Source organism: Sporosarcina sp. FSL K6-1540, assembly GCF_038620285.1.
GTDB lineage: Bacteria > Bacillota > Bacilli > Bacillales_A > Planococcaceae > Sporosarcina > Sporosarcina psychrophila.
In genome coordinates this window covers 2,182,501-2,240,171 of the sequence record NZ_CP152018.1, presented here as the reverse complement: position 1 = coordinate 2,240,171, position 57,671 = coordinate 2,182,501, and the positions used below count along the sequence as shown (strand labels likewise).

The following is a 57,671-nucleotide window of genomic DNA, read 5'->3' as shown; positions in this document are numbered from 1 at the left end:
GTCAGGATTAAAGAAATAATCCATGTGAAATTTGCTTGTGTATATTCCCTCGATAATTTCAATGCATGTTTTTTATTTAGATTCACCTTCACACCTTCTCCTGCTCTACGATTGCTTCATCTTCGAACGGATGCGAGGATCGAAAAACGCATACAAAATGTCGATGAGCACATTGACTAATGAAATCGTTATTGCAATATAGATAACTCCACCCATAATAGCGGGAATATCGGGAATGAACTGCTTGTCTACGATGTAACTTCCGATTCCGCTAATGTTAAATACTTTCTCAGTCACCGCCGCTCCCCCGAGCATTCCCCCGAATAGCAGACCAATGACTGTAATAATTGGTATCATTGCATTGCCAATCGCATGTTTCCAAAGTACTTGAAGCCGATTGAGGCCCTTCGCTTTAGCGGTAATGATGTAGTCCTCATTGATGATTTCCAACATCGAAGAACGTGTCATCCTCGCGACAGATGCAGTCAATGCAGTTCCAAGCACAACAACAGGCATGATGATAGAAAGCCAGTTTTGAGGACTATATGTGGCCGGTAACCATTGTAATTTAATAGAGAAGTTCAAAATAAATAGTAATCCTTGCCAAAAGTTCGGAATCGATAATCCAATCAATGCAATAAACATGAATGAATAGTCCAAAAATGAATTCGGCCTTGTCGCAGAAATGATGCCTACCGGGATAGCGATGACAACTGCCATCAGTAATGATAAAACCGCAATCGTTAATGTGATTGGGAATTTATTCGCTATACTTGCTGCGACATCCTCATTGCCGGCATAAGAAGCACCTAAATCAAACGTCGCGATTCCTTTTAGCGCATTCCATAATTGTGAAAGATATGATAAATCCAAACCATGTAATTTATTGAATGATGCGATTTGTTCCTTCGTCGCCGCCTCGCCAAGAATATTCGCGGCAGGATCAAACGGCGATAAGTAAAGTATCGTGAACACAAGAACTGCAACGCCAGCAATAACAAAGATACTCATAATCAATCGTTCAACTATAAACTTGATGTACGGATTGCTGAACAAAAGAATAAGTAGATACATAAAGATGCCTGGAATGAATGAAGCAAGCAAGAACAACGGTTTTCCAAGCAATGATTGAAAGTAAGTTGAATACGTAACTTGTTGAACACCTTTCTGTCCCGCTAGCTGATTTGTTTTTTTCGTTAGCGTTTTTCTAAATTGTTCTTCGGCAAGCTCCTCCACTTGCCTATCTATTTCTCGCTCATTTACTTCTTTATTGAAGAATGATTGTTTCCGTAGTAATTGTTCTTTAAAATCAAGCATCGCCGCCTCTTTATAACCTGTTGATGTCAATGATGCCCTTACCTCTTCATAAATTGAAGAGTATTTATTGTCTCCTCTTTTCGACAGATAGAATAGAAATACAATAACATGAACCGGCAAACCTAAAATTAGTAGCAAATACTTATAAGTCGGTCGTCTTCCCATTTTGCCAAACGTATATCGGAGAACATCTGATAATCTAAAATAGGATGTCGCTTCTTTATTCACTCGCATTGAAGCAATTCCTCCTTCCCGATATTGTTTAATTCCTATTGGTATAGTAAAGTATAGATTCGGTAACTATTTAAGTCAATGTAATTTTTAGTTAAATATAATTTCAGATAATAGGCAGGTGTTTTTATTGGAAACAGTATTAAAGGTAAGTGATCTACGCGTCTCGTTTTTGGGCCACGACAAGGAATTTGAAGCAGTCCGTGGTGTCAGTTTTGAAGTGAAGAAAGGTGAGACACTTGGTATTGTAGGTGAATCAGGAAGTGGAAAAAGCGTGACAGCCCGCTCAATTATGCGCCTCCTCCCCTCTCCCCCTTCTTATCTGAAAGATGGAGAGATTGAATTTCAAGGTGAAGATCTCGTGCAAAAAACGGAAAAAGAGATGGAGAGTATCCGCGGTCGTGATATAAGCATGATTTTTCAAGATCCGATGACTTCATTAAATCCAACAATTCAAATCGGTAAACAAATTGCGGAAAGTTTAATTAAACATCAGAACTTATCTAAAAGAGATGCGAAAAACCGTACCATTGAACTTTTGAAACTTGTAGGTATCCGTAATAGTGAAGATCGTTTTAGCCAATATCCGCATGAGTTTTCAGGTGGAATGCGGCAGCGCGTCATGATTGCGATTGCACTCGCTTGCCGTCCGACCCTATTGATTGCGGATGAACCCACGACTGCACTTGATGTGACAATACAAGCCCAAATCTTAAATTTGATGAAAGATATGCAGCAACGTTTTGGAACATCCATCATACTGATTACCCATGACCTAGGCGTTGTTGCCGGCATGTGTGATCGTGTCGCTGTTATGAAAGACGGGGAAATTGTGGAGACCGGAACGACGGAAGAAATTTTTGATAACCCAAAACATTCCTATACAAAGAAACTGCTCAATGCCCTTCCTCGCCTTGACGAGAAAAAGAAGCCTAAACGCACTCCTTTACGTACCATTGGTATAGAAAAAGGGAAACCCCTGCTAGAAGTGAAATCACTAAAGCAGCATTTCGACGTTGGGAAAGGCAATATAGTGAAAGCCGTGGACGATATCAGTTTTCATATCAAACCCGGAGAGACGCTCGGTCTTGTTGGCGAGTCGGGATCAGGTAAGTCAACGACCGGCCGCGCCATTTTGCGCCTTCACGAACCGACAGACGGAGATGTCTTGTATCAAGGGATGGCCATTAACCGGCTTTCGAAAAATGAAATGAAAACGATGCGGCGCCATATGCAGATGATCTTTCAGGATCCGTACTCTTCACTTAATCCACGCTTTAAAGTGCTTGATATTATCGGTCAAGCATTAGACATTCATCGGTTGAGTAAAAATAAAGAGGAACGAAAAAAGAGGGTAGAAGAGTTGCTTGTTATGGTCGGACTCGAACCTTCCCATGCAATGCGCTATCCACATGAATTTTCCGGTGGACAGCGCCAAAGAATTGGTATTGCACGTGCACTTGCCGTAGAACCTGACTTCATAGTATGCGACGAACCGTTATCCGCACTCGATGTTTCTATCCAGTCGCAAATTGTGGAATTACTGGAAGATCTTCAGCATCGGCTTGGACTCACCTATCTGTTCATTGCGCACGACTTGTCTATGGTTAAGCACATTAGTGACCGGGTCGCAGTTATGTATGCGGGGAAAATTGTTGAGCTTGCCGAAAGCGAAGAGTTGTACTCTAACCCACAGCATCCCTATACAAAATCGTTACTCTCAGCGATTCCAATTCCTGACCCTAAAATAGAATCGAAGAAAAAACGAACGTTAATGGAAGATCAAATTGAGGAGGATAAATATCAACTATTGCAATCTGAGCTAATCGAGGTTTCAAAAGGACATTGGGTAGCCATCCCTATCAATTAAAATATGTTTCAAACTTCATTTATTGCAACAACTATAATATAATAAAACATGAGCTGAGGAGATATAACCTTTTCCGGTGTATAACTCCTTTTTCACAGCTAGTGCTGCATATTCGTTCGTAAGCTATTTTTTAAAAGAGATTTTCTAATTTATAATCTCTACAAATCATGGCAATACTAACAATGAAAGGTCTCATTTCTCGTTTTCACTTGTAATTATTTATGAAGGAGCTAAAGTCATATGAATGGGTTATTAGACATTTTCGAGAAAAAGGGACCACGGCGTATTCTTATTTTCGCTTTGATTATTTTAATTCTTTACAGCGTCAAAAGTATGATGAATATTATATTGCTTACCTTCATTTTCGCTTTTTTGTTGGATCGACTTATTGAGTTTACGCTCAAACGTGTACATTTTAACCGCAAGCTGCTAGTCATTCTCCTGTATACAGTGATTGTTGGCTTACTGACAGTTGGTGTTGTTAAGTATTTGCCTATAATCACAATGGAAATCAGTCAAATTATTGTAAGAATTACAAACTTCTATTCCACACCTCATGATAGTGTACTGCTCACCTACTTAGAATCCGTCATCTCTAGTAATCAAATTGCAGCCTATTTGGAAAATGGTTTTTCATTTTTGTTAAAATATTTCTCTGATATTAGTAAAACAAGTATTCAAGTCATACTTGCCCTCGTATTAAGCTTATTTTTCCTGCTAGAAAAACCACGGTTAATAGAGTTTACAAACAAATTTAAAGATAGTAAGATTGCTCCCTTTTACTTCGAAATTGAGTTCTTTGGTAAAAAGTTCACGCGTACATTCGGAAAAGTGATTGAAGCCCAATTTATCATTGCAATTGTTAATACAATATTGTCCGTGATCGTATTACTCATACTCGGATTCCCACAAATAATCGGTTTGGGAATTATGATTTTCTTTTTAGGACTCATTCCCGTTGCCGGGGTCATCATTTCACTTGTCCCTCTGACGATAATTGCTTTTACAATCGGAGGATTCCTGAAAGTTGTTTATGTTCTCATTGCAGTTATGATTATTCATGGCATTGAAGCATATATCTTAAATCCAAAACTGATGTCCTCCAAAACAGATTTACCCGTTTTTTACACGTTTATCGTACTGATTTTCTCACAAAACTTCTTTGGCGTCTGGGGACTCATTATCGGTATTCCCGTGTTTGTCTTCCTACTTGATATACTTGATGTCACGAATAAAGAAACTGCGAATCACATACCTGTTCCAAAAAGCAAAAAGACAAGGTGAGATTAACTTCTCCCTTGTCTTTTTTTATGTCGAAACACTATCTTTCCAGTTCTAGAAGTTGCTCTTTCATCTCTAAACCGGCCCTGAAACCACCTAACTTACCACTTTTCGCAATGACACGATGACAAGGAACAATAATTAAGACCGGATTGGCACCAATAGCGGTTCCAACAGCTCGTACCGCATTCGGCTTTTCAATCCGTTCTGCAATTTCCGAATATGAAACAGTCCGTCCGTACGGAATTTCTTGCAAGGCCTTCCAGACAATTTGTTGAAAAGGAGTACCGTGAAGATCGATTGGCAATGCAAAATCCCTGCGTCGCTCTTTCAAATAACCCATTAACTCAACTGCGTGTGGCTGTAAGATATCCGCTTCTTCTATCAGAACATGACTTGGAAGCCGTTTGTTCACCCACGCTTCCAGTTCTCCGAATGGTGCATTCGGGGTACCTATATAGCAAAGCCCCTCTGTCGTCGCAGCTATATACATTTTCCATTGTGAGTGATTAAGCAATGTCCAATACACGTTATTTTTACTGTTCTTCTCCACTAACCTCTACCTCCCTCACTAGTTTTCGATATTGTTTTGGTGTTTGTCCAGTTTTCATTTTGAATAGCGTGATGAAATAGGACGGATTCCGAAGCCCCACGCTTACCCCAATTTCAGCAATGGATTTATCGGTTGTAGTAAGTTCAGACATCGCTTTCGTTATTCTGATCTTTTGGATATATTCAACAGGCGTCAGCCCCGTGATTCTTTTAAATGTTCGCTGAAGGTGATAAGGACTTCCATGGCACATGTCTGCAAGTATTTCTAACGTCAATGGCTCCTGAAAATGCTCGTTTATATATTCTCCAATTTGGATAGTCCATTCTTCATCAGGTAAACGCAGCCCACCCGGCTTACAGCGTTTGCAAGGTCGGAATCCATCTGCTAGCGCTTCCGCCGCATCATTGAAAATACGGACATTCTCTTTTTTTGGATCTCTTGATTTGCAAGATGGTCGGCAAAAGATACCCGTCGATTTCACGGCATAAATGAAGATTTCATCAAACCTTACGTCGTTATGTCTAATTGCTTGCCACTGTTCGTCAGTCAACTGCCTGACTTGTTGATGATCGCTCACGGAATCACCTCTTTCTCTTACCCTAAGTATACCTCCTCTATTTCCAAAATAAATGCTTTTCAGGACGTAACAGCAAGATAGCGAAACTTTTCCACCTGGGATTATGGTACAACTAAACATATAGATAAGATGCAGAGGAGATCTTTTAAAATGCTAGTTAATCAACAAGATCATTTGATAATAGCCGTTCCGAAAGAGTTCAATTTCAAAGAAAATATCAGCTATATGTCCAGGTCAAACAATGAGTGTATGTTTGAAATCCGTGATGGTAAAGTGATCAAGGCAATTCCAGTTGGGAATGAGATTCTATTAGTCGAAGTCAGCGAAAATACAGAGGGTAACCTTCTGGTTCGGTTTATAGAAAAATATACACCGTCTAGCGATAGCGTCCGGGATATGGTCGTCCATTATGTACGTGATTGGTTCGATCTCGATACTGATTTGAAACCTTATTATGAGATGGCGAAAAGGGATCCATTGCTTCAACAAGCAGTAAGTGAGTTTTATGGATTGCGAAACATCGGAATCCCTGACCTGTTTGAAGCGTTATGTTGGGGAATTCTTGGACAGCAAATCAATCTGACATACGCATATACGTTGAAAAGGCGCTTTGTGGAGACGTTCGGAAATTCGATTGAATGGGAAGGACAGTCATATTGGATATTCCCTGAACCAGAGTACATTGCGAAGCTTACAGTCGAGGATTTATCGTCATTAAAAATGACCGTAAAAAAATGTGAGTACCTGATTGGGGTTGCACAGCTTATCGCAGATGGAAGCCTATCCAAAGCTCAGGTATTGGGAACTGGGAACTTTAAGGAAGCGGAAAACATGCTTATCAAAATCCGCGGAATTGGGCCCTGGACTGCAAACTATGTCTTAATGCGCTGTTTGCGTTTCCCAAACGCGTTTCCAATTGCTGACGTCGGACTTCATAACGCCATCAAACATTTGACAGGAGCAGAAGAAAAGCCAACGAAAGAAGAAATTTTAAAGCTTGCTGCACCATGGGAGAACTGGGAGTCCTATGCGACGTTTTACTTGTGGCGTTTTCTTTACTAAGATCAAGTAATTTCATGATTGGTTATTCAATCACCTCCCCTTGGAGATAAAATAGAAGGGCAAACTCAAATTGTTTGCCCTCCACTTTTTTATTAAATCATCTCGCTTTATTTACCAAGGGGGTTTATCTTCATTCGATAATCCAATCATATATATAGAAAAGAATATCGCTAAAACAGCGGTTAAAATCAAGGTTGTAATGACGATTGGTGAATGAATTTCAAATAGTACTTGCTGAAATAAGCATCATTTATTAGTCAATAAAAATCAATTTTTCTCTTCAAGGAAATAAAAACGTACAAGTACAAAAGAATAACAAGCATAATGATAACCGTCATAATTATTTGAGTCAACTGACCTTTCCACGTCAAAAACAATCCAATTTGCGATGTTAAAAAGATTATAAATAATATCAGATAAAATTTCATCATCCGCTGAAACGTTTCTTTTACTGACTCACCATCAGAGTAAATCTTTTTTACCCCTGACTCATTTGCTTCTGTACGAAAATAATGAAATTGCTTTAGAGCGCTGTCTACATATTGCCAACCGGCATCTTTACATAGTTGCATATACTCTTCATTCGCATCCCGGAAATCAATTTGATAGACATATGATTCATTAGGATTTTCATCGAAGGTATAGGTAAATAATCCATACTTTTTAAAATGAAATCCTTGGCGTGACATATCCGTCAGCCACTGCTCTTCTTTATCAACACTCGAAGCAAGAAAAATCTTGAACCTTTTAACAGTCATCTTCTTCGCCCTCCATTTCTTTTATGATGCTCCTGGCGTTTTTCACAAGTGATTCAAGCCTCTTAAACTCAAGCTGAAGCACTTCTTTACCTAAGGGTGTCAGCTGATTATACTTGCGGCGTTCTGCATCATCTATGTCTACTTTTTGAATGACTTTCTGCTTTTCTAATTTTCCTAGTGCTCCATATAATGTCCCGGGACCCATTGTAACTTCCCCCCGACTTATTTTTTCTACGTCCTGCATAATGGCATATCCATGACGTACTTCCCTTAAGGACAGTAAAATATAATATGTTGCCTGCGACAATGGTAAAAAACTTTCTGGCTGTTTTATCATTCTTTCACCTTCTCACTATATCGCTTATCGCTATATCGATTAACGATATAGTAACAAACATTTTTTGGAATTGCAATAGATTTTCCTTGCATGACAAAACTACCTAGATTAGAATTATTATAAATAAGAAACTGGTAGGAGAGAATGTAATGTCCAATTTTTATAAACCCGCCCTACACTTTCATGACGCCAATTATTCCATTGGTGACGTACATATTTTAAAAAATATTACGGGCTCCTTTCCGGAAGGGAAAATCACAACGCTCGTCGGCCCTTCTGGAGCAGGAAAAACAACATTGCTTAAATTATGTAACGGGCTGATCTCATCTACTTCAGGAGATATTTTCATTCACGATAAACTCATTTCCACATATGAACCCGTTGAACTACGCCGCCATGTCGGAATCGCACTTCAAAGCGCACCAATGATTAAAGGCACCGTCTATCATAACTTAGCTCTCCCTATGGAACTTCAAGGTAAAAAATTGCCTGAACAGGATGCCATTAAAATTCTAAAAGACGTCGGATTAGATGTGCAATTTTTACATCGTAAAACCAATGAATTATCCGGTGGTCAGCGTCAAAAAGTATCCATTGCTCGCACACTAATCAACCGCTCTGAAATCCTATTACTGGATGAAATCACATCCGCCTTGGACCGAACATCTTTACATGAAATCGAAGAATTAATCGTCAAGATTAACCGGGTGTATGGCACAACCATCATCTGGATAACACATAATTTAGAACAAGCCTTATCAATTGGAGATTACACTTGGGTTCTAATGAATGGTCAAGTCATTGAAACTGGCGAAAGTGACTTATTGAAATCACCAACAAATGAATTTGTGAAGCAGTTTGTGCAAGGAGGCGTAGAATGAGCTATCTTACGTTATCCATTACACTTATATTTGTAATCATACCTTTACTACTATCAAAGACTCTACGTTTAGATTTGGAAAAAGACACAATCATTGCGACAATTCGGTCCATTATCCAATTGCTTATGGTCGGCTATATTCTTAAATTTGTCTTCGATTCTGAAAACATATTGTACATTTTGTTAATGGTTACATTAATGATTGCAGCGGCAACACAAAACACCCGTAAGAAAGGAAAAGCAATCAAGGGAATCACTTGGAAAATCGCGGTCACATTACTTTTTGTAGAAGTACTAACCCAGAGTATTCTACTAGGCTTTCAAATCGTACCGCCAACCGCACAATACATCATTTCAATTAGCGGCATGGTGATTGGCAACTCAATGGTGCTATCAATCCTATTCCTTAACCGGTTCACAGCTGAGATTGAAACGCATCGTGATGAAACCGAACTCATCCTTTCTCTCGGTGGAACGCCAAAACAGGCCATTCATAGACAACTCATCAACGCAATCAAGGCAAGCATGATCCCGACAATCGAAAGTCAGAAGACAATGGGCTTGGTTCAACTTCCAGGTATGATGAGTGGTCAAATCATCGCAGGTGCGGACCCCATCCAAGCGGTTCAGTTCCAATTGCTCATCATATTCCTATTATTGACGACCGCTGCAGTGACAAGTGTATTGCTTGGCTTTTTATCATATCCAAGTCTATTCAATCAACGGATGCAGCTGCTGAAAGACAGATTTTAATAATTCGCTCTTGTTTTATTTTCCATGTCATGATAAAGTTATTGAAATTGTTCTTTTCACATAATTCCATAATTTGATTCTTATCAAGAGAGACCGAGGGATTGGCCCTATGACGTCTCAGCAACCAGCCTGTTCAGGTACGGTGCTAATTCCTTTAGGTGTTCATTTCCCTAGAAGATAAGAAGATAGTCTACGATATTTCGGGGACCCTCTTCTTATAGAGGGTCCCCTTTTGTAATCTAAAAGAAAAGGGTGACTACAATGACAAAACAAAGTTTGAATACAATCCTAGTCCAATTAGGCAACAACAGTGATCCGAAGACGGGCGCTGTCAACCCTCCGATTTATTTATCAACTGCGTACAAACATAAGGGGCTCGGTCAATCGACTGGCTACGACTACACACGGACAAAAAATCCAACCCGCTCCATATTGGAAGATGGAATTGCAAACTTAGAGAGCGGTGATGCAGGGTATGCATGCAGTTCTGGTATGGCGGCGATTCAGCTTATCTTAACGCTGTTCCGTCCTGGAGATGAATTGATTGTCCCAGAAGATATTTACGGTGGCACATATCGCTTGCTCGAACAGTATTCCGACGTTTATTCAATCGGTACAACGTATACGAGTTTCGCCGATGTGAACGAGACCGAAAAGTTGATCACTTCGAAGACAAAAGCGCTCTTCATAGAAACACCGACCAATCCACTCATGCAAGAATTTGATATTCGGCAGTATGCAGAACTGGCTCAAAAGCATGATTTACTGTTGATTGTCGACAATACATTTTTAACGCCTTATTTCCAGAGACCGATTGAATTCGGGGCTGACATTGTCATGCACAGCGCAACGAAATATATCGGTGGACATAACGATGTCCTCGCGGGACTTGTCGTTGCAAAAGGTGAAAAACTTTGCGAACAACTTGCCGCCAACCATAATGCTATCGGCGCAGTCCTCTCCCCTTCCGATTCTTGGCTAATCATCAGAGGGCTGAAAACACTGCATTTAAGAATGAAACAGCATGATGAAAACGCGAAAATAATCGTCAATTATTTGAAAGATGAACCACTTGTTACGGACGTTCTCTATCCAGGAAAAGGTGGAATGCTATCATTTCGGCTGAACGATAGTGAATCGGTCGGGCCATTCCTTGAAAATCTGCAGCTCATTACATTTGCGGAAAGTCTTGGTGGAGTGGAAAGTTTCATCACTTACCCTGCAACGCAAACACATGCCGATATTCCTCGTGAAGAACGAATACGACGTGGCGTCTGCGACCGACTTTTACGTTTCTCTGTCGGAGTCGAAGAGGCTGACGATTTGATCGCAGATTTGAAGCAAGTGTTTGCAACTTTGAATAGCGGGGTGCTACAACGATGAGTTTGAATAAAGAACGGTTGGAAACGACTATTATCCATGCTTCGACCCGCGGAGATTACGAACAAAAAACAGGTGCTGTCAACGTTCCTATCTACTTATCTTCAACGTTCCATCAGGAAAGCTTCGATGCATTCGGGCCGTATGATTATAGCCGTTCGGGCAATCCAACGAGGGATGCGTTGGAAAAAACGATTGCCTCACTAGAAGGCGGTTCGCGCGGATTGGCCTTCGCTTCCGGAATGGCTGCCATCTCAGCTACATTTATGCTCCTTTCTTCGGGTGACCATATCGTGGTTACCGAAGATGTCTACGGCGGCACATACCGATTCGTAACCGAGGTATTACCGAAATTCGGTATCGACCATACATTTGTAGATCTAGTGAATGTAGATGAAACCGCACGTGCAATCCGTCCAAATACAAAAGTAATCTATATTGAAACACCATCCAACCCGCGTTTGGGCATTACAGATATTGAAGCGATTGTTGAACTTGCAAAATTGAATGACTGTCTGACGTTTCTCGACAACACATTCATGTCGCCACTTTACCAGCGCCCACTAGATCTTGGAGTTGATATCGTTGTTCATAGTGCTACCAAGTTTTTATCGGGGCATAGCGATATCATTGCTGGGCTAGCGGTTACAAAGGGTGAAGAACTTGGCAATCGATTGGCATTCATTCAAAACTCTTTCGGCTCTATTCTAGGCGCACAAGATTCTTACGCGTTAATTCAAGGAATTAAAACGCTTGGTGCCCGTTTAACACAGTCATCCGAATCGGCGAGTAAAATAGCCTCGTACTTGAACGACCACCCGTTAGTAGATGAGGTGTTTTATCCAGGGTTAGCAAGTCATCCAGGACACGCAATCCACTCGAAACAATCGACAAGTCCAGGCGCTGTCTTATCTTTCCGTTTGCCAAACAGAGATGCAGCAAAGGCCTTTGTTGAAAACGTTCGGATACCCGTTTTCGCAGTAAGTCTAGGCGGAGTTGAATCAATTCTCTCCTATCCTGCAACGATGTCCCATGCCGCCATGCCTAAAGAACAACGGGAGAAACGTGGTATTACCGATGGTCTGCTACGTTTTTCTGTTGGACTCGAGCATGTCGATGACTTGATTGCCGATTTTGATCAAGCCTTGATTAAAACAAGTGAAAAAGTTGCCATACCTAATTAAGTACCATTAAAGAAAACATTATTATATTGGAAAGAAGGAATTTAAATTGACAAAACCTATAGCCGAACAAACTTTGACGAAAGCACCATTTAAAGCAGATCACGTCGGGAGCTTTTTAAGACCAGAACGCCTAAAGCAGGCGCGTTTGCAAAGAGAAACCGGTGATATCACTGCCGAGGAATTACGCACAATCGAAGACGAAGAAATTACAAAGCTCGTCGAAAAGCAAAAAGAAGCTGGACTTAATTCTGTGACGGACGGAGAATTCCGCCGTAAATGGTGGCATTTTGACTTCCTTTCTGGCTTTGACGGCGTTGAGTTTTTCGAAACAGATAAAGGACTCCAATTCAATGGTGTTGTAACGAAAGCACACGGCATTAGAGTGACAGGAAAAATTGGGTTTAGCGACCATTACATGATTGAACACTTCAAGTTCCTGAAAAGTATCGCAGGTGATGCAGTCGCAAAATTCACGATTCCAAGCCCGAATATGCTGATTCACAGAGCGACATTCGAAGAAGGCATCTATGCAAATGACGAAGAGTTATTTGATGACTTGGTTACAGCCTATCAAGACGTAATTCAAGCACTGTACGATGAGGGATGTCGTTATCTTCAAATCGATGACACGTCTTGGGCTTCCTTCTTATCGGAAGAAGGAAGGGAAACATTGAAAGCGAAGGGGCAAAATCCTGACAAACTTGTACAACTATCGGCACGTGCCATCAATGAATCCATCGCGAAAAGGCCTGCCGACTTGCTCGTGACGATGCATATTTGCCGCGGCAACTTCAAATCGACCTATTTTTCTAGTGGTGGCTACGAGGATGTATCCGAAACAATTTTCGGCGGATTAGATGTTGACGGTCTTTTCCTTGAGTTTGACGACGAACGCTCCGGCAGTTTTGAACCGTTGCGCCATGTCAATCGCCCTGACCTTTTCGTCGTATTAGGCTTGATCACCTCTAAATTCGGCGAATTAGAGGCCCCTGAACAGCTTAAAGCAAGAATAGCAGAGGCCTCAAAGTATGTTCCTTTAGATCAACTATGCTTAAGCCCACAATGTGGCTTCGCATCAACAGAAGAAGGTAATCAGTTAACTGAAGAACAACAATGGGAAAAAGTTCGTCATGTTGTAACTATCGCGCAAGACGTTTGGCAGTAACCTTTACAAATTAAATAGGCTAATAAAACTCTTATGAAGAGCGGTGGAGGGGCTGGCCCTATGAAACCCGGCAACCATTCAACAATCATGTTGATAAGGTGCTAATTCCTGCAAAGCACTATGCTTTGGAAAATGAGAGGGTATTTTCTCTCGAATGCCTCTCTACTAACACAGTGGAGGGGCATTTTGTTTTATTAACAATAGAATTGGAAGTGTGAGAAATGAAAAAGGAAGGTTTGCAAAGATATCATACGATTTGGGGCTTGTTATTTTTAGGTTGGTTTGTTTCTTACGTTGACCGGGTTGCAACTGGGCCGATCATTACATATATGATTGAAAATGAAGTTTCTTTTTTTGCAGACGTGGCAAACCCCCATGGAATTGGCGGATTGATTGGTAGTTTATTTTTTGCCGGTTTTATGTTAATGCAATTTCCTGGTGGCTACTTTGGGGACAGGTTTGGCTATCGTGCTATTATCATTTTAAGTATTGTTTGGGCTGGAATCGCCACTTTATTAACGGGTTTGGTGGGAGGCCTTGTTGCATTTATTCTTTTCCGAGTCCTACTCGGGCTAGGCGAAGGCGTTTTTTATTCGAATGACCGCTCTTATATTGCCTATCATACACCTCCTGAAAAAGTTGGATTAGGAATGGGTGTGGCGCTTACCGGATTATCTGTTGGTCTGACAGCGGGCACACTTGGCGTCCCTTATCTTATTACAGTCGCAGAACCATTTATGGGTGAAGGGGCTTGGCGCTTTCCTTTTTTCGTGACCGGAACAATTACACTCATTATTGCACTCCTACTATTTAAATATATGAAGCCCAAAAACGATTCAAGTGCTTCTGTAGATTTAACTTCACCTGGTATTAAAGCACAGTTTGGCAAAGGGCTATTGTACATGTCCATGTACTCAGCCGTTTTTCTTGTCATAGTGATGGGCATCTATTACTTTTCCGTCAAACTAGGTCTGTCCTCTATCGCGATTGCGGTCATTCTTGTTGCACTTTGTCCGCTCTTAATACTTTATTTATACACAACGAAGAAGTCTGAAATAAAACCGTTAATAGCGAATAAGAATCTCTTCTTATTGTACTTGTTCTTTATCCCTATCATGTGGCATCTATGGTTTTACGGATTTTGGTCCGTCTCTATCGTCAAAGATTTCGGTGGCGGTGCATTAATGGCTGCCGCTTTGATTGCATCGTTTAATGGTTTGGCTGGAATCATTGGTTTTCCTCTTGGCGGCAAAATTTCTGACATAGTGGCCAATCGTCCAAATGGGCGACGTAACGTCCTTGCTGTACTAACCGCTGTACTGACTGTAACTATTTTTATATTTGCAGTCTATGTCATGATGGGCAATAACAACCCCATCGTTATGTCTGTCATTTTGTTTGTCTCCGGATTATTCTTTTTTGCATTGCAACCGGTGGCACATGCTCTGGCTTCCGATTTGACGCCCGAAAAAAGCAGAGGATCCATGTTTGGAATGCTCAATTTGATTGGAGAAATCGGAGCAGTTCTCTCACCTGTCGTCTCCGGAGTCATTCGAGATAACACCGGCAGCTGGGGCTTGCCACTTCTACTCGATGGCGCATTAATGGCGGCGGGCCTAGTTCTAGTGCTAGCCATCTCCAGTAAGGCGGTCCGCAAGAACGTTGTATCCTTGGCTTGAGAAAAGCGCAAGATGCCCTTTAAGATGCAACAGGCATAATTCAATCAAAGGAAGTAGGCAGGCTAAGATCGCGATGTTCTGCGGCAATGGCTCGTGGGGCTAGACACTATTCCAGGTGATCTGCAACTAAATATTTGAACAACTATCTCACTTGGTTTCAAGTATTAGAAAGTAGCCAATATCAGAGAAATGAAGTCACTTTGAATGACTTGATTATCAGAGGAAATCTAACACAAAATACAGAAACCTATGATGCACCTATATATGTTGAACTAATGGTTCTATATAATCTCCAGCGAAGGCGCCTCATAGGGGTAGCCGAGCGTTGTTGAGTGGATTCTTTATGTCAACATATATAGGATTCGCACTATAAAAAGTAGTTCTTATTCAACTAACGGACCATTTAATGGAATAAACTATGTTAAAATTGAATCAATTCAAAAGCAAAAGAAAGGAGGGATTATAATATGGGCTCAACTTTGGAATTTGTGCGTATTTTACTACCCATTGTAATAGTGGGTGGAATTGCAGTATTTGTAATTCTAAGAATGAAACATAAGTATAAGAAAGGCACGCTTGGTAAGAAAAAGTCAAAAAGTGCTCAAAATTTATTAGATAGTTTTATACCATTCGGAATGATGATTGGATTCGCTATTGCTGTACTTTTAAACATATTTTCCCTAATTCCCTTACTATCTGCAATTGCTTGGGGACCTGGGATAGGTTTATTAGTTGGCTATTTTGCTTATGAAATTTATAGCAAAAAAGAAGAAATTTATCCCTAACAATTATTTTCCACAAATGGGTACCTTAGTATAAGAAGACTGTACTACGAATTAGAACTTCTGGATAATTGGAAGTTCTAATTTTTTCCTATATCAACATTAAACTTTTACAGAGCCTCTTTTTCAAGAAAAAAAGGCGTGTCATCAGTAGATTAAACTGATGACACGCCTTTCTACACTGAAGATTGTATAGACACTGTCAGCTATAAAATTCTTCTGGAATTGCACCTATAGTTCTACGGTGATACAGAAGAGGTTCTTTACTTTCATTCTGAATATCTAATACTTCGCCTATTAATATCGTATGATCTCCAGCTTCAATTTGTTGCACCGTCTTACATTGTAAAACCGCAAGCGAATTTGAAAGTACTGGTAGGTTTAAATCCGATTCTTTCCAATCACATTGACTAAATCGATCAGCAACCCTGCTCGAGAATAACGTACATAACTCACTTTGATCTGCTGCCAAAATATTCACCGAAAATTTTTCAGCATCTAGAAAGTCACTATAAGTGGATACTCTTTTATCAATGGACCATAAAATTAGTAAAGGCTCTAATGATACCGATGCAAATGAATTGACCGTTAATCCCATCGGTTTTTTATCTGCATCAAATGCTGTAACGACAGTGACTCCCGTCGGGTAATTCCCCATTGCTTCTTTAAAACTCGCTACCTGCTCTATCTTACTTCCCATATCAGCAACTCCCATTTTCTTATTTCACTTAAAATCATATCAAATCTATTAGAATATTTCATACTTTGTGATTCCGCACTAAATTCACTGGTACATGTTCACTCGAATCTTCCTTCTCTGTAATCTTTATAGGCCTGCATAATCTCTTCTTCTGAATTCATCACAAACGGGCCGCGAGCTACTACTTTTTCTCCGACAGGCTTACCTGCATATAACATGATATGCAGTTTCTCTTCTGCGTGAATCTTCACTTCAGTTTGTTCTTCATCTGTTCCACGTTCCAACCAGAGAACCTGCCCCTTCTTCCCCTCCACGCTTTCACTGCCAAATGTCCCTATTCCTTCTATTATATACAGAAATCCATTGTAACTGCCGGGAAGGTCCTGTGTAACAGTGGTACCGGGTTCAATGATCAATTCAACCATCGTAACAGGCACGTGATTTTTCGTGTCAGCCGTAACACCTTCCGAAGAACCGGAAAAGACACGTATCGTAGCGCCGTCTTCATGACGGACCGACATATCTTGTGCACGCATGTTCTGGTAACGCGGTTCCGTCATTTTTTTATCACTTGGAAGATTGACCCACAGTTGCAGGGATTGAACCGTTTCCCCAACAGCCGGATCCTCTGTATGAATGATTCCTTTACCCGCTGTCATCCATTGAACGTCTCCTGGATGTAGTTCTCCTCCCCCAGTCTTATTGTCAAAGTGTTCTAGCGTCCCATCAATGACGTACGTAACTGTTTCAATACCACGGTGCGGATGCATGCCAAATGTTCCACGCACGAAAAAGTCTTCAGCCATCAATAGAAATGGATCGACTTCTTCCCAATTTCCCGGTTCAATTACCAATCCTACTTTATGAGTTGGCGAGTGTTCCTGATAAACGACATCCCTTACACTTCTGATTCCCCTTGAAAAGACCGATTTATTATTCATATTAAATTCCTCCTTCTGTTTTGGATATATATGTTGAATTAAAAGATCCCATTGTATTTGCTACGGTGCTAAGGAGTGCCCCGTCCTAAGACATGCTTCGGCTGCCCCTTGTAAGGTGCTTTCGCTAAGTTTAGAAAGCTGTTCATTTGTTCAGCATATATAGCTAAATTTTACCGAATAGTAATGGATCACTATATATGTTATTATGGAATAAATTCACCAAAATGTGAAGTACACACTTGAAAGTGCTATAGTATACAAAAAGATACTAATGGAGGTTATTATGGGGATAAAGCCTGAACTATGTAAAGTTGACGAAGCTTTAGGTATCTTGGTAGGTAAATGGAAACCAATCATTTTACTGCATTTATTTACTGAAGGAACACAGAGGTTTAGTGAATTAAAAAGATTAATGCCAGGGATTACCCAAAAAATGTTGACCAAGCAATTAAGGGAATTGGAAGATGAAGATATTATTAACAGAGTCATCTATCCACAGGTCCCCCCGAAAGTTGAGTATTCTATCTCGGATTACGGAAAAAGCTTACAGCCCATCTTAGCAATTATGCACGAATGGGGCACCGGTCATGCCACACATATTGAAAAGAAAAGAATTAGCCAGAATACCAGCGACGCACTATAATGGATAAATCAAAAACAGACACTCTCCAGGGAGTGTCTGTTTTTGATGATCAGGAGATTTCTTAAGCTTTAACTGTAGTATTTGTTTTGTTATAGAACTCAATAAAGTTAAATACTACTGAATCCAAGAAATCGATCGTAGCTTTATCAGTAAGTTCACCAGCTTCGTTCATTTTCTCATGAACTGAACCGATGTATACTTCGTTACCTGGCAGTAAGATAGGAGCTAACGCCGGATTTGACAGAATTTCTCTTAAGTGGAGTTGCGCACGGATACTTCCGAATGCTCCCATAGATGATCCTACGATGAAGCCAGGTTTGTTTTTAAGTGTGAAATCTCCACCACGTGATAACCAGTCGATTGCATTTTTCATTGCGCCTGGAATAGAGAAGTTATATTCAGGAACTGCAAATAATACAGCATCTGAATCTTTTACATTATTTTTAAAATCAACTACGTTTGCAGATGGGTTGCTTTCTATATCAATTGAAAACATATCAAGATCATTGATAAAGACAGGTGTAATGTCTAATTGATCTGCATAACGACTTCTCATATGTTCAACTATTTTTAAGTTGAATGAAGTTGAACTTGTACTACCGATAATTGCCTTAACTTTAATTGCCATGATGTAAAACTCCTCTATTATATATGATTGTGATTGTAATTCAGCTTCCTATACTAATTATACACAAGTAAATCAAATTAGGTAGTACGCACTTCAAAGTGCCATAGTATACGAAAGGATACCACACATGGCAAAAGTAAAAATGCTGACCTAAGCTCATCATATTTTCCTGCGTAACCGAGCATATCCTTTGCGCGACCAATCATATCCTTCGCAAACCGAGCATATCCTTCACACGACCGATTATATCCTCCGACAACCGAGCATATACTTCGCCCGACCAATCATATCCCTCGCCAACCGAGCATATCCTGCACCCGACCAATCATATACCACGCAAACTGAGCATATCCTTCACACGACCAATCATATACCACGCAAACCGAGCATATCCTTCATACGACCATTTATATCCTACGACAACCGAGCATATACTCCGCGCGACCAATCATATCCTCCGCAAACCGAGCATATACTTCACCCGACCAATCATATATCCCGACAACCGAGCATATACTTCACACGACCAATCATATCCCCCACCAACCGAGCATATACTTCACGCAACCGATCATATCCCTCACCAACCGAGCATATACTTCGCAGACCAATAATCCCCCGACCACAATAAAAAGGTATCTCCCCGTCATTAATGTACGGGAAGATACCTTTTTTATTGTGAACATATGAATACATGTAATAACAAAGCAATGGTGCCTTACTGGCGTAGCCTAAGCGGATTTGAAAGAAATCTTTATTTCAACTTAAGTAATTAATTCTTAAGCGTAGCCAATTGACTTTCTCTAACTTCTTTCGCCGCTTCAACCATGATTTTCAAAGCGCCAATTGTCTCTTCTTCTTTTCTTGTTTTCAAGCCACAATCCGGGTTAATCCAAAATTGTTTTGGATTAATTGTTTTGAGTGCACGATTAATATTTTGTTTCATTTCTTCCTTGCTTGGAACACGTGGACTGTGGATGTCATAAACGCCTAAGCCAATTTCTTTATCATACGTATTGTTCTCAAATGCAGCGATAATTTCGCCATGACTTCTTGACGTTTCGATTGAAATAACATCTGCATCCAGCGCGCTAATGGATTTGATAATACCGCTGAATTCCGAGTAACACATATGCGTATGAATTTGCGTGTCATTTTCAACAGAAGAAGTTGCCAATTTGAATGCATAGACAGCAGCATCTAAGTAACTTTCACGTTTATCTTGATCCAACGGTAAACCTTCTCGAAGCGCAGGTTCATCTACCTGAATCATGCGAATACCGTTCTTTTCAAGCTCTTCAATTTCTTTACGAAGTGCAAATGCAATTTGGTTCAATACGTCGAAACGTGGAATGTCATCTCGGACAAAGGACCAATTCAAAATCGTTACAGGGCCCGTCAGCATACCTTTTACAGGCTTCGTCGTTAACGTTTGAGCATAGACACTTTCTTTCACAGTAATTGGTTCACTAAACGCAACATCACCTAAAATGAGTGGTGGCTTGACGCAACGAGAACCATAAGACTGAACCCAGCCAAACTGTGATACTGCAAATCCTTCGAACTTTTCACCGAAGTATTCAACCATATCTGTTCTTTCAAATTCACCATGGACCAAAACATCAATGCCGATGTCTTCTTGAATTTCAATCCATTTGTCAATCTGATCTTTGATAAATTGCTCGTAGGCCTCGTTTGTAATTTCTCCTTTACGCCATTTAGATCTTGTCTGTCTTACTTCTGGCGTCTGCGGTAAACTCCCGATTGTCGTTGTCGGCAGAAGAGGCAAATTAAAACGTTTTTGCTGCTCGATAATTCGTTTCGCAAATGGCAATGAGCGATTTACATCTTGCTCAGTTAGATTTTCAATCGTTTCTTTCACTTCAACGTTTTGCCGATACTTCGAGTTATTTAGACGTGCAAGTGCATTTCTGCTCTCCTCAAGTCCTGTCGCAATCGTTTCAGTGCCATCGTGAATCCCCCGACTAAGGAGCACAATTTCAGCAAGCTTCTGATCAGCGAATGACAGACCGCCTTTAATAATTGGATCCAATTTCTCTTCAGTTTCCGTACTGACAGGAACATGAAGAAGTGAAGAGGAAGGTTGAACAATCAAACGGCTTTTATCAACATGTAACTGAATTTCTTCTAATAGTGTTACTTTTTTATCCAGATCCGCTCTCCACACATTTCTACCATCAATGACACCCGCCGCAAGTACTTTGTCTTGAGGGAAACCATATTTTTGTAGCAATTCAAGCGAATCGCCATGAACAAAGTCTAAACCAAATCCGTGTACCGGCAGCGCAACAACCGCTTCATAATTAGCTACTTTTTCAAAATAAGTTTGTAGGATAATCTTTAATTGTGGCACTGCTTCATGAATTGCTGCGTATGCCTGTTGCACATGTTGGAAATCCTCTTCTGTCAACTTACTTGTAAGAATCGGCTCATCAATCTGAACCCACTCAACGCCTGCCACTACAAGCTCTTTCAATACTTCAATGTACAACGGCGTAAACTGTTGCAATAAAGTAGAAAAATTCTCTTCGCCAAAAGATTTTGCCAGTTTAATATATGTAACTGGGCCTAGGATAACCGGCTTGCCATCAATACCCAGCTTTTCTTTTGCTTCCTTATAAAAAGCGAGCGGGCGGTTCTCTACTAATTGCGGCGTTACACCTTCTAGTTCCGGAACAATATAGTGATAATTTGTATTAAACCATTTTGTCATCTCTGAGGCAACCGCATCTTTAGTTCCACGCGCAATTGCAAAGTATGTTTCCAAAGGTACTTTACCACCCGCATACTCGAAGCGTTTTGGTACGACACCAAACATAATAGATGTGTCCAGCACATGGTCGTATAATGAAAAATCTCCAACCGGAATTAGATCAACACCGAATTCTTTTTGTTTCTGTAGACTTTCTAAACGAAGCGTTTCCGTTGTTTTCAGTAGCTGTTCTTCTGATGTTGCCCCATTCCAAAAACTTTCCAACGCCCTTTTCCATTCACGTTTTCCACCGATTCTTGGATATCCACTAGTTGAACTTTGTACTTTTACCATTGTATGTTAGCCCCTTTATTTTTTATTGTATTTTTTCAACCTGTTTTAATACACGATACTCTCGGTTTGGACCACCTCCCTTGCTACAATCACGTCCACTTTACCGTGTATATACTCCGTCAAATTCACAGTCATGTCATAGCGCATAAAGGGAGTGATTAAATAGATGCCATGAAAATGCTCCAGCGCCACATCGATCAATTCTTTCGAAACCTCTAAACCTTCTTTCGTAGACTGCTCACGATTACCATCAGATAAAGCCATTCTTGCACGTACTTGATCCGTCAACTTAATGCCTGGTACCTCATTGTGTAGAAATTCGGCGTTTTGCGATGAAGTCAGCGGCATAATTCCGATGTAAATTGGCGTCTCAATATGTTTTGTTGCCTCGTATACTTCAATTATCTTCTCCGTGCTATAGATAGGCTGGGTAATAAAATAGTCGGCTCCCGCTTCTATTTTTTTCTCTAATCTCTCCACAGCACGATCTAAATGACGCACGTTCGGATTAAAGGCCGCTGCCACAGTAAAGGATGTTTTCTGTTGCAATGACTTTCCAGACTTTGAAATGCCCTCATTGAATTGCTTTATGAGTTGAATCAATTCAAAGGATGTCACATCGAAAACGGATGTTGCTCCGGGGAAATCACCAATTTTCGTAGGGTCCCCCGTAATCGCTAGCAATTCAGTAATACCCAGTGTGTGTAATCCCATGAGATGTGACTGTAATCCAATTAGATTGCGATCTCGGCATGTAATATGGACCAAAGGTGTTGCACCAATCTTTTGTTTAACAAGTGAAGCCATTGAAGCGTTGCAAATTCTTGGCGTCGCTAAGGAATTATCAGCCAGTGTAATGGCATCCACGCCTGCATCCTTTAACGCCTGAGCCCCCTCAAAGAACTTGCCCGTGTTTAAATGTTTGGGCGCATCAAGTTCAACAATTATCGAATGTCTTTTTCTCACTGTTTCAAGCAATGTTGGGGGTTGAGATTCCTTCAATTCAGACTCCACAACCTCTGTCTTTACCTCCTTCTTCTTAACAAGCTTTTCTTGAATTGGTTCCCGAATTGTAAGTCCTTTCACTAGGGCCCTAATATGTTCTGGCGTCGTCCCACAACATCCTCCTATTAAACTAACTCCTGCCTTCCGAAAACTCAGTGCGAACTTCTCGAAATATTCAGGCTCATTTTCGTAAAAAAGTTTCCCATCCTTATATCCTGGATAACTAGCATTCGGATACACCGAAAGTAAAGCACGCTTCATCAACGGCACAGTTTCTAGAGACTTCAGCATATGGTGAGGGCCAAGGCGACAGTTAATGCCTACTATATCTGCACCTAAATCCTCCAACTGCTGTAAGGCATCTATGAGCTCTATCCCATTTTGGAGCACCCCCGCCTCATGCATTGAAACATTCGTAATAATCGGGATATCTGTCTCCTCACGTGCAATTTTGAGCACGGTTGTTAATTCATCAAAATCGTAATAAGTTTCTAAAAGTAGGCCGTCCACTCCCTCAAGAAGTAAGCAATATAGTTGTTCCCTAAAACTGCGCTTGATTTCATCCTTTGTTCCAATGGATGTTCGAGATCCATGAATACCCCCGATAGTTCCAAGGACGAACGTATTTTTACCCGCTGCTTTTTTCGCAATTTGAACTGCGGCTTTATTTATCTTTTTTACACTGTCCTCTAACCCATGACGTGCTAACTTGATATAATTCGCACCATACGTATTAGTTTGAATAATATCCGCACCTGCCTCTATATAGGCTTGGTGGATGCGAAGCACTTGATCTGGATGTGTCAAGTTCAGCTCTTCAAAACAAAGATCCACACCGTGTGAATAAAGTAGAGTTCCCATTGCACCATCACCGATCAAAATTCGTTCTTTCATAGTATCTAGTAAATTCACGACTATCACTTGCTCCTTTCACTTTCCCAAAGTCCCGTTCCGGAAACTCTCTTCATCATTCTTCAAAATATGTTACTTAATGGGAAAATTAATTAAAATAAAAAGAGCCTCTTCCTATGTTGAATAAAGGAAGTAGACTCTAAATCTGAATAAGTCTTCTCCTCATCTACCAAGTCGTGTTATCAACTTGCTGGAATTAGCACCATGCCATAAAATGGCGGTTGCTGAGGTGTCATCGGGCCAGTCCCTATACCTCTCTAGATAAGAAAAACTATTAAATTGGATTTGCTTAGTTACGTTATTACAGACTTTACATCATTGTTGGAAAATTAGCAACACCTTTTTGGAAAGTAATTAATTTATTTCACAGATTCAGACTATTGCTTGTCACTTTAAACAACATAGTTGCTAAACAGCCTTTCGCCATCCTTCATTTAAATTCTTACGTCCCTCTTAGCTTAAATAGGTCAATCAAGGTACCAATAAGTCACTTCTGTCAATTGATCCTTTTCCAGAATTGATTGCGTAACCCGCCGCTCTTGCTCCCCCATCCTAAGTGAGCTAAATGCACATAATAATAATATTAATAATGAGTCCATTAACCACTGTCCCCTCTGTAACCCTGCATATAATAAACTATAAGAACAATAACGAACGAACCGTTTACTCAGTTGTTGTTCCCATCAAATTGAAGGGAGGTCATTGACTTGAAAACTTCCTTGGGCATCTGGATTGGTTGGTTAGCAATAATTTTAGCGGCTATAGGGTTCTTTTATGCTCCTTATTGGTTAGGTGGTGGCGCACTCGTTTTAGGCTTAGTCTGTTTAGCTTCTCCACAAAAAGCATTGGCATGGATTTCAATCCTGCTTGGAGCCATCGTATTATTAATCACGATGTTCCAGTAGCCGGATAATTAATGATACTTCAAGGTATGTTTGGGCTCCTACCATACATACCTTTTTTATTTAATTTGTATGCTTACGATTTACTAGTTAGTTTTTTTGCAGTTCGGCCACATCAGAACACCAAAACGTCGTTTGTGATAAAGTATCCTAAAGAAGACGCAGCTGAACAGTAAATTATGTATAAAAAAACAGCCCAGTGAAGCGAGTAAATATCGCATCATCGGGCTGTTTTCTGTTTTCATCTTTTTATTATTTCATTCCATTTAAATTACTTTTTCAAGAAATACTCCTCAATATCATCCAGCATTAAGTTCGCTGCTAATACACCACCAGCAGTGTTCCAAATGATGTCATTTACTTGTGAGACGTTTCCACTTTTCGCGACATTTAGATTTTTAAATAATGGATCCTCAATCCAGTCGTTTGTAAGCTTCGTTGCTTCGTTATCTCCAGTTTCATAAGTGAAGTAAAAGAGCACATCGCCATCCATAGCTGGAATACGTTCTTTCGTGAGGCCTTTTTCAGCAAAATCGTCCACATCTTGTCCATCTGCGCGCGCAAATCCAAGTTGATCTAGAATCACACCCGAGAAGGAATCTTTATGGTAAATGCGTACATCTCCCGCCATAAAGCGAACCATTGATATTTTTTTATTTGTTTGATCCCCTAATTCAGTCTTGATTGTTTCAACGCGATTATTGTATGCACCTAATACCTCGTTACCTTTTTCTTCTTGATTTACTGCTTTCGCATATAATTTAAAGTTTTCCTGCCAATCCCCGCGAAGCGTTTCTGCAAAAACAGTTGGGGCAATTTTGCTTAACTGTTCGTAAACTGCTTCGTGACGCATTTTATTCCCAATGATCAGATCTGGTTTTAAAGATGCTATCTTTTCTAAACTTGGTTCTGATTCAATACCCACAGATTCAGTACCTGTCATGTCCATATGATCATACCAAATTTTCTCAGCGGGTGATTGAACTGCACCTACAGGTTGAATTCCCATTGATAGAAGGGCTTCAGCACCTTCGTTTGTTAAGATTACAATGCGTTTTGGTGTTCCTTTTACATCTGTACTTCCCATTGCATGATCGACAGTATATGTTTCTACATCAGCTGGTTGTGCACTTTCACCTGAATCTTTTGACTCCTTAGTAGCCCCACAAGCCGCTAATACAAGAATACTCATAATAAGTATGAGGGATGATATTTTTCGCATGTACATTATTTCCTCCTGTTAATTGAGAATGAAAATCATTTACACTTAGTATGCTATATGCTAATATATTTCATGTCAACAGTGAATTGAAAATAATTCTCAATGAAGTGAGGAAGTCATGATACATACATCAAGGGGTAAGTGGATTGCTCTTATCGTAAGTAGTTTAGTTTTCATTCTTTGTTTTTTTTCTAGTATTGTATACGGCTATACAGATACAAGCTGGTCCACTGCCTTTTCCGCATTTAAAGAAAATGACGGATCAACTGAACATCTTGTCATTCAAAATGTACGCTTACCACGTGCATTAATTGCTGCAGCTGTTGGAGCTTGTTTAGCCACTTCAGGTGCAATTATGCAATCCATAACGAAAAATCCATTAGCCTCTCCAAGTATTCTAGGTATTAATGCTGGTGCTGTTTTCTTTGTCGTAATTGGGGTTGTGTTCTTCCAAGTACAAAGCCTCCAATCTTATATGATGTTCGGATTAGTCGGAGCGGCCGTTTCCTTCGGGATTGTCTTTGTTTTAAGTAGTATTGGCAGAGAAGGGTTAACGCCAATGAAGCTTATATTAGCAGGAGCAGCAGTTTCCGCTTTATTCTCATCCATGACACAAGGATTCCTAACAATTAACGAAACAGCACTCGATCAAGTATTATTTTGGCTCGCAGGTTCCGTAGCCAATCGGCCTATCGGTCTATTAATTACAGGATTGCCTTATATGGTGATTGGATTGCTGGTAGCCTTTGTTTTGGCGAAGCAAATGAACCTACTAGCAATGGGTGACGATGTTGCGTCTGGATTAGGTCAGAATGTAGTGCTATTAAAATTTGTTTTTTCTCTTATTGTAGTTGTATTAGCAGGTATTTCTGTAGCAATTGCGGGTCCTATCGGCTTCATCGGAATCATTATTCCTCATATCGTTCGATCATTCATCGGGATCCAACACCAGTGGGTATTTCCATTTTGTGCATTATACGGTGGAATTCTCTTACTCGTATCTGATATTGCAGCCCGATACATTATAATGCCCAAGGAAGTGCCGGTTGGAGTCATGACTGCATTAATCGGTGTTCCATTCTTTATTTATGTGGCAAGAAGGAGATTTGGGGCATGAAAAATAAAGTGACAGTTCGAATAGGAAATGTTGCTTCGTTTATTTTAGATAAGAAATCTTTGTTTACAACGATGATTGCAACGTTGCTTTTAGGGTTAGTAGCTATTCTATCGATGAGTTCTGGTGAGTTTTTCATTTCACCTTTAAATGTCTTAAAAGTTATTTTGGGTATTGGTGAGTCTTTTGATCAAACGATTATCTTTGAATTTCGGCTACCTCGTATTATGATGGCCATTTTAGTTGGAATCGGCTTAGCGACAGCGGGCGCCATTTTGCAAAGTGTATCTAGAAATCCTCTTGGTTCCCCAGATATCATTGGGATTACGGCAGGAGCTTCATTTGCAGTTGTATTATTTCTAGCATTGTTTTCAAATGAAAGTAATGCGCTAACAGTGAGTCAAGATTGGATGCCGTTATTTGCTTTCGGTGGTGCGATGATTACAGCCGCGATTGTGTTCACGTTATCTTGGAAAAACGGCATTGCCCCCTTCCGAATGTTACTTATAGGGATTGGAATTTCAGCATTTATGCATGCTGGAACAACCGTACTTATGCTTGTTGGACCAATCCATCAGGCGAGCCAAGCGAATATTTGGATCACTGGAAGTATCTACGGTTCAAATTGGACTGAAGTTCGAATGATTGCGATATGGATTACTATTCTTTTTTTCATCACGCTTGCCATGACGAGGGAAATGAACGTTTTAGAACTTGGTGATGATTTGGCGAAAAGTGCTGGATCCCCAGTTCAAAAGAACCGAATTATTTTCCTTTTACTTTGTGCCGCCTTGACGGGTGCCTCCGTTTCTTTTGCCGGCGGTATTGGGTTTGTTGGGTTAATCGCACCACATATTGCAAAAAGAATTGTCGGCCCTACCTTTGGTTCAATGGTAGGTTTATCCGCAATCATTGGAGCAATTCTCGTTGTTGTTGCAGACTGGATTGCTCGTGTTGCCTTTGCACCGATTGAAGTGCCTGCAGGTGTATGGACAGCCGTAATAGGGGCACCTTACTTTATCTATTTGCTTATCAAACAAAGAAGTCGATAGAAAGAGGACAAGTAAGTTTAGACAATTTCCAAATAACGCATACGACGATTCTGCACATAGATCATGTCGCTTTCCATGTTAAAGATTTTTTTATTCCCATGACAAGACAAGACACTTTAGTAGATATGAAAGAAGTTCTAGATAATTCAAATCTAGCTGTCACTAACTCTATATTCGGAAAACGTATTGGTTTGTTGGCAGCGATTTTCACCTATGCCTATTTCCAGTCTGGAATAAAATACAGAGTGCGCTAGAATTGTGGCAATGGTCCCTGGAGGCTACATGGGATGTTTGGGGCTAGCGGACTTCACGTTTTTGTTTTTGGCTCCACCATCTCTTCTTCGTTCAATAGGGCAGCTTTGATATGCAATAAACAATAAAAAATGATCTTTCGTAAGTTCAATGTGAACTCATGAAAGATCATTTTTTATTACTTAATTAAAGATGGAAATGACATGCCCTACAACTTTTCTCAAACCTAATTAATAGTCTTTTTTTTCTCCGAAATAATCGTTTCAAGCACCGTCCGTGTTACATTTTTTCTTTTAGGGTCAAACTTTTTTGTTACTCTTTACTTAAGCTTCTCTGATAATCTGCGATGCTTGTGTATTCCTTTTCCAATACTCTGGATAAATTAATGAATATCGGTAATAGTTTTCTATATTCTTGCACATTAGAATCCATAGGTGTGTGCTTATAAGTACTGCCAATCATTTCAGATACCACGTCAAATGATTCAATTTCCCCCGTAGCGTAAAGCCCTAAGATGCAAACACCTAGACATGAACTTTCATAACTTTCCGGGACAATTACTTCCAAATCGAATATGTCGGCCATCATTTGGCGCCATAAATCAGACCTTGCAAAGCCACCAGTTGCTTGAATTCGGATAACTGGTTCATCCATGACTTCAATTAGTGCTAAAAATACTGTGTACAGATTATAAATCACACCTTCAAGAGCCGCCCGAATCATATGTTCTTTTTTATGTGTCATTGTTAAACCGAAAAATGAGCCGCGCACGTCAGGATTCCACAACGGTGCACGTTCACCCGCTAGGTATGGATGAAATAACAATCCATCTGATCCCGGTCTTACACGTTCAGCAATCTTCGTTAACACTTCATATGGATCAATCCCTAGTCTTTTTGCTGTTTCTACTTCTGATGATGCAAATTCATCTCTAATCCATCGAAGTACCATTCCACCATTGTTTACTGGCCCACCAATGACCCAATGTTTCTCAGTTAATGCATAGCAAAATATCCGTCCTTTCTCATCGGTTTGAGGACGGTCAATGACTGTTCGGATTGCACCACTTGTCCCAATCGTTACCGCTACTTCACCCTTACCAATTGCATTCACACCTATATTAGAAAGCACTCCATCACTTGCGCCAATGACAAATACAGTTTGTGGATCAATGCCAAGCTTACTCGCTATTCCTACGTTACAATTATTAAAAATCTCGGTTGTCGGTACAAGTTCAGATAGCTGCTCCGGCGTGACACCCGCTATCTCCAATGCTTCTTCATCCCAATTCAATCTTTCCAGATTCATCATCCCCATTGCTGAAGCCAAAGAATGATCTACAACATACCGACCAAATAATTTCTTGAAAATATATTCTTTAATGCCTATATATTTTTTAGCCTTTGTCGCTATTTCAGGACGATCATGCACAATCCAAGCAATTTTACTTAAAGGGGACATTGGGTGAATAGGTGTTCCAGTCCGTTTGTATACCTCATGCCCATTTAACTCTTCTTTTATTTTACGTGTCCAAGCTTCACTTCGATTATCTGCCCAGGTGATACACTGCGTTAGGGGCTCATCATTTTCATCCATTACAATAACGCTATGCATCGCACTACTAAATGAAATGAACAATAACTTTTCCGAAGAGATTTGAGATTTCCCCATTATGGTTGAAATTGCTTGTAATACAGCTTGATATATTTCCTCTGGATTCTGTTCAGCTGTCGAAATATCTGGTGTGTAAAGAGGATAACCGATATTCTCCTGTTGAATAATTTCACCTTTTTCTGTAAATAGAACTGCTTTAGTACTCGTTGTACCAATATCTACACCTAGCATATAGTTCGTCATAGTTATCGCTCCCTTCCTTTTTCGAGCATTTGTTGGGACATCCAAAGGTCTGCCACTTTATCTTGAACATCATCAAAGTTTTGATGCAATGCTTGAATCATGATATCTCTATCCTTTATTTTTATGGCTTCAATGTAGATTTCATGATTTTTCAATACACGTGAAAAATCATCGTATTTCTTCTCTAAACGCATTCGCATCGATAAAAGTATTAAACTTTCCATAACAGGTTTCGTATTATTCCAAATCAACATGATGTATGAATGGTCAATTGAACGAATAATCGTTTCATGAAATAAAACATCTTGATAAGAAAATTCATCTGCATCTCCGTATTTAATGGCGACTTCCATCAATTCAAGTATTTTACTTAGTTCTTTCACTAATTCACTTGTATCTATTTTAACAATCCGTTCATAAACGAAGGTTTCTATCAGTAAACGAACATCGTAAATTTCCTCGATATCCTTCTCGGTTAACCCAACTACAACCGCTCCCATTCTTTCTAATCGAATAATATTTTCTGATGCCAATACTTTTAGTGCTTCCCGGATAGGAGAACGACTTACTTCAAATTCCAACGCTAATTTATTTTCCGATAAAACAGTACCCTTTTCTATCATGCCAGAAATAATCCGCATTCTAAGCTCGCACGCTAAACGCGCTCCCATGGAAGCGTTCGCAATCCATTTTTCAGGATATAGTAATTCCTTGTATTCACTCATGATTTCACTTCCCCACTTGATGCCCGATATACTTGTATACAAGTATGATAGGTCAATTGTGACGAAATGTAAACGCTTAGATTAAGGATTAACAAAGGGGGTTCATTTTTTTTGCGGGTGTTACTTTTACAAAAGACGGATTAGTGATAGCTTAATTGTCGCTATGTCCATACTCTATAATAGAACATAACAAAAAAGGCTCAGAACTTTTCGAGAAAAGGTTGAGCCTTATGGGTAATCCTATTGAGTTTCAGGTAAATAGAGAACACCAAAATGCAATCTACTTTACTCGCTACCATCCTATTACACACCAATAATCGTCAAAATTCTTTTAAAACCCTCCCCTCTATACTAAAAATCTTTATTCCGTCAATTTCATCAGTAAGTTGATCTAATTTCTGTTCCAAATTATTAACAACAAGCAACTTCGCATCTAATTTCTCTTCGTAATCCAACGTTTTGGCTACTACCTCTTTTATTTGATGGTCTAAGTAGATAAGTGTTTCAGTATCAATAGTAGGTGTAGAAGAATGATAGTCCATCCCTGCTTGACTATCATTCTTCTGGTTCAATTTTATTTCTAGCATTGTAAAAGCTTCATTATGCTTTTCATGTTGTTCTTTTAAATCCGCTATTTCATGCTGGAGTTTTCCTATAGCAGTATTTTTTTCTTCTAGTTCTTTTAGTAATCGCCGTCTCACCTTTTCGAACTGGGTATGCTCTTTGTTGGCTATGGCTAACTTCTCCAGTTGCGTGTGTACTTGTTTATTTTCTCCTTGAATGAGATCCACGAGCTTATATTCAAGCTGCTCTATAGTCGTTTTATTAGTTAGATTTTTTTCTTCTATTGCAATAGCATCAATGTGCTTTTCATGTTGTTCTTTTAAATTCACTATTTCATGTTGGAGTTTTCCAATAGTCGTATTTTTTTCTTCTAGTTCTAGTAGGTATTGTTGTCTCACTTTTTCGAACTGGGTATGCTCTTTATTAGCTATGGCTAACTTCTCCAGTTGCGAGTGTACTTGTTTATTTTCTTCTTGAATGAGATCAACAAGCTTATATTCGAGCTGAGCTATAATCGTTTTATTAGTTAGATTTTTTTCTTCTATTGCAACAGCCACAGTATGCTTTTCATTTTGTTCTTTTAAATTCGATATTTCATGTTGGAGTTTTCCTATAGTATTATTTTTTTCTTCTATTTCTATTAGTAATCGTTGTCTCACTTTCTCGGACTGGGTATGCTCTTTGTTGGCTATGTCTAACTTCTCCAGTTGCGAGTGTACTTGTTTATTTGCTTCTTGAATGAGATCAACAAGCTTATATTCGAGCTGCTCTATAGTCGTTTTATTAGTTAGACTTTTTTCTTCTATTGCAACAGCCACAGTATGCTTTTCATTTTGTTCTTTTAAATTCGATATTTCATGTTGGAGTTTTCCTATAGTATTATTTTTTTCTTCTATTTCTATTAGTAATCGTTGTCTCACTTTCTCGGACTGGGTACGCTCTTTGTTGGCTATGTCTAACTTCTCCAGTTGGGAGTGTACTTGTTTATTTGTTTCTTGAATGAGATCACCAAGCTTGTATTCGAGCTGTTCTATAGTCGTTTTATTATTAGCAAGTTTTTTATGAAGAGATGTAACTTGCCTGTCATGTTTTTTGTATCTATGTTGATCGGTATTAGCTCCGTCTTTCAATTTATTAATAACTTCAGCTAGCTGTTTGCTAATTGGTAGTAGATCTGTTTTTGTTTTCTGAAAGGAATCAATAGAAGTGATGTATCTTTTCCCTTGTAATCCTTGCAATTGGACAGATCCTTTATAATCGATAGCCCTTTTTTCAAATTCTTGATTTAACTTAACTAACTCCTCAGCCAGTTCTTTTTTTTCGTTAGTCAATTGTATATTTTCTTGCTCAAGGTTTTCTACTAATGAATAGTGATAGCTATCTTGATACTTTTTAACTTCGTATTTATATTTAGCTAATTCCGCCTTTAAAAAGATGATTATTTGTTGAAGTTGTAAGGGATCGTTATTTTTGACGTTCTCACTATTCACGTCATTCCCTCCTATCGCAGCTATTTTCCAAGCAAAAGGCTGTATCAAATGAATTTAGATTCTTTCTTTAAGTAGAGTGATGATTTCCTCAAAGTCCTCTTTGTTGGCCATAATTGCCTGTTCAAGTTCCTCTAAAATCTTCACGTCAGAATCTCCTTTTGCCTCTTTATCAGGCCGACGCTCACCATTCATCAACATATACATAATCAACATATTCAATGTGCTTTTCTCTAAATAGACAAAACTATTGTTGTTTTCCTGTTTATCTTCTGTTTGTTCGTTAAACTGATCTTTCATAATTTGACGTATTATATGCTTCATTATTAATTCTATTTCATCTGTTTTACTCATTCTCTACCCCCTCTACACGTACAGTTCCATTGAGATTGATGGGATTAATCACGGCTATTCCATCTTTTAGTTGATCACTATACGTAAATCCCATAATAGTACCTGCATATGATTCTACTGGTAACCATTTTATCTGGAAGTTTGAAAATGAAATGGTCTCATTAGGTTCAAGGGATGTTTTACCCAAAGGTTTTAGCCAAAATTCCTCTTGATTCGTTTTATCATTTATTCGTTCCCATCCACCGGCATTCTTCAATGACTGTTTGAAGTTTTCATAAACATATCGTCCGGAAAATGAAAATGGAGATTCTTCAGGAATTTTTATACACAAATAAGGATTTGTGATTGGCTGATTCCCCATATTATGTACATGGTAAGTTCCTAGGCATAAGCTCTCCTGTTCAGGATCATGAGAAATGTTTAATGAATAAGTAAAATAGCTAATTATATTCATTCTGGCGGAATCATTGAGCTCATCTACCAGCTTTTTAATTTCATATACATATGATTTTGTTTGATGCTGAAGCTGCGTAATCTTTGTTTCCAAATCTTTGTGATTATTACTCATTATTCTCTACCCCTTTTCCATTAGAAAACTCGACTATTACCGAGCCTTTAGGTGACAGCAGAGCCCTAATTGGCTTAATAAGGTTATTCATGAGCTTATATTTTTTGACGTTACAAAAAAATGAAGGGAGGAATATCCTCCCTTCATTATATGTTTGAGGCTTACTCGTTATCACCATTAGCCGACATTAGTGGCAGCAATGTCCGGTATCAGGGAAAACAACAGAGCATTGTTGCGGGCGCAATGGTGGAGGGCACGCAGTTGGTAAATCATCTCTTGGTTCACAGTAATCAGCTAAAAATTCAACAGTTACCGGGAATGTCGATTGAATGCTTTGGCAAGTAGCTACAGAGAGATTTAAGCCAGTAATTACGATTGAACCAGCAGCAGTACCCGTTGGTACAGTGAGTGTCCCAGGAGAACACACGAAACAGTCTAGATCCGTATACGTAATTACAACGTCTGTTCCTTCAGGTGCACATAAGGTAACTTGTTCACAACGGGTAAGCGGAATAGCCGCACTTCTCAGCACCGTTCCGTTTGTTAAAGTCACGACAATTGTTACCACAAAGTTCTTACGAATGTGAAGCTGTTGAAGAAGAACAGTCTTTCCATCAATACAAAACGGGCGATTCTCACGACTTAGAATCTCGATTGGAAACGCCATAGCAGGGCTCACTTCACATGTAACTGTCGCACCAGTAAGCAGTCCTGCAGTTGCTGAAGTTGGTACTGAACCCGTTGGAGTAAAAGCAATTGGTCCCGTTGGAAGTGCAAAATCAAACGAATTTTCTTTCACAATCCAGTCGTACACCTTGTCGACATTTATACAAATTAGTTCTTTCCCATCACAATGATCTTTTCCTTGCATGTTGCAGACACCTCCAAATTTTTTATCTTTCGTTCGTAGCATATGATGTGGAAAAATCAGTGTATGGGCAAAGAAATGATTTATCGAGATATTTATTAACTTAGACACATAAAGGATGGAGGAAGGAAGTAATTAATACTAATTTAGTAGTTCAGAAAGGATATCGTCCCCTGAGAATCCATTTCTTCATCATATATAGAACCGAGGCTGAAAGTGACAAATAATTTATCACTGAGTAAATTCACGTCTAACAGGAAACAATTTGTCACGCAATGAAAACATCATTAATAGAATAGTAATGTACTGCAAAGGGGTGAAAATTGATGGGAGACTCTAAGTTATACTCCGCTGAGGACATTGAAAAATTAAAGCAGAAAATTGCGACTTACAAAGATACCCTAACCACATTAAAAATCGGGAATTCGGTTGACGATTATCTAGCCTTGAAGATAGAAGCGAATGGTTTCAAAACAAAAGTCTCAAAATTAGAAGGTGTAATGGAACTAATGAATGAAAAGCAAAGTTTACAACTGGAGGAGTATGAGCAACAAATTAAAAGTTTTTCAGTACAAATGGACTCCCTTAATCAAACAATCGAGGAGTTGAATCAAGACTTTTCCGTAGTCAAGAATAAATTAATAAAAGATGGTAGCAAGGATCTTATAGAAAAAGTAATTTCTCCAGTTGATGTAGCAAGATCTATAAGTATTGCCAATAATATTGAGGAAAAAGAAGAGGTCCATATAGAAGAAACTACATCTAATACTTCCATGAGAAAATCTAATCGCCCACCATCTTATAGGCAACTGCAAAATCTGGTAGGAAACGCTAATAACATCCAAGAAGTTTCGAGTGATACAACGCCTATAGTAAGTATGGATATTCAAAAGGAATATCCAGCAGAGCAGCAATTCGGTAAGCAAAGTTTTCCGTATACTGGCATTCATACTGGGCAAATCCATAATAGGCTGTACAAAAATGTAAATAGGCCATTGACCATTCATCTGACTAACGTTGTGAAACAACAAGCGATTCCAATGAACGTAAACGAGAATTCAGATCCGGCTTTGTTAGTAACAACCAGCGAACCGGAAATTAACGAATCAGTGACACCGAATCCGGCTTCCATACTCACGACTAGCGAGCTTGAAATTAATGAAACAGTGATTCCGGATCCTGATATGTTACTCACGGCTAGCGAGCCGAAGATTATCGAAACGGTAACGCCGGAACCTGAGGAAGTGCATAATGCAACTACAATTGAGGAGGACAAAGCCCCAATTGAAATTTCGAATGAAATGAAACGACAACAACATAAAAACAAAGAAACATTATCGCTGTTCAATATTTTTCGGAAGAAGCAATAATTTAGAGCTACTGAAAAATAATTGCTAGTCAGATTAATTTCCTGTATTCGGCATATTATATACCCCATTTAAAATAGCCATTCTGACTTAGTGTCAGAATGGCTATTTTTTTAAATCTAGTAAGAAGGTCAGCGGAATTTAGCTAGCTGTAGCGCTTCGAAAGCTACACAGTTGATCCAAATAATCTACATTACGCTAGGATGAGTTAAAAACTATTATTAACGATTAGTTAATTGCCCGTCCGCCCTGCAATTGTTTTGAATAGGATAACAAAGAAAGGAGGTGTTAAAATGAATTCTAATAATTTTAAACTTCATGGATGTAGTGGATGTGGTGGATCTGGTGGATCTCGTCACGGAAGTTCTGGTTGCTTCCGTGTCGATACTGGGCACGTCAATTGTAATTTGGGACCATTCAGAGCTATTGATGCAGCTTGTATAATCCCAACAGCCAACACTGGTTCGATTATCCCATTCGCTTCTGGACTAGTACCTGTTGCATTGACTTCTCTCGTAGGTGGATTAGCTGGTATCCCCTTTTTCATTGGATTTGGCACTGCCATTCCGAGCCCTGTCGTTCTTGGCACCACGATAGACTTGACAGGTTTGATAAATGAAGCCTTTTCAGTTCCACGGGCAGGTAGCATAACGGCTATTTCCGCTGCTTACACAATAACTACTGCATTGAGTATTGCAACAACTGCAACTGTCAATGCACAAGTCTATCGCGCACCTGCTGGAAGTAATACCTTCAGTCCAACAGGTATAAGCGTGAATTTAGCCCCAACTCTAACAAATCTCTTGACAGTAGGCACTACACTTAGTGGATCAGCGAGTTTCGCACCCGTACCGGTATCGGTAGGCGATCGATTGCTAATGGTATTCTCAGTATCTGGTGCTCCTTTGGCCGCTACTGTTATAGGTACTGCAAGTGCTGGTATAACTATTTCGTAAACAACTGACCGTAGAAAATAAGGTCAAAAGAAAGAGTACAATTTTTTCTGTAGCCCCTTTCATTTCAACAATGTAAAGGGGTTTTTATTTCCATCAGAATATAAATACACTAAAAATCCGATCCAAAGAGCGATTATGCGACGAAAGTCAAATAGTTTATAGCCTTAATGGATCAAGCAATTGATTTTTACGCTTTCGATAATAGTTGAAGCAAAAAAAACGATCCTACCTTTGCAAATTAAAGGTAGGATCGCTTTTTAATAAGGAATATGATCACGATTGACCTTGTAGCCATCTAAAAAATTGATAGATAAAGGCTTTCTTCCATCGATGTTGGCAAATCAAAATGATAATAGTATTTCCATAGTTAGGGGAGTAACCAATACGATGATTGCTACGATTTTAGTCGGTGATAATCCGTAATCGGTGTTATACATTCATTTAAAACAGGTGTTACCAACTGAAGAAATTGGTAATAGATTAGACAAACTAAACCCCTCCACCGTTTGAGTTCTCATACGGCGGAGAGTTATTAAATAGTTATATCCTTACATTTCAATAATTCAGGCCCCTGCCTTTTTCAGTTATTTCTCGGGCTAGCTTAATAATTGAAACTGCTAACTCGGCATACGTCGCTTCTCGTTCAGGGTTAAAGTGATTTTGGTCAGTCTTTAATAATCCCAGTGATGTTGCCAAAGCTACATAGCCTGTGTATTCTTTTTGCACCTTATTTGCATCAACAATATCAAGTTTATAAATACTGCTTTGCTTAGCTGCTTGCTCAAGACCTAGAGCGCGTATATACCAAGCTGCCAATTCTTCTCTTTTGACGGGTGCATCCATGTCAAAGCTCTGACTGTCTCCTTTAATAATGCCCATTTCAACGGCACGTTCGACCGATTGATAGAGGGGGTGTTTGGCATCTATATTATCAAAAGTCTGATTCGTATTTTCGTTTCCTCCATAATCCCTGCCGTAATAAATATAAGTAAGTGAATTCATGATGATTTTTATCGCTTCCCCTTTTGATACAGAGGCATCACCATTAAAGTTTTTAGTATCTTTAATATCTAATATTTTGGCATTAATAAGATAATTAAGTTCCTCTTCTGCCCAAGGATGTGAAATGACGGTTGAATTTCCGCCACCATACAAGCTACCCCATTCTCCCGTCTTAGCATTTAAAAAACTAAGGTCTGCATCATTAAAAACAGGTGAATAGACTAAATCATAGTGATGATTATCTTTGTTGTTCCCTTGTTTCATATAATTAAGTTTTAGGCTTAGTGCCTCTTTCAAGGTAGCAATTGCGTCTTCTTCAGAAATAACTTCATCAATTGATGGCCATTTTTCCATCTCTTGATAATTGACATTAAGGCTGTTTAAAGAACCATCACTGGCTATACTTACACCAATTTGATCCCCTATCACTGTAATCCCATTTACAATTCTCGGGAAAGAAAAGTAATAAGCACCTTGTCTATCTTCAAAGTGTGATTCCTCTATAGGCATAGCATAGTGATGTGCATTAGACGGAGCCCATTCCTTAATATATTTCACTGCTTGAGTGAGGGCTTCCTTCTGAGACAGCGTTTTCTCTTTCTCAGGTTTATCTTCAATCCGTTCTAGCATTCCACTTTTTATATCACTATATTGAATAATCTCGCCCGTATTTTTATCTAATTCCAAATTCGTTCCAGTTCCACCACTCGCATATTCATACATATACTGAATGCTAATAACTGCCTGTCCGTTTTGGTTTTCTATTTCATCGATAGATTGAATATTTAACTTAACCTTATCTGATTTTATGGCAAGTAATTGTTCAGCAATTTTCTTTGCTTCTTCTAAAGTAATTCCATTCTGTTTTGCCGGTAGTGAATCAGCTGTAATTTTTTCGATTTTTGTTTTCCCTGGGAAGTCCGCTGAGTACCCGTCTGTAGTCAACCACTTACCTGATAGTGCGTTAACCCCCTGTAATTTTGTTGTTGGCTGGTAAACAAGCTGAACTTGGCGATCACCCGTTCGATAATCCGTATCAATATGATATTGCAAATCTACGGCAAGATTTTCTTTTACTTTCTTTAAAACTTCATTTTTATCAAGTACTTGTTTTAGATCATCAAAGGTAGACGTTTCCAACTCCACAGGATTTCTGTGAAAACTAACAACTTCACCATTGCCAAGAACAGATACTCCTATTGTTTGATTAGAAATGGATACTTGATTTTCCGTCCGGGCAAAAGAGAATGAGTAACGTATTGGTTCAGTTAATATTTGATTTGGATAATAGTTATAGACATCCGTTTCTAATTGAAAATCATCTCCACCCAGTATATTCTTGATAAAATCAGTGGCTATTTTCTTAGCCTCCTCTTTTGAGACCTTGGCGGGAAATAAAGCTTCTGCTTCATTAGAAGGTTGATAATAAAATTGCTCAATTTCTAAATTCTCTCCAACAAATCCAATATTACCATTTACTTGCTTACCATCAATTGTCTTAAAGAAGGATAGGCCATAACGTAACGTATCATCTTCAGGATAAAAGAAACTATTTTCCACACGAAAATCACTATTCGATAAAAAGTCGAACTGATTGGGAAACAAAGCACGAAACCTCTTAATTAAATCATTTTTCGAAAAAACTGTTTCTGTTGAAGCAACTTGAATTTGTACTTTTTCAGGTTGTCCAATCGTTGTGGTTGAAGCATTGGCAACAGACGCGAACATCCCAAATGTTAAAGCAGAAGAGCTTAATATGACCCCAATTTTTTTAAATTTCACCAAAATTTCCCTCCAAAATTAGTAGTCTATAAATTGTACAATAGATTCAGCGAATTGTGAACAAGAGATTTTTTTCAAATACTCTTTATGTAGATGTCCGCTCGCCTTATCTCTTGCAACACTGCAATTCATTCTCCACCTTCCGTGCTGGTAATTTCATAAAATTAAATAGAAAGGCGCCAAAAGAAGTTATTGTCTTTAGCTCTTTATTGACCTATATAAACTTTTTAAGATTAATTTCTATTTTCCTTTCATACAAAAAAAGCATTCTTACCTTAACATAAGTTAAAGTAAGAATGCTTTTCATTTTTATATGCGTTCGCAATGTGGTCAAAGATGCAAATTAGACCTTCAAAGCATTGACCTCGAAAGGGCTTGATTCCCTTCTTTTATCATGCCGTCCCTTACTTAATAGCTTCTACAGATTTCTATAATTTTTTCGGTCAAAATACGGTCAACTATCATCTGACTGTATTTGAATTATGAATTCTGCAATTTCCTTAACGTTCAATCCCAATGTAAAAAAGATTCTATCATATGTTCTAGTCGTTAGGTTATCAAAACCGCCTTCGCACAGGTAATCGTTAGTAATTCAACGTCAGTCATTATAACAAGTTCTTGCTGGGAAAGCCCCAATAACTTTAGGCGATCACATCTTTCTATAAACTTATTGATTTTAAAAAACTAGCTCTCATGACCATCGAGAACTTGATCTATAAAATAACCACTAGAATAGCCAATTTTTCTCAAGGGCTCATGATATAAGCCCTTTGTAAACGGTGTTACATCTTTTCAGGCATTCCGTCGCCCAACTATGAGTTAGTTGGTACAGTAAATGTAATTGTTGTTCCGACACTGGGTGTGCTTATAACATACAGACCTTTGCCGTACAATCGCTTCAAACGTTGTTCGGTATTGACTAGTCCAATGCCTTTTTTTCGATCAGGTTGGATGGTAAAGATTTGTTTTATCCTTTCTTCATCCATCCCGACACCGTCATCGATAACGGCGATTTCCGTATAGCCGTCTTCTTTGCGGATTCGTATTGTTATTGAGCCTCCAACGATTCGCTTCAACACTCCGTGATTGACAGCATTTTCTACTAATGTTTGGATAGATAAAGGCGGAATCATTACATCTGTGACTTCATCTATTTCCCACTTTATATGTAGTCGATTCCCAAATCGCTCCTTTTCAATATATAAATAAGATTCAAGTAAATCAAGTTCATCTTGAAGAGAGACTACCTTATCTAAGTTTTTCAGATAGAAACTACTCTGTAAATAATGTGCGAACTTCTCAAGAAGACGGGCCATTCTCGGCGTATCTGTCTCGCTCAATGAAACAATCGCATTCAGTGTATTTAACATAAAATGTGGACGAATTTGTGCTTGAAGCCATGCTGCTTCCATCCCTAACCGTTCATTAATTGATGCTTGTAAATTGGTTAAAGCATGTACTCGAACATTTAACTCCACCGCATCGACTGGTTTTGTGATGTAATCATTTGCACCTGCTAAAAAACCAGCATAGATATCCTCCGGGTTACTTCGCGCTGTTAAAAGAAGAATAGGAAGTTCAGATATTGAAAATTTCTCTCGGATGAAACGGGTTAATTCGTACCCGGACATGGTAGGCATCATAACATCCGAAATAACTAAATCCCATTTCTTCCATTCAAGTTGTTTTAATGCTTCTTTTCCGCTAGTAACAATTTCTACTTCATATTGGTCTTTATTAAGAATGTTGGTCAACACTTTCAAATTCACTGGATCGTCGTCGATAGCCAAAATTCTCGGTCTGTATGAGGGTGGCGTATTTTTAGTAAATGCTTCAATCATCGCATGATGCATAGCAATCGGTGTTTCTTTAATAGGAAGTTTACTCATATCCAGAGATGGGATTATTCTTGTGGCTATTTTCCCTTCAAAAGAGCCTTCAGCTAGTGGTAAGGTAAATGTAAATATCGAACCTTCGCCCAAGATGGAACTCGCTTTTATGATTCCACCATGCATTTCCACTAACTGTTGGCAGATACTTAGACCTAAACCGAGACCACCCCCAATTGCTGTAATACTGGAATCACCTTGTTCATATGGTTCGAAAATTGTACGTAGCGTTTGTTCATTCATTCCTACGCCCGTATCGGTGATATGAATATGGGCTTTTTCCTCATGTATGTCAGCATCGATGGTAATCATACCTTCATCTGTATATTTCACCGCATTGTGAAGAAGATTAAACAAAATTTGAATCAGCCGATTTTTATCCGCTGCTACACTAGGTAAGTCGCTTTGGATTCGGACTTCCATTTGGATATCCTTATTTTCAATTAGAACTTTGAGCATATCAACAACGCCTACAGAGATAGCTTTTATGTCAAGACGCTCCCTTTTTAGATGAATCCTATGTTCCTTCAAGCGGGTAATGTCTAGTAAATCCTCCAAAGTCCGTGACATATGATGCCCAATCGTCAGCTGAAGTTCCAAGTCATTTTGAGTTTTTTCATCCAGATGATTGGGCCTATTATACAAAATTGACTGTGCGATATTAATAATGCCATGTAGTGGATTCCGAAGTTCATGGGATGTATTTGCAAGAAAATCATCCTTTTGCTTAATTTCTTTTTGAAGTTGAATAGCAAGCTCTTCATTTGATGCATTTAAAGCTAATAGTTGCTTGTTTTGTTGCTCTGTTTTCCGAACCGACTCTGCAAAATTTTTACTCATTAGGATTACATGGATCATTACATAGACGCCAACCGCGGGCAACATTAATGTCGATCCTTGATACCAATTCTGCCCTATCGCAAAATCATTAAAAAACGCCAAAAATATAAGTCCCATTCCGATTAGGTTTACTTTTGCGTTTCTGTTATTATTACGAATACTCTTGGAAATAACATAAATTACATAGAAAAAGGTGGGAATAGTCAAATAAAATACATTGAAAAATAGATCCTGGAAAAATATAGGTTGTGTAAATAAAGTCGTAACAATAAGCGCTGAATGTATAATAACTAGCCCATACATTATTTTCTTGGAAAACTCCTTTTCATGCCACTTCCACAATAAAATGACATAAAACATTGAAGTTGCCTCTGTTAAAATATATTCTAATCTGGTTCCCATGAGCCAAGACATATCTAAAAATATGAGCGTATAGTAAAAAGGTACAGTAAATAAAGCACGAACAGATATGAGCATAGCAAAAATCCCAAATATAAAAAACACAGGCTCCTGTCTACGGTACCAAGCAAATAAAATCATAAACAGACCAATGATGAAAATACAACCATTCATAAAAAGGGTACTTATCATATTCGTATTGAACTTTTGAGCTACAACTGACGCTTCCCCTAAATAAATGGAGTTCTCAAATCCCCCTCGAATATGGTCGAAGCTAGATACTTGAATAGTGAGGTACACTTCATCCGATTGTGTAATAAAATAACCTGTTCTCGGAGCCATTTCAGCAGTATGTGACGCTGAATCTTGCCCCACTACACCATTTTTAGAGACTTCTGTTTGATCTATATAAACTGTATAAGCATTGTATTGAAAGGGAATATGAATTGCTAATGTTTCCCCTACATAATCTCTTGGTATTTTGATCGTCGTGCTATATGTTCCAAATGTATTGATTTCCCCCGTTTGTGTCTCAAACGAGCTAGGAAGTGAAACCACTCTTCCCATTCCATTCCTTAGCTGGTTCATCACCTCATTAGGCGTTAATAATGCTTTCTCAAAAAAGTACCATTCTCCATCTAAATCTGTATAAAATTCTTTCGATTGCAGATTGTCACTTGTATCAAAAGTCCCAAATGACTCAACCTGTTTCGCCGAGAGCCTGGGGTCCTCTATAATAATTATTATTAATAAGATTGCTATAAAAGCTAACAAACACCGCTTATGCGTCTGCCTCATCAGACTTGCCCCCACCTTAGGTAACAGGAATTATTTGTGAAACTAGGTTATGAACCATGAGTACATCTGTACCAATTCTATAATACCAATCAAGCAGATCCATCACAATATAAAGACTATTATCATAATCCACAATTACTGTAACTATTTTCATATTAAAAAAATCCCCCCACTATTAACAAAGAGAAGAAGTTGTCAATGAATATCTGGATAATCCAGAAAACTATGTATTAACTACATATTACTATTACCATTTCTTAAGGGAAATAGATAGTGAACAACTATTCAAGGGGTAATATAAAAATAATCTTAGTATTGCAGATTTGATAAATAGCTTTGAAAGTATAATATTACCTTTATGTTTCCTTTTCATAAAAAAAAACGGAGTCTGCATCACTGCAAACCCCGTTATAACAATATTTATTTAGTAAAGCTTACATCATGCCGCCCATACCGCCCATGTCAGGCATTCCGCCGCCCATTGCGCCTGCTGGTTCAGGTAGGTCCGCAACTACTGCTTCAGTAGTCAAGAACATAGCAGCAACAGATGCTGCGTTTTGGAGTGCATAACGTGTAACCTTAGTCGGGTCAACGATTCCAGCTTCCATCATGTTTACCCATGTACCTTCTGCTGCGTTGAAGCCAATTCCTACTTCTTCGCGTTTCAGACGGTCTACAACGATTGATCCTTCAAGACCTGCGTTGTTAGCGATTTGACGTACAGGCTCTTCAAGCGCGCGAAGTACGATTTTAATACCTGTTGCTACGTCGCCTTCAGTAGACTCTAGTAATGCTGCTACTTTGCTATAGACGTTTACAAGAGCAGTACCACCACCAGAAACGATACCTTCTTCAACAGCTGCACGCGTTGAGTTCAATGCGTCTTCGATGCGAAGTTTACGTTCTTTAAGTTCAGTTTCAGTAGCTGCTCCGACTTTGATAACTGCAACGCCGCCTGCAAGTTTAGCAAGACGCTCCTGCAATTTCTCTTTATCGAATTCAGAAGTTGATTCTTCAAGTTGAATACGGATTTGGTTAACGCGCGCCTGAATGAGTTCTGAATTGCCGCTGCCTTCAACGATTGTCGTATTGTCTTTTGTAACAACAACTTTCACTGCATGACCAAGTTGTGAAATATCAGCTGATTTAAGATCAAGACCTAGGTCTTCAGTGATAACTTCCCCACCAGTTAAAGTTGCAATGTCTTCAAGCATCGCTTTACGGCGATCTCCGAAGCCTGGCGCCTTAACAGCAACAGCATTGAATGTACCACGTAGTTTGTTCACAACAAGTGTTGCAAGTGCTTCGCCTTCAACGTCTTCTGCGATCATAAGAAGTGGCTTACCTTGTTGGACTACTTGCTCAAGAACAGGAAGTATTTCTTGGATGTTCGTAATCTTTTTATCTGTGATCAAGATATACGGATTGTCCAAAACTGCTTCCATTTTGTCTGTATCTGTTGCCATGTAAGCAGAAGCATAGCCGCGGTCAAATTGCATTCCTTCAACAACATCTAGTTCAGTCGTGAAGCCTTTTGACTCTTCGATAGTAATGACACCGTCGTTGCCAACGCGCTCCATTGCTTCAGCAATGAGTTTTCCAACTTCTTCGTCTCCAGAAGAAATAGATGCGACTTGTGCAATCTCTTCTTTTCCTTCGATTTCATTGGAGATTTCTTGAAGGCCTTCAACAGCAGCTATAACCGCTTTTTCGATTCCTTTACGGATTCCGACAGGGTTAGCACCTGCAGTAACGTTTTTCAGTCCTTCACGGATCATTGCTTGCGCTAGAACTGTTGCAGTTGTTGTACCGTCACCAGCGATTTCGTTTGTTTTAGACGCTACTTCAGCCACAAGTTTTGCACCCATGTTTTCGAACGCATCTTCAAGTTCGATTTCACGTGCGATTGTTACACCATCATTTGTGATAAGTGGTGAACCAAATTTTTTCTCAAGAACGACGTTACGTCCTTTAGGTCCAAGCGTTACTTTTACAGCGTTTGCCAATGTATCGACCCCACGTAGCATTGCGCTTCGTGCGTCTTCGTTGAATTTAATTTGTTTAGCCATTTATAAGTACCCTCCTGATTTTTCGTGTATTTTTAAACGGGCTGTGCATCAGTCTATTAGCCAATAATCGCTAAGATGTCACTTTCACGCAAGATCAGATATTCATTACCTTCATGTTTGATTTCAGTGCCTGCATATTTTGAGAAGAGGATTCGATCTCCTTCTTTAACTTCCAATTCGATACGTTGTCCGTTTTCAAGAACGCGTCCAGTACCTGTAGCAAAAACTTTACCTTCTTGCGGTTTTTCTTTTGCAGAGTCCGGTATAACAATACCGCTTGACGTTTTTTCTTCTGCCTCGATTAGCTCGATAACAATACGGTCACCTAATGGTTTCAACAATTGAAACAACCTCCTCAGATAATATCTCCCTTTTAGCACTCGATAGACATGAGTGCTAATACATTTCTAATCATAATGAACATTTGCATATATTGCAAGTGAAATACTCCGAACATTTTCTCTTTGCTTATCTCGCCCTAAACAGCTAAAATTGACCTCAACCACAGTTGAAAGGGTGGCGTTACATGAAGAATTGGAAAATCTCTCTCGCTTTATTAATCACTTACATCCTGATGCATGTAAGCAGCATCTTTTTATCAGAGGGCTTATTCTTATACTTTCCTTGGGATGAGCAATTCACTAAACAGGATATGGCATATCGGGCAAGTTCTTGGACTCTTTTCACCGTTAACTTAATTGCAGCTATCATTTTCCTGGTATTAATCGTACCGAAGAAAAACTTCTTTCAAGTTTTCAAAGGGAAAAAATCTTCCATTGGCAATTCGGTTCTTTGGGGATTCATTGGCTTCTTTCTAGCATTGGGTGGACAAATGCTGGCTGGTGCTATCGAGGTTGCAATTGGAATAGAACCAGGATCCGATAACACTGCAATCCTTTCCGACATCGCGAAAGTGTCACCAATCATCATCCTATCAATCGTACTATTCGCACCATTCCTGGAAGAAATCATTTTCAGAAGGGTTGTCTTTGGAGGGGTTTATCAAAAAACGAATTTCTGGATTGCAGCCATTGTCAGTGCTTTAGTGTTTGCTGCTGTTCATAATGAATTCGAACACCTTCTAATCTATATGATGCCCGCTTTCGTATTCTCTTACTTGTATTACCGGACGAAACGCATACTGACACCAATGATTGCCCATTTACTAATGAATGGATTTGTCGTTGTCCTCAATTTAAACATTGAGAAGATACAACAATGGCAAGAGGATTTGAAACAAGCCATAATCTTCTTTATGCACTAAAAAAGTCTTCCACATCCCTACTTAGGGTTGTGGAAGACTTTTTTCATTTCTGCTGTCGCTCATTAACTTCATCAATCTGACGTTGTTGTTCAGCTTTCGCCTCTTCGAATTGTCGCTGCTGTTCAGCCTTCAAGTATTTTCTGTGACCAAAACGTGAAATGAAAATACTAATTTCATAAAGCGCAAACAATGGAACTGTAACGAACATATGAGACAACAAGTCAGGTGGTGTAATGAACGCCGCAATTACAAATAGAACAAAGTATGCATATTTCCGTATCTTCACAAGTGTCGTCGGATCCAAAATACCAAGTCTTGTTAAAAATAACAAGACTACCGGTAGCTGAAAAACAATACCGAATGGAATTAACAGTTGGAAAAGGAACGAGAAATACTCATTAATGCCGATTGTCTGGGTTATATCGAGCTCCGTGGATAAATTCATCATGAATTTCATCACATAAGGTAGCAGAACGAAATACGAAAACGCAATACCACCAACAAACAAGAAAAATGTAAACGGAATATAATTCAATGTTGCGCGCCGCTCAGTTTCATGCAATCCGGGTGAGATAAAGGACCATAATTGGTACATAAGAACCGGTGAAATGACAATGAATGCGATAAAGACAATCACTTTCACGTAAATCATAATCGGGTCAAGTACATTGAAAGCATTTAAGGCAATATTATGTGCTTCTCCATCATTTTGCAGGAACTGAATAAGTGGTTTTGCTACAAAAAAGGCTCCCACTACAGCTACAACAAAGAAAACGACGATAACCATCAGCCGTTTTCTAATTTCATCTATATGCTCAATGACTGTTAAGTTTTTTTCTATCATCGGACAGACACCCTAACTTACTTCAGTTCTTCTTTCTTAACTTCAACTTTTTTTACATCGTCGTCTTCTACAAGACCTTTTGTCGCATGTTTGAATTCACGCAATGACGAACCGAAGGCTTTCCCGATTTCAGGCAGTTTCTTGGGACCGAATACGAGCAAAGCAATAACAGCAATGATAATCAGACTTCCTGGACCTGGCATCTCGGACACCTCCTTCTTAAAACTAGGGATTGAACTCAATCCTTCTTGTGTCTATTTTACACGAATGGTGACTGAAATACTATTTACAAAGCATTACATATGTGAATCTTTTACGTCGTTTTTAATAAAGTAAATAAGTGTTTGTAACTCGACAGACAAATCGATTGTATGAACCCGTAACGAGTCGGGGACCGTCAGCCGAACCGGAGTAAAGTTAAGAATTCCTTTCACACCGATAGTAGCAAGCTTATCAGTCACTTCTTGGGCTACACGTGAAGGCACAGAAAGAATGACAAGCTCGATTCCTAATTCCTTGATTTTATCCTCAATCGTATCAGGATGAAAAACTGGAATTCCACTCATCTCTGTCCCTTCATGCGTACCTTTCGGATCGAATGCAATGATGATTCGTGTATTGTGATTTTTATGGAAATTATATTTCAAAAAAGCGTTCCCTAAACTACCAACGCCAATGAGCGCTACATCTGTTACTTCATCCTGATCGAGTGCCTGACGAAAAAAGTCGACAAGATAATGTACATCATACCCGTACCCTTTACGGCCAAGTGCGCCGAAATGTGAAAAATCACGTCGAATGGTGGCAGCATCAATTTTCATAGCTTCGCTTAATTCACTGGATGATACTCGTTTCTTCCCTGAATTCGCGAAATTTTGAAGGAACCTATAATATAAAGGCAAACGTTTGGACGTCGCCTGTGGAATTTTGATTGTTTCCCCTATCATGTTAACCCTCCTGAGTGTATCTAAAGGCGATTCTATCGTACAGTAGATAATGAATGTTGTAAAGTCGACCGTTGCACGCTTGACGCCATTCATTTAAACTGAAGAGGAATAGAGGTGCTTTATTTGATTGTATTACAAGTGAACGGACTAACAAAATCATTTTCAGGAACAGATATATTAGAAAACGTAAAGCTCGAAGTTCAACATCGCGACCGCGTCGCACTTGTTGGCCGCAATGGGGCTGGAAAATCGACATTACTTAAAATAATCGCTGGTGAAATGAGCGCTGATTCGGGTGATTTAATCGTCCCTAAAGATATCCGGATTGGGTATCTTGAACAGCATTCAGGTATCGACTCTGTATTGACGGTTTGGGAAGAGATGATGACTGTATTCGAACCACTCCATAGCATTGAAAGGCGGCTTCGATCGCTTGAAGGGCTTATGGCAGATTCCTCTGTCTACGACAACCCGAGCGACTATGAACGCGTCATCAAAGAGTACGATGCTCTACAAATCGAATTCAAAGATTCTGGTGGCTATCAATATGAATCTGATACTCGTTCGGTGCTTCATGGGATGCGTTTTTATCCTGAGGATTATAGCAAAAATGTCAATCTTCTTTCCGGTGGTCAGAAGACACGATTGGCACTTGCTAAAATGCTGCTTAGTAAACCGGACCTCCTCATCCTTGATGAACCGACAAACCATTTGGATATCGAAACGCTCGGCTGGCTAGAGAAATACCTAGTGTCTTATGAAGGCGCAATCTTAATCGTCTCCCATGACCGCTACTTCTTAGATGAAATCGTGACAATCGTCTACGAAGTATCGAGAAAAAAAGTAGCGAAGTATACAGGAAACTATAGTGCGTATCTTGACGAAAAAGCGAAAAACTATGAACGTGATCAAAAACTTTACGTCAAGGAAATGGGTGAGAAGGCCAAACTTGAGGATTTCGTTCAGCGCAATATTGCGCGAGCATCGACATCAAAAATGGCGAAAAGTCGCCGCAAAACGCTCGAAAAAACTGACTGGATGGGCTCTCCTGATGGCAATGAGAAATCCGCAAACTTTACCTTCTCGATTGATCGTCCCAGCGGAAATGATGTACTAGCACTGGAAGATGTAGCAGTCGGTTATGACAGTATACCGGTTTCAACTGGTATCGGCTTGCGTGCCTACAAACAAGACCGCATTGCACTTATCGGACCTAACGGGGTCGGGAAATCAACAATTTTGAAGACCATCGTCAAGTTCCAAGAACCACTAGCAGGCAAAATTCGTTATGGTACAAATGTTCAATTTGGCTATTACGACCAAGAACAAGCGACACTTATCGGAACTGGAACCGTTCTTCAGGAACTTTGGGATGATTGGCCGATGATGAATGAAAAAGATGTTCGTTCAGTACTTGGACGCTTTTTATTTACCGGTGAAGATGTTGAGAAGCCTGTCACTTCCCTATCAGGTGGAGAAAAAGCTCGATTATCACTTGCTAAATTAATGTTACAAAAGTCAAACACGCTTATCCTCGACGAGCCAACGAACCATCTTGACTTGGATAGCAAGGAAATTCTTGAAAATGCATTAGATGATTTCCCGGGCACCCTCATCTTCGTGTCGCATGATCGGTACTTTATCAACCGCATCGCAACAAAAGTAATCGACATTAGCGCAACAGGTACAACCGAATACCTCGGTGATTATGATTATTTCATTGAGAAAAAACTGGAACAGGAAGAGTTGCTTGCCGACTCAAATGCCGCTAAAGCAGCTGCAACTCCTGTCATTGAAAGAAAAAATGATGATGATAAAGAACTAAAAAGGCAGGAAAGAAGGCTGACTAGAGCTATTGACGAAGTCGAATCACAACTTTCTGTTCTGGAAGATGAAATAGTAGCACTTCAAGATGAACTTTCCACTCCTGAATTTGCAGACGATCATGTGAAATTAATGGAGTTACAGGCACAGATTGATGCACTTCAGGCACAGCATGACAGCAAATCAGAAAATTGGCTTGGACTTCAAGAAGAACTAGAGGAATTATAAAATGAGCGTAAACGTCATGTTAAACCAGAACCAATGGTTTATCGTGACGTTTTGTCATTTCTTGCTGTCGTAACCTATCAAATAAAAGTACGAAACGATATTCTCTTAAAAAGAGTTTCCACAGTTTTATCCACACATAGAATGTAGTTATACTTGTAATCCACTGTTATTATCCACACTATCCACAAAAAATGTATTTCTTATACACATAGTTATCCTCCAACCACTGTTACTAAATGTGCATATACAATTGTTATGCACAACTTATCCACAATTGTGCATAAGTACGAATGTTCCCTATTGACATCTTCAAAAAAATCGGGATAAAAAAACACGAAAGTTGTCACAATATGACGACTTTCGTGTTTTTACTTATTTATTGTTTCCATGAAACAAGGGACATGCCAGGCTTACCATTCATAGCAAGATTTCCGCGTATTCCGTCTATAAACATAGCCGATCCCGCTGCAGCAATCATTGCCGCATTATCTGTACATAGTATGATTGGTGGAACGTAAAAAGGTATCTCTTCTTTCTTAAATGTTTCTTCAAGAGAAGAACGTAACCCTTTATTCGCTGCTACCCCGCCAGCCGCAATTACCTGTTTCACCCCGAACTCTTTCGCTGCCCTTAACGCTTTAGTAGTCAGCACTTCAACGACACTCGCCTGAAAACCAGCCGCGACATGAGAAGGGTTTACAGCCTCACCACGTTGCGCAAGATTATGCTTATAGTTAATCACTGATGATTTAAGACCACTAAAGCTAAAGTCATAAGAACCCGGCTCTAGCCAAGCTCTCGGGAATTCAACTTGTCCATCACTTTCAGCTGCCAACTTATCGATTTGAGGACCACCCGGGTAAGGGAGGCCCAGTACACGAGCTACTTTATCGTAGGCTTCACCAGCAGCGTCATCACGTGTTTCTCCAACCAGTTTAAACGAACCATGCCCCTCCATTATTACCAGCTCTGTATGGCCCCCTGAGACGATGAGTGCAAGAAGCGGGAACTCCATGGGTTGCATTAGTTGGTTAGCATATATATGTCCCGCAATATGATGAACGCCAATAATCGGTAGACCATTGGCAAAAGCAAATGCTTTTGCAGCATTAACCCCAATCAACAAGGCCCCAACTAAACCAGGTCCTTCTGTCACAGCAACGGCGTCAAGATCCGCAGGTTCTAGTTCAGCAATCGCAAGTGCTTCTTCAATTACTAGTGTAATTTGTTCAACATGGTGTCTCGATGCAATTTCCGGTACTACTCCGCCAAATCGTTTTTGGCTAGTAATTTGAGATGCTACGACATTCGATATAATTTCCGTTCCATTTTTCACGATGGATGCAGCTGTTTCATCACAGCTCGTTTCAATTCCTAATATATAGATATCTTTTGTCATTTGAATTCCACCCACATGACGAGCGCATCTTCATGGTCGTCCGTATAATAGTTTTTCCTAATTCCGCCGTCCTGGAACCCAAGCTTACGGTAAAGGTTTTGAGCCGTAGTATTGGTCATCCGCACTTCCAGTGTCATTAACCGGACTTTTTTTTCTATACAAAGTGCAATCGCTTCTTTCATCAGAGCTTCGCCGATGCCATTGCCCCTTAAATGCTTCCGTACCGCAACATTCGTAATATGACACTCATCCAGTACGATCCACATTCCGCAATGCCCAATCACTTCTTCTTCAAAGACTGCAACAACGTAATGCGCATAGTCATTTCCAGTCATTTCGTGCTCAAAAACTTCTGCAGTCCATGGTGTCGCAAATGCTTCCTTTTCGATTTCAACAACAGAAGGAATATCTTCTATTCCCATCTCTCTATAACTAATCTCTTTATCCACGATCATTGTCCTTCCCCTGCTCTTTTAACCAATTTGCCTCAGCTTCAGCAATACGTCGATATTCCGGAACAAATGCATGTATATCCGTTTCTGCTTCTGATTGCAAGGCAATATAAATAAGTGAAGAGGCTCGTGGTAGATTAAACTGAAGAGGCGCTAGAACTGCACGTTGTCCAAGCTGCTCAATAAGTTTTTGCTCATGCATTGCTATATCTTTTCCAACGAATAAAATAGGACTACTATGCTGCTCAAGCAAGTGTACCAACTCTTCCAAAGAGTAATGGCCATCCTCAATAACTTCAGTAAGCTTTCCTGCATCAAATTGATAAACGCCAGCATAGACATTGTCCCGTCTTGCATCGACAATTGGACAAACCAAACCATTGAAGAATAATGCATTTGCCGCTAGTGCTTTTAATGTGGATACGCCAACAAGAGGTTTACCAAGTGTCCAAGCAAGTGTCTTCGCTATCGTCACTCCGATTCGCACCCCTGTATAAGAGCCTGGCCCTTCTGAGACTGCAATTGCATCAATATCCGCCGGTACTAACCCTGCTTGTTCCAACAGCTCCTCAATTGCTGGCATAGCACGTAGCGAGTGGTTAATAGCAATCGCTGAAGTTCCTTCTATTAATAGTTCGCCATCTTTCACAAGTGCAACTGAAATGGGCGTGTTAGCCGTATCTATACCTAGCCAGATCATAAGAAAATCCCCTCGCAAATCTTTTCATATCTTTCACCTATTGGCGTGAATATAATCATCCGGTTATCTCCGCCACCGTGAACTAGCTGAATTTCCAGACGTTCTGCCGGCAAATCATCTTTAATAAGATGCGCCCACTCGATAACAGATATTGCATCTCCATAAAATAGTTCATCCCAGCCAAGATCCTCATCGCTGCCAGCTAAGCGATAGACATCGAGATGATTGAGTGGGTAATTACCTTCGTACTGTTTGATGATTGTGAATGTCGGACTGTTAACCGTGCGTGTAACGCCCAGTCCTTTTGCAAGCGCCTTTGTAAATGTCGTTTTACCTGCACCTAAATCGCCTTCAAGCGTAAGTACATCCGGTGGTGTAAGGAGTGCTGCAAGTTTCGTTGCAATTAGCTCTGTCTCCTCGACAGAATTTACTTCTATTTTCTGAGTCATAGATTATTTCCTTTCTGCTTCTTTGTTATAGTGTACCGAAAACATGTTATATCAGAAAGTATCTACCCTTGATAGATGTGTTTTCGTAGTAAATGATCTTTATTTCTCATAGAGTGTTGTTTACTTTGCTGAAAACGTTGTCTTCTTTTACGATAACATTGTTTAGTTTCTCAAGAGTGTTGCTTACTGCTTTTTTTAAAAAGCATTTTAGTTAAACCTTAGAATTCTATATACAAAAAAACCAATCCCGGAATTAATCCCTAGAATCGGTTCTGAATTTAAAATTTAATGGCGGTCCCGACCGGGATCGAACCGGCGATCTCCTGCGTGACAGGCAGGCATGTTAACCGCTACACCACGGGACCTAAATATGTAGTAATTTTCGACTTTTTAATTAACTTCATCACATTTATGTCGAAAGTAAATATGTGAGACCGGCGACGTCCTACTCTTGCAGGGGGAAACCCCCAACTACCATCGGCGCTGAAGAGCTTAACTTCCGTGTTCGGGATGGGAACGGGTGTGACCTCTTCGCAATCGTCACCAGACCTACATCATCTTTTCTCAAAGACAATACTTAGTATAGCACGTCTTACGATAATTACAAGAACTATTTTTATGGACGGTTCTAATTCGTTCATAATGAATGAAATAAGCATCATTATTGATGAATAAGGATGATAAAACTCTTTTCAAATACCGTTAAGTCCCCTATTTATTAGAATCTACTTCCTTACTATAGCGTACCTAGATTGAATTGCCTCAAAGTTCATTTATCTTTTATTTCGCAATACAAAAAATCGACTCCGGAATTAATCCCTGGAATCGGTTCTGAATTTAAAATATAATGGCGGTCCCGACCGGGATCGAACCGGCGATCTCCTGCGTGACAGGCAGGCATGTTAACCGCTACACCACGGGACCTTAACATGTAATAACTTTCGACTTTTCAATTAACTTCACCACATTTATGTCGAAGTATAAATGTGTGAGACCGGCGACGTCCTACTCTCGCAGGGGGAAACCCCCAACTACCATCGGCGCTGAAGAGCTTAACTTCCGTGTTCGGGATGGGAACGGGTGTGACCTCTTCGCAATCGTCACCAGACTCTTTGAGCTTGTTCGCTCAAAACTGAATAAAACAGACATTGTGCTACACGAATCAGGGTAATCAAGCCCTTTTCAAAATTGGTTAAGTCCTCGATCGATTAGTATCCGTCAGCTCCACACGTCGCCGTGCTTCCACCCCAGACCTATCAACCTCATCTTCTTTGAGGGATCTTACTTACTTGCGTAATGGGAAATCTCATCTCGAGGGGGGCTTCATGCTTAGATGCTTTCAGCATTTATCCCGTCCATACATAGCTACCCAGCGATGCCTTTGGCAAGACAACTGGTACACCAGAGGTATGTCCATCCCGGTCCTCTCGTACTAAGGACAGCTCCTCTCAAATTTCCTGCGCCCGCGACGGATAGGGACCGAACTGTCTCACGACGTTCTGAACCCAGCTCGCGTACCGCTTTAATGGGCGAACAGCCCAACCCTTGGGACCGACTACAGCCCCAGGATGCGATGAGCCGACATCGAGGTGCCAAACCTCCCCGTCGATGTGGACTCTTGGGGGAGATAAGCCTGTTATCCCCGGGGTAGCTTTTATCCGTTGAGCGATGGCCCTTCCATGCGGAACCACCGGATCACTAAGCCCGTCTTTCGACCCTGCTCGACTTGTAGGTCTCGCAGTCAAGCTCCCTTATGCCTTTGCACTCTACGAATGATGTCCAACCATTCTGAGGGAACCTTTGGGCGCCTCCGTTACTCTTTAGGAGGCGACCGCCCCAGTCAAACTGCCCGCCTGACACTGTCTCCTGCCCCGATAAGGGGCATGGGTTAGAAGTCCAATACAGCCAGGGTAGTATCCCACCAACGCCTCATCCGAAGCTAGCGCTCCGGAATCCAAGGCTCCTACCTATCCTGTACAGGCTGCACCGGAATTCAATATCAGGTTACAGTAAAGCTCCACGGGGTCTTTCCGTCCTGTCGCGGGTAACCTGCATCTTCACAGGTATTATAATTTCACCGAGTCTCTCGTTGAGACAGTGCCCAGATCGTTACGCCTTTCGTGCGGGTCGGAACTTACCCGACAAGGAATTTCGCTACCTTAGGACCGTTATAGTTACGGCCGCCGTTTACTGGGGCTTCAATTCGAAGCTTCGCTTGCGCTGACCTCTCCTCTTAACCTTCCAGCACCGGGCAGGCGTCAGCCCCTATACTTCACCTTGCGGTTTTGCAGAGACCTGTGTTTTTGCTAAACAGTCGCCTGGGCCTATTCACTGCGGCTCTCTCGGGCTTTAACACCCTACCAGAGCACCCCTTCTCCCGAAGTTACGGGGTCATTTTGCCGAGTTCCTTAACGAGAGTTCTCTCGATCACCTTAGGATTCTCTCCTCGCCTACCTGTGTCGGTTTGCGGTACAGGCACCTCCCGCCTCGCTAGAGGCTTTTCTTGGCAGCGTGAAATCAGGGACTCAGGGATAAATCCCCTTGCTGTAACAGCTCAATGTTATAGGAACGGGATTTGCCTCATTCCACACCTCACTGCTTAGACGCGCATAACCAACAGCGCGCTCACCCTATCCTACTGCGTCACCCCATTGCTCAAACGGCGGGGAGGTGGTACAGGAATATCAACCTGTTGTCCATCGTCTACGCCTTTCGGCCTCAACTTAGGTCCTGACTAACCCTGAGCGGACGAGCCTTCCTCAGGAAACCTTGGGCATTCGGTGGAAGGGATTCTCACCCTTCTTTCGCTACTCATACCGGCATTCTCACTTCCAAGCGCTCCACCAGTCCTTACGGTCTAGCTTCGACGCCCTTGGAACGCTCTCCTACCACTGACATCTAAGATGTCAATCCACAGTTTCGGTGATTCGTTTAGCCCCGGTACATTTTCGGCGCAGCGCCACTCGACCAGTGAGCTATTACGCACTCTTTAAATGATGGCTGCTTCTAAGCCAACATCCTGGTTGTCTGGGCAACGCCACATCCTTTTCCACTTAACGAATACTTGGGGACCTTAACTGGTGGTCTGGGCTGTTTCCCTCTCGACTACGGATCTTATCACCCGCAGTCTGACTCCCAAACATAAATCATCGGCATTCGGAGTTTGTCTGAATTCGGTAACCCGGGATGGGCCCCTAGTCCAAACAGTGCTCTACCTCCGAGATTCTTAAGTTTGAGGCTAGCCCTAAAGCTATTTCGGAGAGAACCAGCTATCTCCAGGTTCGATTGGAATTTCACCGCTACCCACACCTCATCCCCGCACTTTTCAACGTACGTGGGTTCGGGCCTCCAGTAAGTGTTACCTTACCTTCACCCTGGACATGGGTAGATCACCTGGTTTCGGGTCTACGACCCCATACTCTATCGCCCTATTCAGACTCGCTTTCGCTGCGGCTCCGCATTCACTGCTTAACCTTGCATGGAATCGTAACTCGCCGGTTCATTCTACAAAAGGCACGCCATCACCCATTAACGGGCTCTGACAACTTGTAGGCACATGGTTTCAGGATCTATTTCACTCCCCTTCCGGGGTGCTTTTCACCTTTCCCTCACGGTACTGGTTCACTATCGGTCACTAGGGAGTATTTAGCCTTGGGAGATGGTCCTCCCGGATTCCGACGGAATTTCACGTGTTCCGCCGTACTCAGGATACACTCTGGAGAGAATGGACTTTCAACTACGGGGCTTTTACCCGCTACGGCGGACCTTTCCAGGTCGCTTCGTCTAATCCAT

General features: G+C 40.2%; 47 protein-coding genes, 2 tRNA genes, 3 rRNA genes, 1 pseudogene and 3 riboswitches (2 of these 56 only partly in view). Of the genes and pseudogenes, 19 read left to right on the top strand and 34 right to left on the bottom strand.

Going from position 1 to position 57,671, the window contains the following annotated elements; genetic code table 11:
• Both MKY15_RS10430 and MKY15_RS10425 read right to left on the bottom strand, forming a co-directional pair.
• Nucleotides 1-92, bottom strand: the start of a protein-coding gene (locus MKY15_RS10430; protein WP_338653669.1) for an ABC transporter permease. 1,405 nt of this gene lie to the left of the window's left edge; 92 of the gene's 1,497 nt are visible here — the first part of the coding sequence; its start codon is at nucleotides 90-92; the stop codon falls past the left edge of the window.
• Nucleotides 93-105: 13 nt separating this feature from the next.
• On the bottom strand, nucleotides 106-1,551 hold the full coding sequence (locus MKY15_RS10425) for an ABC transporter permease (RefSeq protein WP_342539641.1): 1,446 nt from the start codon (nucleotides 1,549-1,551) through the stop codon (nucleotides 106-108).
• Between the two features lie 127 nt (nucleotides 1,552-1,678).
• Between MKY15_RS10425 and MKY15_RS10420 the strand changes: the two genes are divergently transcribed.
• Together MKY15_RS10420 and MKY15_RS10415 are read left to right on the top strand one after the other, a co-directional pair.
• Nucleotides 1,679-3,418 carry an ABC transporter ATP-binding protein gene (locus MKY15_RS10420; RefSeq protein WP_340741367.1) on the top strand — a complete coding sequence of 580 codons (1,740 nt, stop codon included), beginning with the start codon at nucleotides 1,679-1,681 and terminating at the stop codon, nucleotides 3,416-3,418.
• 240 nt (nucleotides 3,419-3,658) lie between these two features.
• Nucleotides 3,659-4,702 (top strand): AI-2E family transporter, encoded by a 1,044-nt coding sequence (locus MKY15_RS10415; RefSeq protein WP_342539640.1) that lies wholly within the window; start codon nucleotides 3,659-3,661, stop codon nucleotides 4,700-4,702.
• Nucleotides 4,703-4,739: 37 nt separating this feature from the next.
• Here MKY15_RS10415 and MKY15_RS10410 read toward each other — a convergent pair whose 3' ends face one another.
• Both MKY15_RS10410 and MKY15_RS10405 read right to left on the bottom strand, forming a co-directional pair.
• Complete coding sequence (locus MKY15_RS10410) at nucleotides 4,740-5,192, bottom strand: methylated-DNA--[protein]-cysteine S-methyltransferase (protein ID WP_067213821.1); 453 nt, start codon at nucleotides 5,190-5,192, stop codon at nucleotides 4,740-4,742.
• 43 nt (nucleotides 5,193-5,235) lie between these two features.
• Complete coding sequence (locus MKY15_RS10405) at nucleotides 5,236-5,829, bottom strand: bifunctional transcriptional activator/DNA repair enzyme AdaA (protein ID WP_338653674.1); 594 nt, start codon at nucleotides 5,827-5,829, stop codon at nucleotides 5,236-5,238.
• Between the two features lie 129 nt (nucleotides 5,830-5,958).
• Between MKY15_RS10405 and MKY15_RS10400 the strand changes: the two genes are divergently transcribed.
• The gene (locus tag MKY15_RS10400) at nucleotides 5,959-6,891 is read left to right on the top strand and encodes a DNA-3-methyladenine glycosylase (protein WP_342539639.1); all 933 of its coding nucleotides are present in this window, start codon (nucleotides 5,959-5,961) and stop codon (nucleotides 6,889-6,891) included.
• Between the two features lie 257 nt (nucleotides 6,892-7,148).
• On the opposite strand, the gene MKY15_RS10395 is transcribed toward MKY15_RS10400, so the two are convergent.
• Nucleotides 7,149-7,649 (bottom strand): DUF2812 domain-containing protein, encoded by a 501-nt coding sequence (locus MKY15_RS10395; RefSeq protein WP_067205511.1) that lies wholly within the window; start codon nucleotides 7,647-7,649, stop codon nucleotides 7,149-7,151.
• Entirely contained in the window at nucleotides 7,639-7,986 is a 348-nt protein-coding gene (locus MKY15_RS10390) for a PadR family transcriptional regulator (protein ID WP_342539638.1), read from the bottom strand. The genes MKY15_RS10395 and MKY15_RS10390 overlap by 11 nt, the downstream gene beginning before the upstream one ends.
• Nucleotides 7,987-8,135: 149 nt before the next feature.
• Here MKY15_RS10390 and MKY15_RS10385 point away from each other — a divergent pair, with 149 nt between their 5' ends.
• The 8 genes and pseudogenes from MKY15_RS10385 (at nucleotide 8,136) to MKY15_RS10350 (ending at nucleotide 15,812) form a co-directional block, all read left to right on the top strand.
• The gene (locus MKY15_RS10385; protein WP_342539637.1) at nucleotides 8,136-8,867 is read left to right on the top strand and encodes a phosphate ABC transporter ATP-binding protein; all 732 of its coding nucleotides are present in this window, start codon (nucleotides 8,136-8,138) and stop codon (nucleotides 8,865-8,867) included.
• On the top strand, nucleotides 8,864-9,619 hold the full coding sequence (gene fetB, locus MKY15_RS10380) for an iron export ABC transporter permease subunit FetB (protein WP_067205503.1): 756 nt from the start codon (nucleotides 8,864-8,866) through the stop codon (nucleotides 9,617-9,619). Before MKY15_RS10385 ends, fetB begins: the two co-directional genes overlap by 4 nt.
• 77 nt (nucleotides 9,620-9,696) lie before the next feature.
• Nucleotides 9,697-9,803: riboswitch (SAM riboswitch) on the top strand.
• 77 nt (nucleotides 9,804-9,880) lie between these two features.
• A complete protein-coding gene (locus MKY15_RS10375) occupies nucleotides 9,881-11,002 on the top strand; it encodes a methionine biosynthesis PLP-dependent protein (protein ID WP_340741365.1) in 1,122 nt (373 codons plus the stop codon).
• On the top strand, nucleotides 10,999-12,183 hold the full coding sequence (gene metC, locus MKY15_RS10370) for a cystathionine beta-lyase (RefSeq protein WP_067205499.1): 1,185 nt from the start codon (nucleotides 10,999-11,001) through the stop codon (nucleotides 12,181-12,183). The genes MKY15_RS10375 and metC overlap by 4 nt, the downstream gene beginning before the upstream one ends.
• 46 nt (nucleotides 12,184-12,229) lie before the next feature.
• Entirely contained in the window at nucleotides 12,230-13,348 is a 1,119-nt protein-coding gene (locus MKY15_RS10365) for a 5-methyltetrahydropteroyltriglutamate--homocysteine S-methyltransferase (protein ID WP_342539634.1), read from the top strand.
• A 28-nt stretch (nucleotides 13,349-13,376) separates the two neighbouring features.
• Nucleotides 13,377-13,487, top strand: a riboswitch (SAM riboswitch).
• An 82-nt stretch (nucleotides 13,488-13,569) separates the two neighbouring features.
• Nucleotides 13,570-15,027 carry an MFS transporter gene (locus MKY15_RS10360; protein ID WP_342539633.1) on the top strand — a complete coding sequence of 486 codons (1,458 nt, stop codon included), beginning with the start codon at nucleotides 13,570-13,572 and terminating at the stop codon, nucleotides 15,025-15,027.
• A 122-nt stretch (nucleotides 15,028-15,149) separates the two neighbouring features.
• Nucleotides 15,150-15,359, top strand: a pseudogene (locus tag MKY15_RS10355) (hypothetical protein); the annotation flags it as partial.
• Between the two features lie 135 nt (nucleotides 15,360-15,494).
• Nucleotides 15,495-15,812 (top strand): hypothetical protein, encoded by a 318-nt coding sequence (locus MKY15_RS10350; RefSeq protein WP_342539632.1) that lies wholly within the window; start codon nucleotides 15,495-15,497, stop codon nucleotides 15,810-15,812.
• A gap of 199 nt (nucleotides 15,813-16,011) precedes the next feature.
• On the opposite strand, the gene MKY15_RS10345 is transcribed toward MKY15_RS10350, so the two are convergent.
• Complete coding sequence (locus MKY15_RS10345) at nucleotides 16,012-16,509, bottom strand: flavin reductase family protein (protein ID WP_255428568.1); 498 nt, start codon at nucleotides 16,507-16,509, stop codon at nucleotides 16,012-16,014.
• A 98-nt stretch (nucleotides 16,510-16,607) separates the two neighbouring features.
• Nucleotides 16,608-17,450, bottom strand: a complete 843-nt coding sequence (locus MKY15_RS10340; protein ID WP_067205490.1) for a pirin family protein — start codon at nucleotides 17,448-17,450, stop codon at nucleotides 16,608-16,610.
• Nucleotides 17,451-17,733: 283 nt separating this feature from the next.
• On the opposite strand from MKY15_RS10340, the gene MKY15_RS10335 reads away from it, so the two are divergent.
• Nucleotides 17,734-18,093 (top strand): winged helix-turn-helix transcriptional regulator, encoded by a 360-nt coding sequence (locus MKY15_RS10335; protein ID WP_187046581.1) that lies wholly within the window; start codon nucleotides 17,734-17,736, stop codon nucleotides 18,091-18,093.
• Between the two features lie 61 nt (nucleotides 18,094-18,154).
• Here MKY15_RS10335 and MKY15_RS10330 read toward each other — a convergent pair whose 3' ends face one another.
• The 3 genes from MKY15_RS10330 to MKY15_RS10320 all read right to left on the bottom strand — a co-directional run bounded on the left by MKY15_RS10330 (nucleotide 18,155) and on the right by MKY15_RS10320 (nucleotide 23,705).
• Nucleotides 18,155-18,721, bottom strand: a complete 567-nt coding sequence (locus MKY15_RS10330) for an NADPH-dependent FMN reductase (RefSeq protein WP_082786472.1) — start codon at nucleotides 18,719-18,721, stop codon at nucleotides 18,155-18,157.
• Between the two features lie 772 nt (nucleotides 18,722-19,493).
• On the bottom strand, nucleotides 19,494-21,788 hold the full coding sequence (gene metE / locus MKY15_RS10325; protein WP_067205484.1) for a 5-methyltetrahydropteroyltriglutamate--homocysteine S-methyltransferase: 2,295 nt from the start codon (nucleotides 21,786-21,788) through the stop codon (nucleotides 19,494-19,496).
• 45 nt (nucleotides 21,789-21,833) lie between these two features.
• Nucleotides 21,834-23,705, bottom strand: coding sequence for a bifunctional homocysteine S-methyltransferase/methylenetetrahydrofolate reductase (locus tag MKY15_RS10320; protein ID WP_340741361.1), 1,872 nt, complete (start codon nucleotides 23,703-23,705; stop codon nucleotides 21,834-21,836).
• Between the two features lie 159 nt (nucleotides 23,706-23,864).
• Nucleotides 23,865-23,973, bottom strand: a riboswitch (SAM riboswitch).
• Nucleotides 23,974-24,412: 439 nt separating this feature from the next.
• On the opposite strand from MKY15_RS10320, the gene MKY15_RS10315 reads away from it, so the two are divergent.
• The gene (locus MKY15_RS10315; RefSeq protein WP_197485359.1) at nucleotides 24,413-24,610 is read left to right on the top strand and encodes a hypothetical protein; all 198 of its coding nucleotides are present in this window, start codon (nucleotides 24,413-24,415) and stop codon (nucleotides 24,608-24,610) included.
• Nucleotides 24,611-24,878: 268 nt separating this feature from the next.
• On the opposite strand, the gene MKY15_RS10310 is transcribed toward MKY15_RS10315, so the two are convergent.
• The gene (locus tag MKY15_RS10310; protein ID WP_067205476.1) at nucleotides 24,879-25,835 is read right to left on the bottom strand and encodes an iron-siderophore ABC transporter substrate-binding protein; all 957 of its coding nucleotides are present in this window, start codon (nucleotides 25,833-25,835) and stop codon (nucleotides 24,879-24,881) included.
• 112 nt (nucleotides 25,836-25,947) lie between these two features.
• Between MKY15_RS10310 and MKY15_RS10305 the strand changes: the two genes are divergently transcribed.
• Both MKY15_RS10305 and MKY15_RS10300 read left to right on the top strand, forming a co-directional pair.
• A complete protein-coding gene (locus MKY15_RS10305) occupies nucleotides 25,948-26,946 on the top strand; it encodes an iron ABC transporter permease (protein WP_067205474.1) in 999 nt (332 codons plus the stop codon).
• Nucleotides 26,943-27,995, top strand: a complete 1,053-nt coding sequence (locus tag MKY15_RS10300) for an iron ABC transporter permease (protein WP_187046579.1) — start codon at nucleotides 26,943-26,945, stop codon at nucleotides 27,993-27,995. The genes MKY15_RS10305 and MKY15_RS10300 overlap by 4 nt, the downstream gene beginning before the upstream one ends.
• A 564-nt stretch (nucleotides 27,996-28,559) precedes the next feature.
• Here the strand turns inward: MKY15_RS10300 and gntK are convergent.
• From gntK to MKY15_RS10270, 6 genes are all read right to left on the bottom strand, one after another.
• On the bottom strand, nucleotides 28,560-30,104 hold the full coding sequence (gene gntK / locus MKY15_RS10295) for a gluconokinase (RefSeq protein WP_342539628.1): 1,545 nt from the start codon (nucleotides 30,102-30,104) through the stop codon (nucleotides 28,560-28,562).
• 2 nt (nucleotides 30,105-30,106) lie between these two features.
• Entirely contained in the window at nucleotides 30,107-30,829 is a 723-nt protein-coding gene (locus tag MKY15_RS10290; RefSeq protein ID WP_067205466.1) for a GntR family transcriptional regulator, read from the bottom strand.
• 320 nt (nucleotides 30,830-31,149) lie between these two features.
• Complete coding sequence (locus MKY15_RS10285; protein ID WP_342539627.1) at nucleotides 31,150-32,883, bottom strand: hypothetical protein; 1,734 nt, start codon at nucleotides 32,881-32,883, stop codon at nucleotides 31,150-31,152.
• Nucleotides 32,884-32,937: 54 nt separating this feature from the next.
• On the bottom strand, nucleotides 32,938-33,234 hold the full coding sequence (locus MKY15_RS10280; RefSeq protein WP_067205462.1) for a hypothetical protein: 297 nt from the start codon (nucleotides 33,232-33,234) through the stop codon (nucleotides 32,938-32,940).
• The gene (locus MKY15_RS10275; protein ID WP_067205459.1) at nucleotides 33,227-33,802 is read right to left on the bottom strand and encodes a hypothetical protein; all 576 of its coding nucleotides are present in this window, start codon (nucleotides 33,800-33,802) and stop codon (nucleotides 33,227-33,229) included. The genes MKY15_RS10280 and MKY15_RS10275 overlap by 8 nt, the downstream gene beginning before the upstream one ends.
• Nucleotides 33,803-33,989: 187 nt before the next feature.
• Nucleotides 33,990-34,673 (bottom strand): hypothetical protein, encoded by a 684-nt coding sequence (locus tag MKY15_RS10270; protein ID WP_067205457.1) that lies wholly within the window; start codon nucleotides 34,671-34,673, stop codon nucleotides 33,990-33,992.
• Between the two features lie 323 nt (nucleotides 34,674-34,996).
• Between MKY15_RS10270 and MKY15_RS10265 the strand changes: the two genes are divergently transcribed.
• On the top strand, nucleotides 34,997-36,040 hold the full coding sequence (locus MKY15_RS10265) for a hypothetical protein (RefSeq protein WP_342539624.1): 1,044 nt from the start codon (nucleotides 34,997-34,999) through the stop codon (nucleotides 36,038-36,040).
• Nucleotides 36,041-36,330: 290 nt separating this feature from the next.
• Complete coding sequence (locus MKY15_RS10260) at nucleotides 36,331-36,993, top strand: exosporium glycoprotein BclB-related protein (protein WP_187046575.1); 663 nt, start codon at nucleotides 36,331-36,333, stop codon at nucleotides 36,991-36,993.
• Nucleotides 36,994-37,548: 555 nt separating this feature from the next.
• Here the strand turns inward: MKY15_RS10260 and MKY15_RS10255 are convergent.
• The 4 genes from MKY15_RS10255 to groES form a co-directional block, all read right to left on the bottom strand.
• Nucleotides 37,549-39,777, bottom strand: coding sequence for a YcdB/YcdC domain-containing protein (locus MKY15_RS10255; protein WP_342539621.1), 2,229 nt, complete (start codon nucleotides 39,775-39,777; stop codon nucleotides 37,549-37,551).
• Nucleotides 39,778-40,589: 812 nt separating this feature from the next.
• Nucleotides 40,590-43,703: an ATP-binding protein gene (locus MKY15_RS10250; RefSeq protein WP_342539619.1), complete on the bottom strand. Its 3,114-nt coding sequence runs from the start codon at nucleotides 43,701-43,703 to the stop codon at nucleotides 40,590-40,592.
• A 434-nt stretch (nucleotides 43,704-44,137) separates the two neighbouring features.
• A complete protein-coding gene (gene groL, locus MKY15_RS10245; RefSeq protein WP_338653715.1) occupies nucleotides 44,138-45,772 on the bottom strand; it encodes a chaperonin GroEL in 1,635 nt (544 codons plus the stop codon).
• A 56-nt stretch (nucleotides 45,773-45,828) separates the two neighbouring features.
• Nucleotides 45,829-46,113 carry a co-chaperone GroES gene (gene groES, locus MKY15_RS10240; protein ID WP_067205358.1) on the bottom strand — a complete coding sequence of 95 codons (285 nt, stop codon included), beginning with the start codon at nucleotides 46,111-46,113 and terminating at the stop codon, nucleotides 45,829-45,831.
• 185 nt (nucleotides 46,114-46,298) lie between these two features.
• On the opposite strand from groES, the gene MKY15_RS10235 reads away from it, so the two are divergent.
• Nucleotides 46,299-47,036, top strand: coding sequence for a CPBP family intramembrane glutamic endopeptidase (locus tag MKY15_RS10235; protein ID WP_222618001.1), 738 nt, complete (start codon nucleotides 46,299-46,301; stop codon nucleotides 47,034-47,036).
• Between the two features lie 43 nt (nucleotides 47,037-47,079).
• Here MKY15_RS10235 and tatC read toward each other — a convergent pair whose 3' ends face one another.
• The 3 genes from tatC to MKY15_RS10220 form a co-directional block, all read right to left on the bottom strand.
• Nucleotides 47,080-47,880 carry a twin-arginine translocase subunit TatC gene (gene tatC / locus MKY15_RS10230; RefSeq protein WP_187046560.1) on the bottom strand — a complete coding sequence of 267 codons (801 nt, stop codon included), beginning with the start codon at nucleotides 47,878-47,880 and terminating at the stop codon, nucleotides 47,080-47,082.
• A 17-nt stretch (nucleotides 47,881-47,897) separates the two neighbouring features.
• Entirely contained in the window at nucleotides 47,898-48,083 is a 186-nt protein-coding gene (locus tag MKY15_RS10225) for a twin-arginine translocase TatA/TatE family subunit (RefSeq protein ID WP_187046559.1), read from the bottom strand.
• A gap of 93 nt (nucleotides 48,084-48,176) precedes the next feature.
• A complete protein-coding gene (locus MKY15_RS10220) occupies nucleotides 48,177-48,827 on the bottom strand; it encodes a redox-sensing transcriptional repressor Rex (RefSeq protein WP_067205350.1) in 651 nt (216 codons plus the stop codon).
• A 123-nt stretch (nucleotides 48,828-48,950) separates the two neighbouring features.
• On the opposite strand from MKY15_RS10220, the gene MKY15_RS10215 reads away from it, so the two are divergent.
• Complete coding sequence (locus tag MKY15_RS10215; RefSeq protein WP_067213814.1) at nucleotides 48,951-50,879, top strand: ABC-F family ATP-binding cassette domain-containing protein; 1,929 nt, start codon at nucleotides 48,951-48,953, stop codon at nucleotides 50,877-50,879.
• Between the two features lie 376 nt (nucleotides 50,880-51,255).
• Here the strand turns inward: MKY15_RS10215 and tsaD are convergent, their stop codons facing one another.
• From tsaD to MKY15_RS10170, 9 genes are all read right to left on the bottom strand, one after another.
• A complete protein-coding gene (tsaD, locus tag MKY15_RS10210) occupies nucleotides 51,256-52,278 on the bottom strand; it encodes a tRNA (adenosine(37)-N6)-threonylcarbamoyltransferase complex transferase subunit TsaD (RefSeq protein WP_338653722.1) in 1,023 nt (340 codons plus the stop codon).
• The gene (rimI, locus tag MKY15_RS10205; RefSeq protein ID WP_067205345.1) at nucleotides 52,275-52,733 is read right to left on the bottom strand and encodes a ribosomal protein S18-alanine N-acetyltransferase; all 459 of its coding nucleotides are present in this window, start codon (nucleotides 52,731-52,733) and stop codon (nucleotides 52,275-52,277) included. The genes tsaD and rimI overlap by 4 nt, the downstream gene beginning before the upstream one ends.
• On the bottom strand, nucleotides 52,720-53,430 hold the full coding sequence (gene tsaB, locus MKY15_RS10200) for a tRNA (adenosine(37)-N6)-threonylcarbamoyltransferase complex dimerization subunit type 1 TsaB (RefSeq protein ID WP_338653726.1): 711 nt from the start codon (nucleotides 53,428-53,430) through the stop codon (nucleotides 52,720-52,722). The genes rimI and tsaB overlap by 14 nt, the downstream gene beginning before the upstream one ends.
• Nucleotides 53,427-53,879 (bottom strand): tRNA (adenosine(37)-N6)-threonylcarbamoyltransferase complex ATPase subunit type 1 TsaE, encoded by a 453-nt coding sequence (gene tsaE / locus MKY15_RS10195; RefSeq protein WP_067205339.1) that lies wholly within the window; start codon nucleotides 53,877-53,879, stop codon nucleotides 53,427-53,429. The genes tsaB and tsaE overlap by 4 nt, the downstream gene beginning before the upstream one ends.
• Nucleotides 53,880-54,168: 289 nt before the next feature.
• Nucleotides 54,169-54,244 (bottom strand) — tRNA-Asp (locus tag MKY15_RS10190).
• 67 nt (nucleotides 54,245-54,311) lie between these two features.
• Nucleotides 54,312-54,427: ribosomal RNA gene (gene rrf, locus MKY15_RS10185) — 5S ribosomal RNA — on the bottom strand.
• Nucleotides 54,428-54,727: 300 nt separating this feature from the next.
• Nucleotides 54,728-54,803, bottom strand: a tRNA-Asp gene (locus MKY15_RS10180).
• Nucleotides 54,804-54,871: 68 nt separating this feature from the next.
• Nucleotides 54,872-54,987: ribosomal RNA gene (gene rrf / locus MKY15_RS10175) — 5S ribosomal RNA — on the bottom strand.
• A gap of 80 nt (nucleotides 54,988-55,067) precedes the next feature.
• Nucleotides 55,068-57,671: ribosomal RNA gene (locus tag MKY15_RS10170) — 23S ribosomal RNA — on the bottom strand; it runs 328 nt beyond the window's last position.

Bases quoted from the DNA above. Each gene is read 5' to 3' on its own strand.
- tatC (WP_187046560.1), bottom strand. From the start codon at position 47,880: ATGATAGAAAAAAACTTAACAGTCATTGAGCATATAGATGAAATTAGA.
- MKY15_RS10415 (WP_342539640.1), top strand. From the start codon at position 3,659: ATGAATGGGTTATTAGACATTTTCGAGAAAAAGGGACCACGGCGTATT.
- groL (WP_338653715.1), bottom strand. From the start codon at position 45,772: ATGGCTAAACAAATTAAATTCAACGAAGACGCACGAAGCGCAATGCTA.
- MKY15_RS10390 (WP_342539638.1), bottom strand. From the start codon at position 7,986: ATGATAAAACAGCCAGAAAGTTTTTTACCATTGTCGCAGGCAACATAT.
- MKY15_RS10410 (WP_067213821.1), bottom strand. From the start codon at position 5,192: ATGTATATAGCTGCGACGACAGAGGGGCTTTGCTATATAGGTACCCCG.
- MKY15_RS10330 (WP_082786472.1), bottom strand. From the start codon at position 18,721: ATGGCAATTAAAGTTAAGGCAATTATCGGTAGTACAAGTTCAACTTCA.
- MKY15_RS10290 (WP_067205466.1), bottom strand. From the start codon at position 30,829: ATGAGTGAATACAAGGAATTACTATATCCTGAAAAATGGATTGCGAAC.
- MKY15_RS10345 (WP_255428568.1), bottom strand. From the start codon at position 16,509: ATGGGAAGTAAGATAGAGCAGGTAGCGAGTTTTAAAGAAGCAATGGGG.
- MKY15_RS10300 (WP_187046579.1), top strand. From the start codon at position 26,943: ATGAAAAATAAAGTGACAGTTCGAATAGGAAATGTTGCTTCGTTTATT.
- tsaD (WP_338653722.1), bottom strand. From the start codon at position 52,278: ATGACAAAAGATATCTATATATTAGGAATTGAAACGAGCTGTGATGAA.
- rimI (WP_067205345.1), bottom strand. From the start codon at position 52,733: ATGATCGTGGATAAAGAGATTAGTTATAGAGAGATGGGAATAGAAGAT.
- MKY15_RS10225 (WP_187046559.1), bottom strand. From the start codon at position 48,083: ATGCCAGGTCCAGGAAGTCTGATTATCATTGCTGTTATTGCTTTGCTC.
- MKY15_RS10400 (WP_342539639.1), top strand. From the start codon at position 5,959: ATGCAGAGGAGATCTTTTAAAATGCTAGTTAATCAACAAGATCATTTG.
- MKY15_RS10250 (WP_342539619.1), bottom strand. From the start codon at position 43,703: ATGAGGCAGACGCATAAGCGGTGTTTGTTAGCTTTTATAGCAATCTTA.
- MKY15_RS10270 (WP_067205457.1), bottom strand. From the start codon at position 34,673: ATGCAAGGAAAAGATCATTGTGATGGGAAAGAACTAATTTGTATAAAT.
- MKY15_RS10350 (WP_342539632.1), top strand. From the start codon at position 15,495: ATGGGCTCAACTTTGGAATTTGTGCGTATTTTACTACCCATTGTAATA.
- MKY15_RS10360 (WP_342539633.1), top strand. From the start codon at position 13,570: ATGAAAAAGGAAGGTTTGCAAAGATATCATACGATTTGGGGCTTGTTA.
- MKY15_RS10280 (WP_067205462.1), bottom strand. From the start codon at position 33,234: ATGAGTAAAACAGATGAAATAGAATTAATAATGAAGCATATAATACGT.
- MKY15_RS10260 (WP_187046575.1), top strand. From the start codon at position 36,331: ATGAATTCTAATAATTTTAAACTTCATGGATGTAGTGGATGTGGTGGA.
- MKY15_RS10235 (WP_222618001.1), top strand. From the start codon at position 46,299: ATGAAGAATTGGAAAATCTCTCTCGCTTTATTAATCACTTACATCCTG.
- MKY15_RS10265 (WP_342539624.1), top strand. From the start codon at position 34,997: ATGGGAGACTCTAAGTTATACTCCGCTGAGGACATTGAAAAATTAAAG.
- fetB (WP_067205503.1), top strand. From the start codon at position 8,864: ATGAGCTATCTTACGTTATCCATTACACTTATATTTGTAATCATACCT.
- metC (WP_067205499.1), top strand. From the start codon at position 10,999: ATGAGTTTGAATAAAGAACGGTTGGAAACGACTATTATCCATGCTTCG.
- MKY15_RS10395 (WP_067205511.1), bottom strand. From the start codon at position 7,649: ATGACTGTTAAAAGGTTCAAGATTTTTCTTGCTTCGAGTGTTGATAAA.
- MKY15_RS10385 (WP_342539637.1), top strand. From the start codon at position 8,136: ATGTCCAATTTTTATAAACCCGCCCTACACTTTCATGACGCCAATTAT.
- MKY15_RS10310 (WP_067205476.1), bottom strand. From the start codon at position 25,835: ATGTACATGCGAAAAATATCATCCCTCATACTTATTATGAGTATTCTT.
- MKY15_RS10425 (WP_342539641.1), bottom strand. From the start codon at position 1,551: ATGCGAGTGAATAAAGAAGCGACATCCTATTTTAGATTATCAGATGTT.
- MKY15_RS10220 (WP_067205350.1), bottom strand. From the start codon at position 48,827: ATGATAGGGGAAACAATCAAAATTCCACAGGCGACGTCCAAACGTTTG.
- MKY15_RS10375 (WP_340741365.1), top strand. From the start codon at position 9,881: ATGACAAAACAAAGTTTGAATACAATCCTAGTCCAATTAGGCAACAAC.
- metE (WP_067205484.1), bottom strand. From the start codon at position 21,788: ATGGTAAAAGTACAAAGTTCAACTAGTGGATATCCAAGAATCGGTGGA.
- MKY15_RS10335 (WP_187046581.1), top strand. From the start codon at position 17,734: ATGGGGATAAAGCCTGAACTATGTAAAGTTGACGAAGCTTTAGGTATC.
- gntK (WP_342539628.1), bottom strand. From the start codon at position 30,104: ATGACGAACTATATGCTAGGTGTAGATATTGGTACAACGAGTACTAAA.
- MKY15_RS10305 (WP_067205474.1), top strand. From the start codon at position 25,948: ATGATACATACATCAAGGGGTAAGTGGATTGCTCTTATCGTAAGTAGT.
- MKY15_RS10340 (WP_067205490.1), bottom strand. From the start codon at position 17,450: ATGAATAATAAATCGGTCTTTTCAAGGGGAATCAGAAGTGTAAGGGAT.
- MKY15_RS10275 (WP_067205459.1), bottom strand. From the start codon at position 33,802: ATGAGTAATAATCACAAAGATTTGGAAACAAAGATTACGCAGCTTCAG.
- tsaB (WP_338653726.1), bottom strand. From the start codon at position 53,430: ATGATCTGGCTAGGTATAGATACGGCTAACACGCCCATTTCAGTTGCA.
- tsaE (WP_067205339.1), bottom strand. From the start codon at position 53,879: ATGACTCAGAAAATAGAAGTAAATTCTGTCGAGGAGACAGAGCTAATT.